The organism is Pantoea sp. SGAir0418 (assembly GCF_043529865.1).
Genome location: NZ_CP027911.1, coordinates 3,774,877 through 3,832,547 on the forward strand (window position 1 = coordinate 3,774,877; position 57,671 = coordinate 3,832,547).

Sequence of the window (57,671 nt, forward strand, 5' to 3'; positions counted from 1 at the left end):
TGAACAAAGCTGAAAATTCTTCTTCGGTCTCTCAGACCAAAACGCCTCTGGCGTTGTAAGGTTAAGCCTCACGGGTCATTAGTACCGGTTAGCTCAACGCATCGCTGCGCTTACACACCCGGCCTATCAACGTCGTCGTCTTCAACGTCCCTTCAGGACCCTTAAAGGGTCAGGGAGAACTCATCTCGGGGCAAGTTTCGTGCTTAGATGCTTTCAGCACTTATCTCTTCCGCACTTAGCTACCGGGCAGTGCCATTGGCATGACAACCCGAACACCAGCGGTGCGTTCACTCCGGTCCTCTCGTACTAGGAGCAACCCCCCTCAATTCTCCAGCGCCCACGGCAGATAGGGACCGAACTGTCTCACGACGTTCTAAACCCAGCTCGCGTACCACTTTAAACGGCGAACAGCCGTACCCTTGGGACCTACTTCAGCCCCAGGATGTGATGAGCCGACATCGAGGTGCCAAACACCGCCGTCGATATGAACTCTTGGGCGGTATCAGCCTGTTATCCCCGGAGTACCTTTTATCCGTTGAGCGATGGCCCTTCCATTCAGAACCACCGGATCACTATGACCTGCTTTCGCACCTGCTCGAGCCGTCACTCTCGCAGTCAAGCTGGCTTATGCCATTGCACTAACCTCCTGATGTCCGACCAGGATTAGCCAACCTTCGTGCTCCTCCGTTACGCTTTGGGAGGAGACCGCCCCAGTCAAACTACCCACCAGACACTGTCCGCAGCCCGGATCACGGGCCTACGTTAGAACATCAAACATTAAAGGGTGGTATTTCAAGGTTGGCTCCACGCAGACTGGCGTCCGCGCTTCAAAGCCTCCCACCTATCCTACACATCAAGGCTCAATGTTCAGTGTCAAGCTATAGTAAAGGTTCACGGGGTCTTTCCGTCTTGCCGCGGGTACACTGCATCTTCACAGCGATTTCAATTTCACTGAGTCTCGGGTGGAGACAGCCTGGCCATCATTACGCCATTCGTGCAGGTCGGAACTTACCCGACAAGGAATTTCGCTACCTTAGGACCGTTATAGTTACGGCCGCCGTTTACCGGGGCTTCGATCAAGAGCTTCTCCTTGCGGATAACCCCATCAATTAACCTTCCGGCACCGGGCAGGCGTCACACCGTATACGTCCACTTTCGTGTTTGCACAGTGCTGTGTTTTTAATAAACAGTTGCAGCCAGCTGGTATCTTCGACTGGCCTCGGCTCCGGGAGCAAGTCCCTTCACCTACGCGCCAGCGTGCCTTCTCCCGAAGTTACGGCACCATTTTGCCTAGTTCCTTCACCCGAGTTCTCTCAAGCGCCTTGGTATTCTCTACCTGACCACCTGTGTCGGTTTGGGGTACGATTTCGTGTTACCTGGAGCTTAGAGGCTTTTCCTGGAAGCAGGGCATCAGTTACTTCACCGCCGTGGCGGCTCGTCGTCACGCCTCAGTGTTAAAGAAGACCGGATTTGCCTGGTCTTCACACCTGCACGCTTAAACCGGGACAACCGTCGCCCGGATAACCTAGCCTTCTCCGTCCCCCCTTCGCAGTAACACCAAGTACAGGAATATTAACCTGTTTCCCATCGACTACGCTTTTCAGCCTCGCCTTAGGGGTCGACTCACCCTGCCCCGATTAACGTTGGACAGGAACCCTTGGTCTTCCGGCGAGCGGGCTTTTCACCCGCTTTATCGTTACTTATGTCAGCATTCGCACTTCTGATACCTCCAGCATGCCTCACAGCACACCTTCAGCGGCTTACAGAACGCTCCCCTACCCAACAACACATAGTGTCGCTGCCGCAGCTTCGGTGCATGGTTTAGCCCCGTTACATCTTCCGCGCAGGCCGACTCGACCAGTGAGCTATTACGCTTTCTTTAAATGATGGCTGCTTCTAAGCCAACATCCTGGCTGTCTGTGCCTTCCCACATCGTTTCCCACTTAACCATGACTTTGGGACCTTAGCTGGCGGTCTGGGTTGTTTCCCTCTTCACGACGGACGTTAGCACCCGCCGTGTGTCTCCCGTGATAACATTCTCCGGTATTCGCAGTTTGCATCGGGTTGGTAAGCCGGGATGGCCCCCTAGCCGAAACAGTGCTCTACCCCCGGAGATGAGTTCACGAGGCGCTACCTAAATAGCTTTCGGGGAGAACCAGCTATCTCCCGGTTTGATTGGCCTTTCACCCCCAGCCACAAGTCATCCGCTAATTTTTCAACATTAGTCGGTTCGGTCCTCCAGTTAGTGTTACCCAACCTTCAACCTGCCCATGGCTAGATCACCGGGTTTCGGGTCTATACCCTGCAACTTAACGCCCAATTAAGACTCGGTTTCCCTTCGGCTCCCCTATGCGGTTAACCTTGCTACAGAATATAAGTCGCTGACCCATTATACAAAAGGTACGCAGTCACCTAACAGGTAGGCTCCCACTGCTTGTACGTACACGGTTTCAGGTTCTGTTTCACTCCCCTCGCCGGGGTTCTTTTCGCCTTTCCCTCACGGTACTGGTTCACTATCGGTCAGTCAGGAGTATTTAGCCTTGGAGGATGGTCCCCCCATGTTCAGACAGGATACCACGTGTCCCGCCCTACTCGTCGGACTCACAGCTCATGCATCTTCGTGTACGGGGCTGTCACCCGGTATCGCGCGACTTTCCAGACGCTTCCACTGATGCACAAGCTGATTCAGGTCCTGGGCTGCTCCCCGTTCGCTCGCCGCTACTGGGGGAATCTCGGTTGATTTCTTTTCCTCGGGGTACTTAGATGTTTCAGTTCCCCCGGTTCGCCTCGTTTGACTATGTATTCATCAAACGATGATGCACAGAGTGCACCGGGTTTCCCCATTCGGACATCGACGGCTGTAGCGGTTCATATCACCTTACCGTCGCTTTTCGCAGATTAGCACGTCCTTCATCGCCTCTGACTGCCAGGGCATCCACCGTGTACGCTTAGTCGCTTAACCTCACAACCCACAGGCGTTTTGCAACGCTGCAGACTGCAAGCATTTGAGAGACTCGAACGCATCGTTGCTTCATTCTTATTACGGAGAATGAATACGACGCGTCGTTTCAATTTTCAGCTTGTTCCGGATTGTTAAAGAGCAATATCTCAAACACGACGTTACCGTCAGTTTTGAGATATTCTGTGGAGACACCTTTCACCTGTCACCAAGCAGTGGCGTCCCCTAGGGGATTCGAACCCCTGTTGCCGCCGTGAAAGGGCGGAGTCCTAACCGCTAGACGAAGGGGACACAAAGTGTCACGACTTCGCAGCCGTCCTGCTCGTTACTTTTCTATCAGACAATCTGTGTGAGCACTTCGCGGGAAGGTATCTTCAGGTAAGGAGGTGATCCAACCGCAGGTTCCCCTACGGTTACCTTGTTACGACTTCACCCCAGTCATGAATCACAAAGTGGTAAGCGCCCTCCCGAAGGTTAAGCTACCTACTTCTTTTGCAACCCACTCCCATGGTGTGACGGGCGGTGTGTACAAGGCCCGGGAACGTATTCACCGTAGCATTCTGATCTACGATTACTAGCGATTCCGACTTCATGGAGTCGAGTTGCAGACTCCAATCCGGACTACGACGCACTTTATGAGGTCCGCTTGCTCTCGCGAGGTTGCTTCTCTTTGTATGCGCCATTGTAGCACGTGTGTAGCCCTGGCCGTAAGGGCCATGATGACTTGACGTCATCCCCACCTTCCTCCGGTTTATCACCGGCAGTCTCTTTTGAGTTCCCGGCCGAACCGCTGGCAACAAAGGATAAGGGTTGCGCTCGTTGCGGGACTTAACCCAACATTTCACAACACGAGCTGACGACAGCCATGCAGCACCTGTCTCAGAGTTCCCGAAGGCACCAAAGCATCTCTGCTAAGTTCTCTGGATGTCAAGGCCAGGTAAGGTTCTTCGCGTTGCATCGAATTAAACCACATGCTCCACCGCTTGTGCGGGCCCCCGTCAATTCATTTGAGTTTTAACCTTGCGGCCGTACTCCCCAGGCGGTCGACTTAACGCGTTAGCTCCGGAAGCCACGCCTCAAGGGCACAACCTCCAAGTCGACATCGTTTACGGCGTGGACTACCAGGGTATCTAATCCTGTTTGCTCCCCACGCTTTCGCACCTGAGCGTCAGTCTTCGTCCAGGGGGCCGCCTTCGCCACCGGTATTCCTCCAGATCTCTACGCATTTCACCGCTACACCTGGAATTCTACCCCCCTCTACGAGACTCAAGCCTGCCAGTTTCAAATGCAGTTCCCAGGTTAAGCCCGGGGATTTCACATCTGACTTAACAGACCGCCTGCGTGCGCTTTACGCCCAGTAATTCCGATTAACGCTTGCACCCTCCGTATTACCGCGGCTGCTGGCACGGAGTTAGCCGGTGCTTCTTCTGCGGGTAACGTCAATCGGCAAGGTTATTAACCTCACCGCCTTCCTCCCCGCTGAAAGTACTTTACAACCCGAAGGCCTTCTTCATACACGCGGCATGGCTGCATCAGGCTTGCGCCCATTGTGCAATATTCCCCACTGCTGCCTCCCGTAGGAGTCTGGACCGTGTCTCAGTTCCAGTGTGGCTGGTCATCCTCTCAGACCAGCTAGGGATCGTCGCCTAGGTGAGCCATTACCCCACCTACTAGCTAATCCCATCTGGGCACATCCGATGGTGTGAGGCCCGAAGGTCCCCCACTTTGGTCTCGCGACGTTATGCGGTATTAGCTACCGTTTCCAGTAGTTATCCCCCTCCATCGGGCAGTTTCCCAGACATTACTCACCCGTCCGCCACTCGCCACCCAAAGAGCAAGCTCTTCTGTGCTGCCGTTCGACTTGCATGTGTTAGGCCTGCCGCCAGCGTTCAATCTGAGCCATGATCAAACTCTTCAATTTAAAGTTTGATTTGCTGCAACGTGTGCAGCGATGCTCTGTGAATTAAACTTCGTAATGAATTACGTGTTCACTCAGCAAAGACTTGATATTTTTTACGTCTGGAGACGCTGATATCAATCCTGCGAGTGCCCACACAGATTGTCTGATAAATTGTTAAAGAGCGGTGCGACGCGGCGTTCGGCCTGCTGTCGCGAGGTGGCGTATATTACGCTTTCCTCCTTCAGAGTCAAACACTTTTTTCAGCGTTTTTCTCCGGCGGGGTGAATCACTTCACGCCCTGCTGAGCCGCCTGCGTTGCCGCTTTGCCGTCTCAGTGGTGGCGCATTATAGGGAGTTAATTCTGGCTGACAAGGGTTTATTGCAAAAAAATGATCGTTCGGCCTAAATTTCACCACTACGCGTTATTTTGCGGCAATTTGCCTGGTAACTGTGCGAAATCCTGGGAAAAACGCGTGACTTTCTCCCAGTCAGTGTATTCAACTTCTTTGGTGGTATCCGTTTCGCCGCCGGTCATACGCATAATGAACTGAATCATGATGCGATCGAACCAGCGATAGCGTGGATAGCGCAGCGCACCGGCAAACACCGCACAGCGATCCGGTTGCCACGGTGATTGCGCCAGGAACTTACGCGTATAGGCATTGGTTTCCGGCGTGCACTTATCGGCTTTGCGCGCAGTAAGATTGACGCTGAAAAAGCCGCTGACGCGCTGCTGCAGTTCCGCCTTATGTTGCGTGACGAATTTCATCAGCTCGGGCTGGAAATGACCATAGCGGATCGAGGCACCAATCAGCACGCGATCATACTGTGCCCACTCCACCTGCGGTGCCTGCGCCAGATCCAGCACATCACACAGCTGCTGCGGTGTCAGCGTGCGGGCAATACGCGCCGCGATTTCACGGGTTTGCCCGTCGCGGCTGGAATAAAGAATTAACGCTTTCATCACTCATTCCTGTTTTATTATTCGCGCCAGAAGGTGGGCGTGAACAGCACCAGCAGCGTGAACACTTCAAGGCGTCCAAACAGCATGGTGGAGATTAAAATCCACTTGGCGACATCATTCATCGACGTGAAGTTATCTGCCACCACACCCAGCCCCGGGCCAAGGTTATTCAGCGTCGCCGCCACCGCGGCGAAGGCCGAGAAGTCATCCACACCGGTGGCGATAATCGCCAGCATGCTGACCAGAAACACCAGCGCGTAAGCCGAGAAAAAGCCCCACACCGCTTCGAGAATACGTTCCGGCAGCGCACGGTTGCCCAGCTTAATGGTATAGACCGCATTGGGATGCACCAGGCGTTTCAGTTCGCGCGACCCTTGCTTGCACAGCAGCAGAATACGAATCACCTTCAGGCCACCGCCGGTCGAACCCGCCATACCGCCGATAAAGGCTGAACACAGCAGCAGCACCGGCAGGAACAGCGGCCAGCGCGCAATACTGTCGGTGGTAAAGCCCGCCGTCGTCGCCATCGATACCACCTGGAAAAACGCCTGATTGAGGGTTTGCCAGCCGCTGGAATAGACATTATGGAACCACAGCACCAGGGTACAAATCAGCACCAGCGTCAGCTGCACGCCAATGAACATGCGGAATTCCGGATCGCGCCAGTAGACTTTCAGGTTTCGCCCGCTGAGCAACGAGAAGTGCAGGCCGTAGTTACAGCCGGAGATCAGCAGGAAAATCGCCACGATGGTATTAATGGTCGGGCTATTGAAGTAGCCGATGCTGGCATCATGGGTAGAAAAACCGCCGATGGCGATGGTCGAAAAGCTGTGGCCGATAGCATCAAACATCGGCATGCCCGCCAGCCACAGCGCCAGCGCACAGACCACCGTCAGCAGCACGTAAATCAGCCACAGGGTTTTCGCCGTTTCGGCAATGCGCGGGCGCATTTTGTTATCTTTCAGCGGTCCCGGCATCTCGGCGCGGTACAGCTGCATGCCGCCGACGCCGAGAATCGGCAGAATGGCCACCGCCAGCACGATGATCCCCATGCCGCCAAGCCACTGCAGCATCTGGCGATAGAACAGAATGGCTTTGGGCAGCGAGTCGAGCCCTACTAACGTAGTGGCACCGGTGGTGGTTAAGCCCGAGAAGGATTCGAAGAAGGCGTCGGTCACCGACAGGTGTGGCTGCTCGGCGAAGATAAACGGCATTGCCCCCACGCTGCCCAGCACGGTCCAGAACAGCACTACAATCAGAAAGCCTTCACGCGGTTTCAGCTCACTCTTTTGTTTGCGGTTGGGCCACCACAGCAGCGAACCGATGACGATCGCCATCATAAACGTCTGACTGAACGCGCGCCCGGCACCGTCGCGATAAATCAGGGCCACTAAGCCAGGCAGGATCATGGTTACCGAGAACAGAATCACCAGCAGGCCCACGATGCGGGTAATGGCGCGAAAATGCATTCAGCCGTTTCCTTTAAACAGATGCGGTTAGTTGTCCAGCGGGATCAGCGCCAAAGCGCCCCGGCTGTAATCAGAAAGGTTTTGCCTGAAGCCATCAATCTGCGGATGGGGCAACGCCAGACGTAGCGTAATGCGATCCTGATAATGGCTCTGTTCAATGCTGCCGTCAAAACGCTGCAGCAGACGCTCTATATCGCTCAGCTGCGCATAGTCACACTGCAGGGTAAAACGTTGCATCGGCACTTTGCGCTGGCGCGTCAGCAGCTTCAGCCCCTGCTGCACGCCGCCACCGTAGGCTTTCACCAGCCCGCCGGTGCCCAGCATGATACCGCCATAATAGCGCACCACCACGGCGGTGATCTCGCCCACGCCGCTGCCCATCAGCTGCGCCAGCATCGGCTTACCGGCCGTGCCGGAGGGTTCGCCATCGTCAGAAAACCCCAGCTGTTGTGAATCATCGGGCGCGCCCGCCACCCAGGCCCAGCAGTGATGCCGCGCGGTCGGGTGTTCGTGCTTTACCTGCTGCACAAAGGCGCGCGCAGCGGCCACCCCATCGGTATGCGCCAGCAGGGTAATAAAGCGGCTCTTTTTGATGGTCTCCTCGCTGAGACTGACGGCCTCAGCGGGAATGTCGTAAGCGTCCATCAGGCCAGATGCAAGTCACGTGTCATGTTTTCGATGCGGCTGGCGTGAATCACCACATTATCCTCAATACGAATGCCCCCGTACGGCTTCAGGGCATCAATCGCCTGCCAGTCAAAGTGCTGACTAAACTTACCGCTGCGCAGCGGCGCCAGCAGTGAATCGATAATATAGAAGCCCGGTTCAATGGTCAGCACCATGCCCGGCTGCAGCACCCGCGTACAGCGCAGATAAGGATACTGCGATGGCGCTGCCAGATGCGTGCCGCTGTCGTCCTGCATAAACCCGGCAACGTCGTGCACCTGCAGGCCCAGCGGATGGCCGAGGCCGTGCGGCATAAACGGCCCGGTGAGGTTTTCCGCCACCAGCGTCTCTTCGCTCAGCCCCTGCACCAGTTCAAACTTCAGCAGCAGACGCGCGATACGCTGATGCATTTGCAGATGGTAATCGGTATAGCGCACGCCGGCTTTCAGCGTGGCGATCAGCGCCAGCTCTTCTTTATTCATCGCAGCAACCATTTCCGCGTAGCGCGTTTTGCTCTGCGCCGCGTAGCTGCGCGTCAGGTCTGCCGCATAGCCAAGATACTCTGCGCCGGCATCAATCAGGAAGCTGTGACGTTTCGCCGGCGGCTGATGGTCAAGCCGGGTGTAGTGCAGCACTGCAGCATGTTCATTCAGCGCGATGATATTGCCATACGGTACATCAATGTCACGGTGGCCGGTGGCGGTCAGATAGGCAAGATTGATATCAAACTCGCTCATGCCGGAGAAGAATGCCTCTTTCGCTGCGCGATGGCCTGCCACCGCCAGCTTCTGCGCTTCGCGCATACAGGCCAGCTCGTAATCGGTTTTGATGCTGCGATGATAATGCAGGAAGTCGATCACGCCCTGAGGATTGATCCCCTCGCTGCGGATGCCCAGCTGGGTGGCGCGGGACGGTACCGGCCCGATATAGGCCACATTGTCGCGCTGTGCCGGCAACAGCTGAGCGATATCGTCAGCGTTTTTCAGGCCGATGACCTCGACATCCTGGGTCCAGAAGCTGTCCGGCAGTGGCTCGACGTTGTGCCAGTAATCGACCGGCGAGTAGAACCACAGTTTGGGTTTATTCACGCCATCGATCCACAGCCAGCAGTTGGGCACCTGGGTCACTGGCACCCAGGCTTTAAACTGGGGATTCACCTTAAACGGATAGTCATGATCGTCAAGAAATACGGTCAGCAACTCGCCTGAATGAATCAGCATGGCGTCCAGCTTAAAGCGCGCCAGCACCTGTTGCGCACGCTGCTGCAGCGTTGAAATATGCGCGTGATACAGGGTTTTCAGTGAATCCATGGACTTGTCTCCGATGTCGCGAAAGTGGCGGCAGTGTAGCACAGCCGCGCGGGGGATGCCGTGCTGCGCGCGCTGTGATCGCCGTATCAAATAAGCAAACTCTCGTTTGCAAAAAATTAACATGACACCCACACTCCTGATCATCTGGTATGACCAGATCACCTTTCGCGTTTCAGGAGACGGACATGCTCTACCAAGGCGATACCCTTTCAGTGCACTGGCTTGACGATGGCATCGCCGAGCTGGTTTTTGATGCGCCCGGTTCGGTGAACAAACTTGATACCAAAACCGTCGCCGCCTTAGGCGAGGCGCTGAGCGTACTGGAGCAGCAAAGCACGCTGCGCGGCCTGCTGCTCTCTTCCGCCAAACCGGCGTTTATTGTCGGGGCGGATATCACAGAATTCCTGTCGCTGTTTGATGCGCCCGCTGAGCAGCTTAGCCAGTGGCTGACATTCGCCAACAGCATCTTTAATCGTCTGGAAGATTTGCCGGTGCCAACCATCGCCGCCATCGACGGCTACGCGCTGGGCGGGGGCTGCGAGTGTGTGCTGGCGACCGACTTCCGCGTGGCCACGCCCACCGCGCGCATTGGCCTGCCGGAAACCAAACTCGGCATTATGCCGGGCTTCGGCGGCAGCGTGCGTCTGCCGCGCCTGCTCGGTGCCGACAGCGCGCTGGAGATCATCGCCGCCGGTAAAGATATTGATGGCCCGGGCGCGCTGAAGCTCGGTCTGGTGGATGCGGTGGTCAGCAGCGAGAAGCTGCGCAGCGCGGCGCTGACCATGCTGCAGGATGCCATAGCCCAGGGCAGCTGGCAGGCGCGTCGTGCGCCGAAGCTGGCACCGCTTAAGCTCAGCCCGATTGAAGCTGCGATGAGTTTTACCCTCGCCAAAAGCATGGTGCAGCAAACCGCCGGTAAACACTATCCGGCCCCGATCGCCGCGGTGCGAACCATCGAAGCGGCGGCGGGCTTAGGTCGTGATGATGCGCTGAAGCTGGAAACCGCTGCTTTTGTGCCGCTGGCGCAGAGTGATGTGGCACGCGCGCTGGTCGGCATCTTCCTCAATGACCAGTACGTAAAAGGCCTGGCGAAGAAACACAGCAGCGCGGCCGGCACGCCAGAGCAGGCGGCGGTACTGGGCGCAGGCATTATGGGCGGCGGGATCGCCTGGCAGTCGGCCTGGAAAGGCGTGCCGGTGAAGATGAAAGATATTAATCCGCAGGCGCTGACGCTGGGCATGAATGAAGCCAGCAAGCTGCTTAACAAGCAGCTGGAGCGCGGCAAAATTGACGGCACGAAGCTGGCGAGCGTGCTGGCGAGCATTCAGCCGACGCTGGATTACAGCGGCTTTGATCGCGCCAATGTGGTGGTCGAAGCGGTGGTCGAGAACCCGCAAATCAAAGCTAAAGTGCTGGCTGAAACCGAGCAGCAGCTGCGGGATGATGCCGTGCTGGCCTCAAATACCTCTACCATTCCAATCAGCCAGCTGGCGCAGGCACTGCAGCGTCCGCAAAATTTCTGCGGCATGCACTTCTTTAATCCGGTGCCGCGTATGCCGCTGGTCGAAGTGATTCGCGGTACGCAAACCTCTGAAGCCACCATCAGCAAAGTGGTGGCGTGGGCCAGCAAGATGGGCAAAACACCGATTGTGGTGAATGACTGTCCCGGCTTCTTTGTGAACCGCGTGCTGTTCCCCTACTTTGCCGCCTTCAGCCTGCTACTGCGCGACGGCGCGGACTTCCGCCAGATCGATAAAGTGATGGAGAAGCAGTTTGGCTGGCCGATGGGGCCGGCGTGGCTGCTGGACGTGGTGGGCATTGATACCGCGCATCATGCGCAACAGGTGATGGCCCAGGGCTTCCCGTCGCGCATGCAGAAAGATTACCGCGATGCCATTGATGTGCTGTTTGAAGCCAAACGCTACGGCCAGAAAAACGGTCAGGGCTTTTACCGCTGGGAACAGGACAAAAAAGGCAAAGCGCAGAAGCGCGCCGATGCAGATGTCGATGCGCTGCTGGAGCCGGTATGTGAACCGAAGCGGGTATTCAGCGATGAAGAGATCGCCAACCGCATGATGCTGCCGATGCTCAACGAAGTGGTGCGCTGCCTCGAAGAAAACATCATCGCTTCCCCCGCCGAGGCCGATATGGCGCTGGTGTACGGCTTAGGCTTCCCGCCGTTCCGCGGTGGCGCGTTCCGCTATATGGATACGCTGGGCATCAGCAATGTCGTCGATCAGGCCAAACGCTACCTCGCGCTCGGCCCGCTGTACGCGCTGCCTGAGCTGCTGGTCCAGAAAGCCCACCAGCATCAGAGCTGGTATCCCGTCGCTCAACCGATTGACGCAGCGGCGCTGCAAACTGCCTGAGGTAATGAACATGGAAAACGTAGTGATTGTTGATGCCGTGCGCACGCCGATGGGCCGTTCCAAAGGCGGCGCCTTTCGCCAGGTGCGCGCCGAGGATCTCTCCGCCCATCTGATGCGCGAACTCCTCAGCCGCAATCCGGCCGTCGATGCCGCCGCGCTGGATGACATTATCTGGGGCTGCGTGCAGCAGACGCTGGAACAGGGCTTTAATATCGCGCGCAACGCCGCGCTGCTGGCCGAGATCCCGCATCGCGTGCCGGCCAGCACCGTTAACCGCCTGTGCGGCTCGTCCATGCAGGCGCTGCACGATGCGGCGCGCGCGATCATGGTCGGCGATGCCCACAGCTGTCTGATTGGCGGCGTGGAACATATGGGCCACGTACCGATGAACCACGGCGTGGATTTTCATCCTGGCCTGGGGCGCACCGTGGCGAAAGCGGCGGGCATGATGGGGCTGACCGCCGAGATGCTGGCGCGCATGCACCACATCAGCCGTGAACAGCAGGATGCCTTCGCGCTGCGTTCACACCAGCGCGCTGCGGCCGCCACTCAGCGCGGTGATTTCAAACGCGAAATCGTGCCGACCTACGGCCACGATGCCGATGGCGTGTTGAAACGCTATGACAGCGATGAAGTGATTCGCGAGGACACCAGCCTTGAAGGCTTAGCCGCGCTGCGTCCGGCGTTCGATCCGGTCAACGGCACGGTCACCGCCGGCAGTTCGTCGGCGCTGTCCGACGGCGCGGCCGCCATGCTGATCATGAGCGAAAGCCGGGCGCGCGAACTGGGGCTGTCGCCGCGCGCACGCATCCGCAGCATGGCGGTGGTTGGCTGCGATCCGTCGATCATGGGTTACGGTCCGGTACCGGCCAGTAAGCTGGCGCTGAAGCGCGCCGGGCTGAGCGTGCAGGATATCGATCTGTTCGAACTCAACGAAGCCTTCGCCGCGCAGACGCTGCCGTGCCTGAAAGATTTAGGGCTGCTGGAGCAGCTGGATGAGAAAGTGAACCTTAACGGCGGCGCAATCGCACTCGGGCATCCGCTGGGATGTTCCGGCGCGCGTATCAGCACGACGTTGCTGAATCTGATGGAGCGTCGCGATGCACAGTTTGGTCTGGCAACCATGTGCATTGGCTTAGGCCAGGGCATCGCGACGGTATTTGAACGGGTTTAATACGTTGACCACTACACTTGCACGTGTTCCCGCCCAACCGGGCGGGCTTTTTTTTGCAGCGGCACGTGCATGCGCACCGCATCACACATCAGATAAAGGCAAACGCATCGCCATACATCTGCGCTTCTAACGCACCACGTTCGGCACAGAAGCGCTCGCGTGCAATTTTTGCCATCTCAAACCGGCCAGCAATATAGATATCGTGTCCGCTCAGGCTGGCATAGTCCTGCATCACCGCGGTCAGCACCGTGCCGCTGCGCCCCTGCCAGTCCTCCGCCGGTTGTTCCACCACCGGAATCACTTTCAGGTTCGGATGCTTCACCGCCAGCGCATTGAGCTCATCCAGATCGTACAGATGTCTCAGCTCGCGGCCGCCCCAGTAGATAGCGATATCGCGATCCGGCTGCTGCGCCAGCGCAGTCAGCAGAATCGAACGCGCATAGGAGAAGCCAGTGCCGCCGGCAATCAGCACAATCGGCCGCGCGCTGTCTTCACGCAGCCAGGCGTCGCCGTGCGGCATATCCACGGTGATCTGCCGATCGTTTTTGATGCGATCCATCACCGCCATGGCGTACAGGTTCAGTTCTGAGGCACCAATGTGCAGCTCAATGATGTCCTTTTCCATTGGCGTCGATGCCAGCGAAAACGGGCGCTTGTCACGCTCATCCATCACCACCATCAGATACTGGCCGGCGCGGAAGCTAAAATCCGCCGCCGGAATTAACCGCACGCGGTAAACCGTGTCCGTAATTGCTTCAACCGAAGTCACTTTGCAGCTTAACGTCGTCATAGGTGCCCTTTTTTATGGTTCTCAGCCGCCATCAGCGCTGCGGCGGCTCGGCAAAGATCGCTAACTCATCCCAGATTGCATCAATACGCGCCGTAACCGCAGGATCTTTCACAATCGGCGTCCCCCATTCACGCTGGGTTTCACCCGGCCACTTGTTGGTGGCATCCAGTCCCATCTTCGAGCCAAGTCCGGAAACCGGCGAAGCGAAGTCGAGATAGTCAATTGGCGTGTTTTCTACCAGTACCGTATCACGCGCCGGATCCATCCGCGTGGTGATGGCCCAAATCACGTCGTTCCAGTCACGCGCGTTGACGTCATCGTCACACACAATCACAAACTTGGTGTACATAAACTGGCGCAGGAACGACCACACGCCGAACATCACGCGCTTGGCGTGACCGGCATACTGTTTTTTAATCGTCACTACCGCGAGGCGATAAGAGCAGCCTTCCGGCGGCAGATAGAAATCCACAATCTCCGGGAACTGTTTGATCAGAATCGGCACCAGCACTTCGTTCAGCGCCACGCCCAGTACCGCGGGCTCATCCGGCGGACGGCCGGTGTAGGTAGAGTGGTAAATCGGGTTGCGCCGCTGGGTTACGTGCGTCACGGTAAACACCGGGAAGCTGTCTACTTCATTGTAGTAGCCGGTGTGATCGCCGTACGGCCCTTCCGGCGCCATGTCGCCCGGTTCGATGTAGCCTTCCAGCACGATTTCGGCGCTGGCCGGCACTTCCAGATCGTTCGAGACGCACTTCACCACCTCGGTTTTGTTGCCGCGCAGCAGACCGGCAAACGCATATTCCGATAGCGTATCCGGCACCGGCGTGACCGCACCAAGAATGGTGGCCGGATCGGCGCCCAGCGCCACCGCCACCGGGAAGCGTTCACCGGGATGCGCTTTGCACCACTCCTGGAAATCCAGCGCGCCACCGCGATGCGACAGCCAGCGCATGATCACCCGATTTTTACCAATCACCTGCTGACGATAAATGCCGAGATTCTGCCGCTCTTTATGCGGTCCACGCGAGACGGTTAAACCCCAGGTGATCAGCGGCGCCGCATCGCCCGGCCAGCATTTCATGACCGGGATGCGCGCCAGATCGACCTCGTCACCGCTGAAAATCTCTTCCTGACACGGCGCATTACGCAGCCGTTTGGTCGGCATATTCAGCACCTGTTTGAACTGCGGCATCTTATCGAACAGATCGCGGAACCCCTTCGGCGGCTCCGGCTCTTTCAGAAACGCCAGCAGCTTACCCACCTCGCGCAGCGCGCTGACCTCTTCCTGGCCCATACCCATGGCTACGCGCTTCGGCGTGCCAAACAGGTTGCACAGCACCGGCATGCTGTAGCCCTTCGGGTTTTCGAACAGCAGCGCCGGGCCACCGGCCCGCAGCGTGCGGTCGGCGATTTCGGTCATCTCGAGGACAGGATCGATCTCCTGAGTAATGCGCTTTAACTCGCCGCGCTGTTCCAGCAGCGCGAGAAAGTCTCGTAAATCCTGATATTTCATGCGGCGTTAGTCTTCCGGCCAGAGTGAAGCGTCATTATAAGTTTGTTCACGCCAGCGTGTTTGAGTTTCTGCGTCAGGCGGGCTGACAGGAAAACGGCACCAGCGACTGCAGGGCCAGCACATCGTGATACGCGGCAATCGCCTCACCGTGGCGGAACACTTTAAAATCTTCGCCGCGCGCGCTGTAGTAGCGCAGGCGGTTTTCGCTGACGTGCAGGAAGCTGGCTTCACGCAGCGCAATCACCGACTCCTGCGGATTCACCGCACAAAATTCGGCGAGGCGCTCGTCACGGGTTTCGCCCATGTGGCCGCTGACGTGGGCATCCAGATAGTGGGGATTGATTTGCACCGGGAACAGGCCCAGCGCAGGCAGCACCACGCTGCTGCGTACCGGCATATCATTGGTGGTGCGAATCGACGGTGTCGCCACGTTGCAGCCCGCGCTCCAGCCAACGTAAGGGACGTCGCGCTCGCGCACTGCGCGCTGAATCGCCACGATCAGCCCCTGCTCGTGCAGCATCTGGTTCAGCAGCCAGGTATTGCCGCCGCTCACCAGAATCAGCTCCGCCTGCTCAATGGCCGCAACCGGTGTCTCGAACTCGTGTACCGTGCGCACCGGAATGCCCAGTGACTGAGACAACGCCTGCGCACGCTGGGCGTGATCGTCACGAATAATGGCGTAGGGCACCAGCACCGCCGAGGTGATGCCGCGCTGGGCAATCATCGCGTGCAGCTGCGGATGCGCATAGCTCAGCAGCGGCGCATCGTCGGCCACTTTGCCATTGCTCAGTAAAAACAGTTCCATCAGCCCGTCCTTTTTCTTCGTCTAATGGGTTGGCAGTCTGATACAGATGATCGCCAGACGTCAATTTTCTTGCTGAAAAGCGTTAGTTCGCCGCACCAATCGGATAATTCGTAGAGATTTTTCTTGTGTGACCGGGTTTCCGGCCGCCGATGCGCTATAACTCTGACAACAGGTTTGTTATTCTTAGCGTCCATTATTTGGGAGCAGTTATGGAATCCTGGTACTTACTCTATTGCAAACGTGGTCAGCTGTTGCGCGCGAAGGAGCATCTTGAGCGGCAGGAGGTGAATTGCCTCAGCCCGATGATCGCTCTGGAGAAGATTGTGCGCGGCAAACGCACCACCGTGAGTGAGCCGCTGTTTCCCAACTATCTGTTTATCGAATTCGATCCGGAAGCGATTCACACCACCACCATCAGCAGCACGCGCGGCGTCAGCCACTTTGTGCGCTTTGGTGCCATGCCCGCGACGGTGCCGTATGAAGTGATCGAAGCGCTGCAAACCGATGCGCCGCAGATCCTGCTGGATCCGGAAACGCCGCAGGTCGGTGATGAAGTGCTGATCACCGACGGCACCTTTGAAGGGCTGCGCGCTATCTTTGCCGAGCCCGATGGTGAAACCCGCTCAATCCTGCTGCTTAACCTGCTGAATAAACAGGTGATGCGCAGCGTGGACAACAAGCAGTTCCGTAAGGTTTAAGCCAGCCTGAATAGCTGACGTGCGTTGTGGTCGACGCGTGCCGCCAGTGCGTCTGGCTGTTCACCACGCCAGTGCGCCACCTGCTGAACGATATGCGGCAGAAAGCAGGGTTCGTTACGGCGCGAGGTCGGACGCGGACGCATATCGCGCGGCAGCAGATAGGGTGCGTCCGTCTCCAGCAGCAGACGATCTGCCGGAATCAGCGGCAGCATGTCACGCAGTGCCATTCCGCGCCGTTCATCGCACACCCAGCCGGTAATGCCCACCGATAAACCCAGCGCCAGGCAGGCTTCCAGCTCGTCACGCGTGCCGGTAAAACAGTGCACCACCGCGCCCACCAGTTTCGGCAGCCACGGCTGCAGCACCGCCAGAAAACGTTCATGCGCCTCACGACAGTGTAAAAACACCGGCAGCTGCAGTTCCGCCGCCAGCTGGAGCTGCGCATCAAACGCGTACTCCTGCTGCTCGTGCGCAGAAAGATTACGGTTGAAGTCGAGTCCGCATTCACCAATCGCGACCACCTGCTCGCTGTCAGCCAGGCGGCGCAGCGTACTGGCGGTTTCCGCCGACCACTCGCTGGCATGATGCGGGTGCACGCCGGCGGTCGACCAGCAGTAGCCCGCGTGCCGGGTCGCCAGCTGACGCGCCTGCTGGCTCTCCAGGGCATTGGTGCCGGTGATTAACAGGCCGGTGACGCCTGCTTCGCGCGCGCGTTTTACCACCTGATCGCGATCTTTTGCGAATTGCGTGCTGGTCAGGTTTACACCGATATCAAACATGTTTGCTCCCCATTCCGTCTTCAAGCGACGGATAGAAAAAACCGCCCGGCAGGCGGGCGGTTAAGATTCATCATCACCCCATCAGCGGGATGCCCTGCATAAAAGACATCAGGCGTCGGGGTTCTGTTCCTCATCGTCTGCCGCCTGACGTCCTTTACCCACATAGTAGCGGGAGAAGAATACGCCGACTTCAAACAGGCAGTACATCGGAATAGCGAGCAAAGTTTGCGAGAAAACGTCCGGCGGTGTGAGCAACATCCCAACCACGAACGCGCCGACCAGAATATACGGCCGTTTCTTTTTCAGATCGTCCGGGCTGGTAATGCCGGTCCAGCACAGCAGCACGATGGCAATCGGTACCTCAAACGCCACGCCAAACGCCATGAACAGCGTCATGACAAAGTCGAGGTAGTTAGTGATGTCCGTGGCGATGGTGACGCCCTGCGGCGCGGTTTTGGCGAAGAAGCCAAATGCCAGCGGGAACACAATGAAGTAGGCAAAGGCCACGCCGACATAAAACAGCAGCGTACTGGAGAACAGCAGCGGCATCACCAGGCGGCGCTCATGGCGATACAGCGCGGGGGCGACAAACGCCCAGACCTGATAAAGAATCACCGGCACCGCAAGAAACACCGACACAATGATGGTCAGTTTGATCGGCGTAAAGAACGGTGAGGCCACGTCGGTGGCGATCATGCTGGCGCCGGCGGGCATCTGGCTAATCAGAGGCGCTGCCACCGCGTGATAGATGTCGTTGGCGAAGTAAACCAGACACAGGAAGATAACAAACACCGCGATGATGCAGTTCAGCAGACGCTTGCGCAGCTCAATCAGGTGGCTGATGAGCGGTTGGGTATCTTCAACGGCCATGTTTATCGTTCATCTTTTACGGGAGGAGTGGACGCAGGCGCGACGGAGTCGCTGTGGCTGGTGGCTGGTGCAGGCTGCGGCGCCTGCGCCGGGGCGCTGGCCTGATGTGCCGCGCTGGCCGGCGTCACGACGCTGTGCGGCTCTGCGGGCTGCGGTGCGGCAGCGGGCTGTGGCGCGGCAGCGGGCGGCTGATGAATGGTGTTGGCTTCATCTTCCGCTTTCTCGATATCGATGCTTTGCTGCACCGAGCGCTTCATGGAGTCCGCGGTTTTACGCAGCTCTTCCATGGATTGCTTCAGCTCCGGCGACAGCGTGCCGCGTCCTGCCTCTTCGACCTTTTTCAGGCTGTCCTGCAGCTCCTGCAGTTTCAGCTCCTGGGCCAGTTCGTTCTGCACATTAGCAGCCAGCGAGCGAATGGCCCGGATCCAGCCAACAACGGTTTTCACCGCAACCGGTAAGCGCTGCGGGCCCAGTACAATCAGCCCGATCACGAACACCAATACCAGTTCACTAAAACCAATATCGAACACAGTTTTACCTTACTTGTCCCGGGCGTCGTCTTTGCTCGCCGGGGTGTGCTGTTTGTCTGCCAGTTTGGCGTTGAAGTCAGCGTCCTGCTCTTTCGGTTGATCCTTTTTCTCGTCTTCATCGCTCATGGCTTTTTTGAAGCCGCGAATGGAAGAGCCTAAATCCGAACCCAGGTTACGAAGCTTATTGGTACCGAACAGAAGTACAACAATGACGGCAATGATTAACAATTGCCAAATACTGATACCGCCCATGAGATATGCCTCTAATATTCTGTGAAAAACGGTTAACTGTAACGCACAGAAAGTCCGTTTTTACCCGGACTTAAGCCTGCGACATTACGCGATTTGCACCAGGCAGACAATCAGTTTGTCTTGCGCCAGCCGATGAGCCAGGTGACGATGCCGGCGGCCATTAACAGTGCCGGGAAGAAGTCCCAGTCAGGCCGGCTCAACAGCACCGCGGTGCCACTTAATAACAGTGTAGCCCCGACGCCAAACAGATAACGTGCCTGATGATGCCGGGTGCGCTGCGCGTTTAAATCGGTGACGAGTTTATCGACACTGTGCTGCAATAACTTGTGCTGGCGCATACTGTCGTAAAAAAGCTCCGGCAGCTCCGGCAGTTTCTCCGCCCAGAACGGCGCCTTCTCTTTCACCGCCCGCAGGATGGCCGGAATGCCGATCTGATCCTTAATCCAGTCCTCCAGGAACGGCTTGGCGGTTTTCCACAGATCGAGCTGCGGATAGAGCTGACGGCCGATGCCCTCGATGTACAGCAGGGTCTTCTGCAGCAGCACCAGCTGCGGCTGCACTTCCATATTGAAACGGCGCGCGGTGTTGAACAGATTGAGCAGCACGTGACCAAAGGAGATTTCCGCCAGCGGCTTTTCGAAAATCGGCTCGCACACGGTGCGGATCGCGAACTCAAAATCTTCCACGTTGGTATCCGGCGGTACCCAGCCCGAGTCGACATGCAGCTCGGCCACTTTGCGGTAGTCGCGGTTGAAGAAGGCGATGAAATTTTCCGCCAGGTAGCGCTTATCTTCTTTGTTCAGCGAGCCAACGATGCCGCAGTCAATGCCGATATACTGCGGATCTTCCGGATGCTCGTAGCTGACGAAGATGTTGCCGGGATGCATATCGGCGTGGAAGAAGCTGTCGCGGAACACCTGGGTGAAGAACACCTGTACGCCGCGTTCGGCCAGCAGCTTCATGTTGACGCCGTGCTGCTCCAGCGTGGCAACGTCGGAGATAGGAATGCCGTAAATGCGCTCCATTACCAGCATGGTTTCGCTGCAGTAGTCGGAGAACACTTCCGGCACGTACAGCATGCGGCTCTGGTCGAAGTTGCGGCGCAGCTGAATCGCATTGGCAGCTTCACGCAGCAGATTGAGTTCATCAATCAGCGTTTTTTCGTAGTCGCGCACCACTTCCATCGGACGCAGACGGCGACCGTCCGGCAGCAGACGTGGCACCCAGCGCGCCAGGCGGTAAATCAGCTTCATGTCAGCTTTGATCACCGGCAGGATATCCGGGCGAATCACTTTGATCACCACTTCGCGGCCGTTGGATTTCAGTGTCGCGGTATGCACCTGGGCGATCGAAGCCGATGCCAGCGGTTTGATATCGAAGTCGTCGAACCAGGTTTCCACCGGGCCGCCAATCGAACGCTCAATCTGCGCTTTGGCTTTCACGCCGTCGAACGGTGCCACGCGGTCCTGCAGAATCGCCAGCTCATCGGCAATTTTCGGCGGGAACAGGTCGCGGCGCGTCGAGAGCATCTGACCGAACTTGATCCAAACCGGACCGAGCTGCTCCATGGCCAGACGCAGACGGATGCCCATCTCAGCTTCTTTGTGCCGGTTGGGGATCCAGAAAACACAGCGTCGCCACAGCCGCAGCGGCAGCGTAATGCGCATATGCGGAATCAGTTCATCCAGCCCGTAGGTCAGAAAAACTTTGATAATGAAGTATAAGCGCCGAATTTCTCCCAGCGTCATTTCGCCTCCAGCTGTGCCAAACGCGCCTCAAACGCATTAAGCGCACGTTCCATCGCTTCTACCTCCTCACAAAACCACGCCTGCTCCAGCGCCCCCGGTGCCACGCGCCACTCTTCGGTCAGCACCTGCCCCAGATAATCCTGACGGCGGGTGACCTGCTGTCTGAGCTGGGCCAGCGCACGCTGAGCGGCCTGGCTGATGCCCTGTGCCGCGATGTCGCCCACCCACGGCGCGAGATATTCGGCCGGATCGAGTTCAGCCAGATCCATCAGCGCGGAGAATTGCTGTACCACCTGCAGATCGCCTTCCACGTCCAGCTCACCGCTGCGAATCAGGCTGGTCAGCTGCTGACGATCGCGCAGCTTAGGCAGCGTGCTGAAACGCAGGCTGACGCTGCAGTCGCTGCGGTCCTGCCAGTCACTCAGCACATCCAGCTGGTTTTCACTGAACACCAGCACCAGCGGAAAATCCAGCTCCTGCAGGCGCAGCAGCAGGACTTTGCCGGCCAGACGCTGGCGTGCGGTTTTCAGGCTGCGATCGCGGTACAACACACGGTTCAGGGCGGTCTCAAGACCGCCGGTGATGAGAGGGGTAAAAGTCATGATTAATCAGAACTTAAAGCCACGATGCAGCGCCACAATGCCGCCGGTCATGTTGTAGTAGCTGGTATTTTCAAAGCCAGCGTCGTTCATCATCGCCTTCAGGGTTTCCTGATCCGGATGCATACGAATCGACTCCGCCAGATAGCGATAGCTCTCCGCGTCTTTTGCCACCAGCTGGCCGATGCGCGGCAGAATGTGGAAAGAGTAAGTGTCGTAGGCTTTGCTCAGCGGCTCGAAAACCGGTTTAGAGAACTCCAGCACCAGCAGACGGCCGCCCGGCTTGAGCACGCGGAACATCGACGCCAGCGCCTTCTCTTTTTCGGTCACGTTACGCAGGCCGAAGGAGATGGTGATGCAGTCGAAATAGTTATCCGGGAACGGCAGCGCTTCTGCGTTAGCCTGCACGTAGCTGACGTTGCCGGTTACGCCGAGGTTGCGCAGCTTTTCGCGTCCCATCTTCAGCATTGAGCTGTTGATGTCCGCCAGCACCACCTGACCGGTTTCACCGACCAGGCGCGAGAATTTTGCCGTCAGATCGCCGGTACCGCCGGCCAGATCCAGGACGCGCTGACCGCGGCGCACGCCGCTGCTGTCGATGGTAAAACGCTTCCAGACGCGATGGATGCCGAACGACATCAGATCGTTCATCAGGTCATATTTCGCCGCGACGGAGTGAAACACGTCCGCGACTTTATCGGCCTTTTCACTTTTGGCGACGGTCTGAAAGCCAAAATGGGTAGTTTCCTGCTGTGATTCATCTGCCATCGGTTTTACCTGTTCCACAAACAATACTTCCCGAAGTGTATCAGAGTCGGGCGATCCGAGCACGCCACCGGCGTGTTATTCGTTGATGCGGCGCAGGGAAGCGGCGGAAGAATCTGCCGCATTTTCAGCGGGCTCGCTGTCATCGGCCCATGTATCATCCGCCGCGTCGGGCTGCGCCTGCTCTGCCAGTTGCGGGTTGATGGGCCGTTTGATCTCTACGCCAAGCGCACGAAACGACTCGCTCTGGGCGATCAGGTTGCCGCGCCCCTGTGCCAGCTTTTTCATCGCCAGCTGATAACTCTGCTGCGCTTTGTCGAGGCTATGCCCGATGCCGCTCATGTCATCGACAAACAGCCGCATCTTGTCGTACAAGCGCGCAGCACGGTCGGCGATGCGCTGGGCATTACGGCTCTGATGCTCATAGCGCCACAGATTATTGATGGTGCGCAGCGCCACCAGCAGCGTGGTCGGGCTGACCAGCATAATGTTTTGCTGCAGCGCTTCGCTGATCAGCTCCGGCTGGCGATCGATCGCCAGCAAAAACGCCGGTTCGACCGGAATAAACATCAGCACATAATCCAGCGAGCGTAAACCGGGCAATTGTTGATAATCTTTACGCCCCAGCAGCCGGATATGGCCGCGCACCGCGTTGATGTGCTCCTGAATCGCCTGTTCGCGCGTCAGCTCATCGTCGGCGTTGAAGTAGCGCTCATAGGCAATCAGCGTCATTTTGGCGTCAATCACCACATCTTTACCCTGCGGCAGACGCACAATCACATCCGGTTGCATACGGCCCTGCTGCTCCAGCTGCACACTGACCTGGGTCTGGTACTCGTAGCCTTCGCGCAGGCCCGACGCCTCCAGCACCCGGCTGAGCACCACTTCGCCCCAGTTGCCCTGAATTTTATTGTCGCCCTTCAGCGCTTTGGTGAGGTTGATCGCTTCCTGCGCCATCTGTGCGTTGAGCTGCTGCAACTGGCGAATCTCGTGCGCCAGCGTGTGGCGTTCACGCGCTTCCTGGCCGAAGCTATCGTTGACCTGGCGGCGGAAGCCGTCCAGCTGTTCGCGCAGCGGGCCGATCAGGCTGTTGAGGCTCTGCCGGTTCTGCTCGTCGACGCGTTTTCCGCTGTTTTCGAAGATTCGGTTGGCAAGATTTTCAAACTGCGCACTCAGGCGCTGTTCGCTGTTAGTCAGCAGACGCTGCTTCTCCTCAGCGGCGAAACGCGTCTCTTCTAATCGAATGGTGACTTCCCGCAGTTCGGCTTCCTGCGCGCTGTTAACTTCCAGCTGATTACGCAGCTCGCGGCTGAGCTGTTCACTCTCGGCCCGCCAGTAATCCAGCTGCTGCAGGCGCTCCTGCGCGCCGCTAAGCGTGCCGTGAAGCTGGCGCAGCTCCTGTTCGCGCTGCTGCAGTTGCTGTTGCAGCTGTTCCAGCTGCTGCTGCTGACGCTGCTGCGCCTGTTCCAGCAGGCGGCGTTCAGTGGTGAAGCTGGCGTGCTGATGGCCGGCGCGCAGCTGGGCAATAATCCAGCCAATGCCCAAACCGGCCAGCGCCAGCGCGCCGCTGATGATAAGTTGCTGATCCATAATCCCCCCGCGGATCGTCTCGCTGAGGAGAAGGTAGAGCGCCACTGTATGAATGTCCAGAACATTCATGGCAACCCGCGGATTTTATCGCGGGCGCGATGGGCACCGTCCGGGCAACTACAGGGCGCGTACGGTCAGGTCGCCCGCTTTCCAGGCGTCGATCAGGAAAAACGGCATCGGCAGCACCCATTCGCTGTCGCTTTTCACCTTCGCCGGATAGCACCAGCTGTTGCCGCCATAGGTCAGCTCCACCTGCTGCTGGCCATTTTCGGCGTTGGCCACTTTGCCGGCCATGCTGGCGAAACCGGCGTTGCTGCCGACGTGGAAGCTGTCGGTCTGCCAGCGAATCGGCGCATGCGCCGGCCACGGCTGCGCGTGGTGGAAGTGAAAGATATCGTCGTGATTGAGGATGCTGTCGCGCACCGTCGGCCACAGCGCTACCTTGAGGAAGTACTGGTCAGTAAAGCGCTCGCTGCCGTCATACTGCGCGATAAAGTCGCGCATCTGCTGCTCCACATTGTGAAACACGCCGTGACAGCCGCCCCACATGCCGGCCAGTAACAGCTCGGTGTGCGAGTAATAATCGCGCATGTGGTGGAACCAGAATGGCGAAACCAGCCAGGCATCGACGGCCGCGACTTCGCGCTCTGACAGCAGCGAATCCGCATCCCGCACGATGTAGCGTTTTACGCTGGCATCGTCCATCACCAGAAAGCGCCACAGCGTAGGGAAAATGGTTTTCTCCTGCGACATATCCACCAGTTGGGTGTTTGGCTGGGTCAGGCGCTGCCACACGTGCTGCGGCACGCTGTCGTCGAGATAGATGCGGCACATCCAGTCCGGATAGAGCTCGCGCGCCACCTCAACGTTTTTGATCAGAGTTTCGCAATAGCGCGGCTGACCGCCATACAGACTGAAGGAGATGATATTTTCTACCGGATTGCTGCGGTTAATCGGCGCAGGCGCCGGTGCGGGAAAAGTCGCTTTCGCGCCCTGACTGAAACGCATATCAGATTGGGTGAGCGATTCCAGGCCATAACGCGCCACTTCATCTTTCTTATCCAGCCAGCCACACACTTCCGTCAGGCCATCCAGCCAGGTTTCCGACGCCTGCGCGCGCTGCGCCGCCGGTGCCTGATAGATTTTCTGGTAAATCTTGTAGGATTTTTTATGTTCGCCGACGCGCATCAGCGTCAGCGCGTAGTCGCTGAGCACCTGCATCTGGTTAGGCATGACGCGCAGCACTTCTTCGCAGCACTGGCGCGCCAGAGGATAATCTGACGCGGCCATTGCCTGACGAAAGCGCGCGGCGGCACTCTCAACGTAGGCCTGCATTGCAGCAGGGCGGCTGGTAAAACCCGGACGTGGGACAGAGATCGTTTTGCGCATAGGAAATTTCTCAGAATCGGCTGAAATTGCGCGCATTCTAATCAGGCAATTGCTGAGCTCCCTATAAGCCTGGTCTCGAAATCATTCCCTGACTGGCGCGCTAAAGTAAACGACGCGCGGCATCCACCACAATTTTCACCGCATCGCTTTCTGTCTGCTTCATAGTGGCCGCATCCGGGATCTCTTTTTGCGTGCGATTCACGATGACGCCAGCCACCATGCCGGCACGCAGTCCCTGACTGGCGCACATGGTTAACAGTGTAGCGGATTCCATCTCATAGTTAAGCACGCCCATTTGCTGCCACTCTTTCATCGAGCCCTGGAAGCGGCTCACCACGCGTCCGGAGAAGGTGTCGTAGCGCTCCTGGCCAGGATAGAAGGTGTCTGACGAGGCGGTGACACCAATATGCGTGGTCGCGCCGCAGGCTTCTGCCGCGGCCACCAGCGCGGTGGTGCAGGCGAAGTCAGCCACCGCCGGGAATTCCATCGGCGCAAAGTGCAGGCTGGCACCGTCCAGACGGACCGAGGCGGTGGTCACCAGCACATCACCCACGTTGATGTGTGGCTGAATCGCGCCGGTGGTACCCACACGCAGGAAGGTACGCACGCCCAGCTGCGCCAGCTCTTCAACGGCGATAGAGGTAGACGGACCGCCAATACCGGTGGAACAGACAACCACCGGTTTGCCGTCGATCTCCGCCAGCCAGGTGGTGAATTCACGGTGCGACGCGAGGTGCTGTGGATTCTCCATCAGCGCTGCGATTTTCTTCACGCGCTCCGGATCGCCAGGAACAATCGCCAGCGTGGCTCCTTTCAAATCGGCTTTGGTGATGCCAAGGTGGAAAACGTCAGACTGGGCCATATCAGACTCCTGGAAGATAAGGGGAATAAGCGCGCCACTTTACGTCAGCGGCCCGGATAAATATGTGACTGAATTCACTATCAATAATGAAAGTTACATTGAACTAAAGATATTGTGTGACTCCAATCACATATTAGCGGTCTGCTGCGCTGAATTGCTACAAGCGGTGCTGTGTAACCGTAAAAGGCAGTGTTAATAGAGAAGCAGATCAGGTTAACCATCCCCCGTACCCTACGCCAGCCTTGCCGTAAGGCCAGGCTATAGTTACGTGATTGCGCACTTGCTAGCACGGAGAGAACCATGAAAACCGAAGACAATATGGCACAAAAATCCGCCACCGACGGCTTTGCGCCAGCGGTGCAGCCCACCGCAGCCAGCACCATCATTACCGCCAGCGATGCCATTCACGCGGGCGAGACGTCCGTGCCGAGCCAGGGTGAGAACCTGCCGGCTTATTATGCTCGTCCGCAACAGTTTAGCGGCACGCTGCCGGTCGTGCTGGTGGTGCAGGAAATTTTCGGCGTGCACGAGCACATCCGCGATCTGTGCCGCCGTCTGGCACTGGAAGGCTATCTCGCCGTGGCGCCGGAGCTCTATTTCCGCGAAGGCGATCCCAACGATTACAACGATATCCCTACCCTGTTCAAAGAGCTGGTGAGCAAAGTGCCGGATTCGCAGGTACTGTCGGATCTCGACCACTTGGCCAACTGGGCGGCGCGTCACGGCGGCGATATCCGTCGTCTGGCGATCACCGGTTTCTGCTGGGGCGGTCGCATCAGCTGGTTGTTTGCCGCTCATAATCCGCAGGTGCGCGCCGCCGCCGCCTGGTACGGTCGCCTGGAGGGCGAGAAAACGCTGAAGCAGCAGAAACATCCTATTGATATTGCAGTGGATTTGAATGCACCGGTGCTGGGACTGTACGGTGGCCAGGATGAAAGCATTCCACTGGAGAGTATCGATAAGATGCGCCAGGCCCTGCACGCGGCCAATGCCAAAGCCGAGATTGTGGTGTATCCGGAAGCTGGTCACGCCTTCAACGCCGACTATCGTCCGAGCTACCACGCCGATTCCGCACAGGATGGCTGGCAGCGCATGCTGGCGTGGTTTAAGCAGTATGGCGTCGCGCCGAACGCAGAATAAAAAAGGGGCGCCAGCGCGCCCCAACTCAACAACACAACGTATTATCCTGCCATCAAACGGTTTCGGCGCGCAGCTTCTGCGCCGCTTTCACCATGTTGGCCAGCGCCTGACGCGTTTCACTCCAGCCACGCGTTTTCAGGCCGCAGTCCGGGTTCACCCACAGACGCTGCTGCGGAATACTCTGCGCCGCTTTGCGCAGCAGATCTTCCATCCATTCCACGCTCGGTACGTTGGGTGAGTGGATGTCATACACGCCCGGCCCGATTTCGTTCGGATACTCAAACGCTTTAAACGCATCCAGCAGATCCATATCAGAACGTGAGGTTTCGATAGTGATGACGTCGGCGTCCAGCGCGGCAATCGAATCCATGATGTCGTTGAACTCGCAATAACACATGTGGGTGTGAATCTGCGTCTCGTCCTGCGCCACCGCAGCGTTGAGGCGGAACGCGTCCACCGCCCAGCGCAGGTAGGCTGCCCAGTCAGACTGATGCAGCGGCAAGCCTTCACGCAGCGCCGGTTCGTCAATCTGAATGATGCCGATACCGGCTTTTTCCAGGTCCTGCACTTCGTCGCGCAGCGCCAGCGCAATCTGTTTTGCGATGGTTTCGCGCGTCACGTCTTCCCGCGGGAACGACCAGCACAGGATGGTGACCGGTCCGGTCAGCATGCCCTTCACCGGTTTGTCGGTCAGCGACTGCGCATACTTTGCCCACTCGACGGTAATCGGCTGCGGGCGGCTGACGTCCCCGATGATCACCGGCGGCTTAACACAGCGCGAGCCGTAGCTCTGTACCCAGCCGTTCTGCGTGAAAACAAAGCCGTCGAGGTTTTCGCCGAAGTACTCCACCATGTCGTTACGCTCGGCTTCGCCATGCACCAGCACGTCGAGCCCCAGACGCTCCTGCTCCGCAATCGCCTGTCGGATGTGTTCCGCGATACCGGTGCGGTAGTGGCCGCCGTCAATGTTGCCTTTTTTGAAGTCGAGGCGCAGGCCGCGAATCTCGGTCGTCTGCGGGAAAGAACCGATGGTGGTGGTGGGCCACGCCGGCAGGTTAAAGCGCTGACGCTGCGCCTGAGCACGCACGGTGTAGCTGCTGTTGCGCTCAGTGTCTCTGGCCTGGATTTGCGCCAGACGCTGCGCCACGGCGGGGTTGTGCACGCGAGCAGAGTTTGCCCGGGCGCGAATCGGCGCGCTCCAGGCGTGCAGCGCAGCGGCATCGTGCTGGTTCAGTGCCTGACTCAGCAGCGACAGCTCCGTACACTTCTGTAACGCAAAGGCGAACCAGCTTTTTACCTCGTCGTCGAGGCGGTTTTCCACGCTCAGGTCAATGGGGCTGTGCAGTAGTGAACAGGAAGATCCAATCCACAGCTGCTGACGCTGGCCAAGCAGTGGCTGCAGGCGCTCATACCAGCGGGTGAGATCGGCGCGCCAGACGTTACGGCCATTGATCACCCCCAGCGACAACAGCCAGTCCGCCGGGATCTGCTGGTTGAGCTGCTGGAGATCGTCTTTGCCGTGCACCAGATCAACATGCAGGCCCTGCACCGGCAGCGTTTTGATGACATCAAGATTCTGACCAATGCTGTCAAAGTAGGTGGTCAGCAGCAGTTTCACTTCGCCCTGTAGCGCGTCGTACGCCGGTTTAAACGCCTCGCGCCACGCCTGCGGCAGTTCCAGCGCCAGCGCCGGCTCATCAATCTGCACCCATTCGATGCCGCGCTGACGCAGTTCTGCCAGCACCTGACGGTACACCGGCAGAATGGCCTGCAGCAGCGACAGGCGGTCAAAGGCGTCACCTTTCACCTTACCCAGCCATAAATAGGTCACCGGCCCCAGCAGCACCGGTTTGATGGTGTGGCCGAGCGCCAGCGCTTCATCCACCTCGTCCAGCAGCTGCGTCCAGCTGAGACGGAACTGCTGACCCTGAATAAATTCCGGCACGATATAGTGATAGTTGGTGTTAAACCATTTGGTCATCTCTGCCGCTGCTGCGGGCTCGCCGCTGGGCGCCCGACCGCGGCCGATGCGGAACAGGGTGTCGAGGTCAATCGAGCCGTCTTTATTCTGGTGCCGTGCCGGTACGTTACCGAGCAGCAGGCTGGTGGTCAGCACGTGATCGTACCAGGCAAAATCGCCGACCGGCAGCAGATCAACACCGGCGTCTTTCTGCTGCTGCCAGTGACGGGCGCGCAGTTCACGACCCACCGCCAGCAGTTCGTCCTGTGAGCTGTTCCCGGCCCAGTAGCTTTCCTGCGCTTTTTTCAGTTCGCGGCGCAGCCCGACGCGAGGGAAACCGAGAGTATGGTTCAGAATGGTCATGTGAGATTCTCCAGAAGTTGTTCGCTGTGCGACAGTCGCAGCAACCGATTTACGTTCATCCAGCGGGCAATCCTGCCGTGCGCTGAGCGTGTTAGCTGGACAAAGGTAAAGTGGCCGTCGCGTCTGACTGAGATGTTTAGCCGTCCAGATGTTTACACCGCTATAATCTGCGGGTACTGTATGTGTCTCAAGCGCAATTTGTTCAATCTCGATGTGAAGGACTCTCATGATCGAACTCAAACACCTGCGGACGCTGCAGGCGTTACGGCACACCGGCTCGCTGGCTGCCGCCGCCGCCCAGCTTCATCAGACGCAATCGGCGTTGTCTCACCAGTTCAGCGACCTGGAACAGCGGCTGGGCTTCCGGCTGTTCGTGCGTAAGAGCCAGCCGCTCCGTTTTACGCCGCAGGGAGAGATTCTGTTGCAGCTGGCGGAGCAGATTCTGCCGCAGATCCAGCAGGCGCTGCAGGCCTGTCATGAGCCGCATCAGACCACGTTGCGCATCGCTATCGAATGCCACAGCTGCATCCAGTGGCTGACGCCGGCCCTGAACAATTTCCGTCAGAGCTGGCCGCAGGTAGTGATGGACTTCAAATCCGGCGTGACCTTTGATCCGCAGCCGGCGCTGCAGCAGGGCGAACTGGACGTGGTGCTGACGTCCGATATTCTGCCGCGCAGCGGTTTGTTCTATGCGCCGATGTTTGATTTTGAGGTGCGGCTGGTGCTGGCGCCGGATCACCGCCTGGCGCAGCTGGCCCACATCACGCCGGAAGATTTGGCCGATGAGGTGCTGATGATCTATCCGGTACAGCGTCAGCGGCTGGACGTGTGGCGTAACTTCTTACAGCCAGCCGGCGTCAGCCCGGCGCTGAAGAACGTGGATAATACGCTGCTGCTGATCCAGATGGTGTCGGCCGGCATGGGCATTGCCGCGCTGCCGCACTGGGTGGTAGAGAGCTTTGAGCACCAGGGGCTGGTGGTGACACGCACGCTGGGCGACGGATTGTGGAGCCGTTTATATGCGGCGATGCGCGACGGCGAGCAGCGGCAGCCGGTGCTGGAGGCCTTTGTGCGCTTTGCCCGTCAGCACGCCTGCGAGCACCTGCCTTACGTGCGCGATGCCTCGCGCCCCGGTTCACTGCAGCCGGTCTCGTCCTGATGCCGCGGGCGGCCAATGTCGCCCGTGCTGTTATCCCCGCCCTGCCTGCTCTATAATGCGCCGCCTTAACCGCTACCGGAGAGTTTCACCATGACCAATAACGATGTGCTGCGCAGCGTGCGCTATATGCTGGATTTGAGCGACAGCAAAGTGGTGGAGATTTTTGCGCTGGCGGGCAGTGAAGTACCGCGTGAAGATGTGCAGGCGTGGCTGAAGAAAGATGACGATGAGGCGTTTCGTAAACTGCCGGATGTGCTGATGGGCTACTTCCTCAACGGTCTGATTTTCTACCGTCGCGGCAAAAGCGAAGACGCGCCGGCCCCGTCGGTTGAGCGCCGCATGAACAATAATATCTTTCTCAAAAAGTTACGCATCGCCTTCGCGCTGAAAACCACCGATATCCCGGATATTTTATTGAAGGCTAACTTCAAGGTGTCACAGGCCGAGATCGGCGCGATTTTCCGTAATCCGGATCATAAAAATTATCGCGAGTGCGGTGACCAGATTCTGCGTAACTTCCTGAAAGGCTTAACGCTGATTCAGCGGCCATCGACACCCGCGAAAAAAAGCTAAGCGCCTGAACTGCCGCTTTTGGCCGTGTGTCCCAGTACCCAGCGTTTATGCACGTACAGGGACGCAAAAATCACTATCGCCCCGGCGATAAAGCTCGGCCAGTGCGGTTTCTCCTGCCAGATCGCCAGGTTCACCAGTAATCCTGCCGGCACGTGCATGTTGTTCATAATGCCCAGCGTCCCGGCATCGACCTGGGTCGCGCCGTAGTTCCACATGAAGTAACCCAGTCCGGATGCGGCCACGCCCAGCCACACCAGCACGCCCCACTGCAGCGTGGTGGTCGGCAGCTTGTGCGGATTGCCCCAGATGCACCAGGCGATTACCGCGATCAGCACCGCGCCAAGATAGAACCACGAGAACGCGGTGTGCTGCGGCATTGGACGGACTTCCTGCAGGCGCTTATAGCCCACCATGCCAATCGCAAAGCAGATGTTAGCCGCCTGCACCAGCAGCAGTCCGAACCAGAAATCATCGCTGACTTTGTCGTAGCGGATAATGGCCGCACCGAGCACCGCCAGCAGGGCGCTAAAGGCATAGCCAATGCGCAGCGGGCGCTTGCTGAGCAGGTCATAAATCAGCGTGACATACAGCGGCGTCATCACCGTAAACAGCAGGAATTCCGGCACGCTGAGATAGAGATAAGCCTCAAAGCTGATCAGATACATGATGCCTAATTGCAGCATGCCCACCAGCATATAGAGCAGCAACGTTGAGGCGCGGTAACCGCGCCAGCGCAGAAACGGCAGAAAGACCAGCGCCGCCAGGCCTAAACGCATCAGCACCGAGAACCAGGTATCCACCTGCCCCGCCAGATACTCCCCGATTAAACTAAAAGAAAAAGCCCACAGAATGGTGGTAACGATCAGCAACAGCACGGTTATGTATCCTAAAGTTCAACACTGGCGCTAGTGTAAACAAACTACAGCGCGCTGGCGGGATAATCTGGTTGACATGTGATGAAATTAAACACGATCGCATCTTCCCTGCCCGGTCAGCAGGCACGCGTCCGCATGGCGGGTTGACCGGCGGGCGGCGATTTTTATGAGGCAGCGCGCCGTTTTCTCTGGCACAAATGCGCGAAATCCAACATTTACTGGTTTATATCGCTCTTTATTGTCATAAAACTGTAACATATGTGTCACACGTCACAGTAACTGCGCGTAACCATCACTATTCTGTGCGCGAAATGGAAAGGTTGCTTTCTGTTCGCTGTCGTACTTTTTTTGCCCCAACCTGCTGGGAATCGATAACTATATTGCGCCCTTGGAGGGCCATTCTGATGTTGAGTATTTTTAAACCTGCACCACACCAGCCCCAGGTGGCGGACGATCGCGTCGATCCGCTCTATCGTCGTCTGCGCTGGCAGATCTTCTTCGGCATTTTCTTTGGCTACGCCGCCTATTATCTGGTGCGCAAAAACTTTGCGCTGGCGATGCCTTACCTGGTCGAACAGGGCTTTTCCCGCGGCGACCTTGGCTTTGCCCTCTCCGGCATCTCCATCGCCTACGGTTTTTCCAAATTCATCATGGGATCGGTCTCGGATCGCTCCAACCCGCGGGTATTTTTGCCCGCCGGCCTGATTCTCGCCGCCGCCGTGATGCTGGTGATGGGCTTCGTGCCGTGGGCAACCTCAAGCATCATGGTGATGTTCGTGCTGCTGTTTCTGTGTGGCTGGTTCCAGGGCATGGGCTGGCCACCGTGCGGACGCACCATGGTGCACTGGTGGTCGCAGAAAGAGCGCGGCGGCATTGTGTCGGTATGGAACTGCGCGCACAACGTGGGTGGCGGCATTCCTCCGCTGCTGTTCCTGCTCGGCATGGCGTGGTTTAACGACTGGAAAGCCGCGCTCTATATGCCGGCGTTTGGTGCCATCCTCGTCGCCATCATCGCTTTTGCGCTGATGCGCGATACGCCGCAGTCGTGCGGGCTGCCACCGATTGAGGCATGGAAGAATGACTATCCGCCGGATTACAGCGAGAACCACGAACAGGAGCTGACGGCGAAGCAGATTTTAATGCAGTACGTGCTGCCGAATAAGCTGCTGTGGTACATCGCGCTGGCCAACGTGTTCGTTTATCTGCTGCGCTACGGCATCCTCGACTGGTCACCAACCTATCTGAAAGAGGTGAAGCACTTCACGCTGGATAAATCCTCGTGGGCCTATTTCCTGTACGAATACGCCGGGATTCCGGGCACGCTGCTGTGCGGCTGGATGTCGGACAAGGTATTCCGCGGCAATCGCGGCGCCACCGGGGTGTTTTTCATGACGCTGGTGACCATCGCCACCATCATTTACTGGCTGAACCCGCCGGGCAATCCGGGCATAGATATGATCTGCATGATCGTCATTGGCTTCCTGATCTACGGTCCGGTGATGCTGATTGGTCTGCACGCGCTGGAGCTGGCACCGAAAAAAGCGGCCGGCACTGCGGCAGGCTTTACCGGTCTGTTCGGCTATCTCGGCGGATCGGTGGCAGCCAGTGCGATTGTCGGTTACACCGTGGATTTCTTCGGCTGGGACGGCGGTTTCTTAGTGATGATTGTCGGATCGGTGCTGGCGGTGGTGTTACTGCTGCTGACCATGGTCAGCGAGCATCGCCACAAGCAGCAGCAGGCGTAATCTGAGCGGGCCGGTGCATACCGGCCCGTTTTATTCAGGCGAGGAATAATTTACGCAGCGTCTGTGGCACCGCGTCATCGGCGTTGCTGCCAATCACTTCCAGCGTCGGCAGGGTATCTTTCAGGCGCTGATGGGCGTTACGCATGATGCAGCCTTTGCCCGCCATACTCAGCATCTCGACATCATTCATGCCGTCGCCAAACGCGATGCACTCTTTCAGCGAATAGCCAAGCTGTTTCGCCACCGCTTCCAGCGCGTGCCCTTTCGAGACGCCGCCAGCCATCACCTCCAGACAGGTGGGCAGCGAGAAACTGACGTTAACCCGGTCACCCCAGCGCGCTTCAATCGCCTGTTCCAGCGGAACCAGATGCTCCGGATCGTCGCAGGTGAAGAACACTTTGCTGATGCCGTCGGTGGCCAGCATGCCGGGCTGATACACCTGATAGGTGAACACCGATTCCTGGAAAAACTCCGCTTCCTGCGGATTATGGCGGCTGATGTGCCACTCATCGTCGCGGTAAACGTGCGTCAGGATTTTCTCATCGTGATACTTCAGGCCATACAGCTCGCTGGCGATATCGCTGTCCAGATTGTGGCTGAACACCAGTTCGCCGTCGGCGTTGTGCACGCGCGCGCCGTTTGAGGTGATCATATACGCCGGAATGCCGAGCTTATCGCGCATCTGACCGACGTCGATGTAGTGGCGTCCGGTGGCAAAGATAAAATGCACATCGCGCGCCACCAGTTCCTGCAGCGTGGTGCGGGCAAACGGCGTCAGACGATGTTGCGGAGAAAGCAGCGTGCCATCCAGGTCGGATGCAACGATGTGGTACATGTAGGCCTCTGGTATTGATGTCTAAGAATACATTAGTCACGGTGGCGCTGATAAAAGTCGACCACCGCATTGAGCGCTTCGGCGCGCATGGCGTCTGTTTCAAACAGGATCTCGTGACGCGCGCCCTGAATGATGTAAGGCGTGGTGCCTTCCACCGCATGTCCCGCTGCCGCCATGGCCTCACAAAACAGATCCTGCGCGCGGTTATCCACCACGTCGTCTTCACTGGCCTGCAGCAGCAGAATCGGTGTCGTAATCTGCGCCACCTGATTAAGGATATGGCGTCCGGCCTGAATCCCTTCCCGCACCCAGTGATAGGTCGGGCCGCCGACGCGAATCGCCGGATCGTCAGCGTAAAAGCGCAGATTGCGACGATAGCGTTCGCGACTGTGCGTCAGCCGGTTAATGCCAAACGGGCTGGCGCGCCAGCGTCCGGTGCCCAGCGCGTAGCCGTCGCGCAGCGCGGGCAGCTTTTCCGCCCAGTCGAGAATGCGGTGCGCCAGAAACGGCGGCAGCGGCAGCACGATACCAAACATCGGCGCACAAAACACCGCCGCGTGGAAGGCCTGCGGCTGGCGCGCCAGAAACAGCGCCACAATTGCGCCGCCCATCGAGTGCGCCAGCACGTAGCGCTGCTGATAGTGATGGCTGACGATCTCTTTCAGATACAGCGTTTCCAGATCGTCGACATAATCGCTGAACTCCACCACGTGACCGCGATGCGAGTCGGCCAGCAGCCGGTCTGAACGCCCCTGACCGCGATGGTCGATAATCACCACATCGTAGCCGCAGTGGAACAGGTCATAGGCCAGCTCGGGGTATTTGATGTAGCTTTCGATGCGTCCGGGCACAATCAGGATGACACGCCGGTGTTGCGGTGAGGTGAAGCGCACATAGCGAATGGTCAGATTGCCCACGCCGCTGAATTCACACTCTTCACGCTGACGCCAGAAGTCGAGCAGCGGACCGGTAGCAAAGGCTGAAAAAGCGTGCTCACGTCCGAGCCAACTCTGTTTATGCTGCTGCATCCGTCCCCCTGAAAAAACGTCAAACGCGGCTCTGCACTTAATAGCGCAGCGCGATTTTCTGGCGTATTGTGTCACACTTCACTCTCTTCAGGGAATGTCACCCATGACCATTGAATGGTGGTTAACCTACCTGTTAACCACGACCATCCTCAGCCTCTCGCCCGGTTCCGGCGCGATCAACACCATGAGCACCGGCATCAGCCACGGCTATCGCGGTGCGGCAGCCTCAATTACCGGATTACAGCTGGGTCTCGCCGTGCATATTGTGCTGGTGGGCGCCGGTCTGGGCGCGCTATTTTCGCAGTCGGTGCTGGCGTTTGAGGTACTGAAATGGGCGGGCGCGGCCTATCTGGTGTGGCTTGGCATTCAGCAGTGGCGCTCAGCGGGCGGAATCGATCTCAATGCGGTGGCCAAAGCGATGCCGCGTCGTCGTCTGTTTCAGCGAGCGCTGCTGGTGAATCTCACCAATCCAAAGAGCATTGTGTTTCTCGCCGCGCTGTTTCCGCAGTTTATCGTGCCGCACCAGCCGCAGCTGATGCAGTATCTGGTGCTCGGCGTGACCACCATCGTGGTCGACATCATTGTGATGATTGGTTACGCCACGCTGGCGACGCGCATTGCTGGCTGGATCAAAGGTCCGAAGCAGATGAAGCTGCTGAACCGGGTGTTTGGTGGCTTGTTTATGGCGGTCGGCGCACTGCTGGCCAGCGCACGTAAAATGGCGTAACGATTGGCACTGATCGTAGCGGCACGCTTTATCGCGCCCAGTTGAAACGCGCAATAAATTGCGCCGCTACGGTTCGGGATCTTATCGGGAGATGATGAGGTGAATACCAAACCCGGCAAACAGCACGCCCGCCATACCGTCCACCCACTTCGCCATCCGCTGATACTTATCGCGCATCCACGGCAGGGCAAAAATCGCCGCCACCAGGGTAAACCAGGCAAAGGTTTCACCGACGATCAGCAGGAACAGGCCCCAGCGCTCAATCGCGCCCACATCGTTGCCCACGAACAGTGAAAACACACTGCCGAAGTAGATGATGGCTTTCGGGTTAGACAGGTTGGTGAGAAACCCTTTGAGGAAGCTCATGCCACGCTTTGGCAGCTCAACCACCGGCGCTTCCGTATGAGGTTGCTTGTGACGCTGACGCGCCGAGCGCAGCAGCTGCCAGCCCATCCACAGCAGATACAGCCCGCCACCGACCATGATGATTTCATGCAGCCACGCCATTTTCTCCAGAATCAGATGCAGGCCCATCAGCGCGACACCGGCCCAAATCACAATCCCCAGCGTAATGCCGAGCACGCCCATCATCGCCTCTTTGCGCGAGCGGCTGGCGGCGGTCTGTGAGACAAAAAAGAAGTCCGGTCCCGGACTCATCAGCGCAACCAGATGCACCAGCGCGACGGTGGCAAATAACATCAGCATGGTTTATTTCCCTTATTCTTCATCAAGATGTTCTTTGATCATCAGCAGAAACGGCTTACCGAAGCGCTCCAGTTTGCGATGACCGACCCCGTTCACGCTCAGCATCTCTGAAGCGCTGACCGGCATTTGTTCTGCCATTTCAATCAGCGTGGCGTCGTTAAACACCACGTAAGGCGGAATATTCTCTTCGTCGGCGATGGCTTTACGCAGCTTACGCAACTTGGCGAACAGCTTGCGATCGTAATTGCCGCCGTAGACTTTTGGCGCGCTGCTGCGGCTTTTCACCGTCACGGTACGCGGTACCGCCAGCATCAGCGGCACTTCAGCGCGCAGCACCGGGCGCGCGGCCTCGGTGAGCTGCAGCGCCGAGTGCATAGCGATGTTTTGCGTCACCATGCCCAGATGGATCAGCTGGCGCAGCACGCTGACCCAGTGCTCCTGACTCTGCTCGCGCCCGAGGCCGTACACCGGCAGTTTGTCGTGGCCGTTATCGCGGATGCGCTGGTTGGTTGAGCCGCGCAAAACTTCAACAATATAGCTCATCCCAAAACGCTGCCCGGTACGATAAATGCCCGACAGCGCTTTTTGCGCTTCGACCAGGCCGTCATAGCGCCGCGGCGGATCGAGGCAGATATCGCAGTTGCCGCACGGCTGCTGGCGACCTTCACCAAAGTAGTTAAGCAGCACCAGACGACGGCAGGTTTGCGCCTCGGCAAACGCGCCCATGGCGTTCAGTTTGTGGCGTTCAATATCCTGCAGCGGCCCGGGCGCTTTCTCTTCCAGACACTTACGCAGCCACGCCATGTCAGCCGGGTCGTACAGCATCATCGCTTCCGCCGGCAGGCCATCACGCCCGGCGCGGCCCGTCTCCTGATAATAGGATTCGATATTGCGCGGAATGTCGAAGTGCACCACAAAACGCACGTTGGGCTTGTTAATACCCATGCCGAACGCCACGGTCGCGACCACGATTTGCAAATCGTCACGCTGAAAGGCTTCCTGCACGCGTGCGCGCTGCTCGCTGTCGATGCCGGCATGATAAGCGCCAACGCTGATGCCGCGACTCTGCAGACGCGCAGCGGTGTCTTCCACTTTGGCGCGGCTGTTACAGTAGATGATGCCGCTTTTGCCGCGCTGATCCTGCACATAGCGCAGCAGTTGCTCGGTAGGCTTGAACTTCTCCACCAGCGTGTAGCGAATGTTGGGGCGGTCAAAACTGCTGATCTGAATCAGCGGATCGTGCATCTGCAGCAGATGCACGATGTCGTTACGCGTGGCTTCATCGGCGGTGGCGGTCAGCGCCATCACCGGCAGCTGCGGAATGCGCTGGCGCAGCTGACCGAGCGCGCCATATTCCGGACGGAAATCGTGGCCCCACTGCGAAATACAGTGCGCTTCATCGACGGCCAGCATCACCGGATTCCAGTGCTGCAGGGTGTCGAGGAAGTTATCCATCATCAGACGTTCCGGCGCGATGTACAGCAGCCGCAGTTTGCCGCTGCGGCAGTCCGCAAACACCTGCTGCTGCTGCTCACGCGTCTGCGTCGAGTTAAGGCACGCCGCCGCCACGCCGTTCGCCAGCAGCTGATCAACCTGATCTTTCATCAGTGAAATCAGCGGCGAAACCACCAGCGTCAGCCCTTCGCGCACCAGCGCCGGGATTTGATAGCACAGCGATTTGCCGCCGCCGGTCGGCATCACCACCAGGCAGTCGCGCCCTGACAGCGCGGTTTCGATGATGGTTTGCTGACCCGGACGGAACTGCTGATAGCCGAAGGTATCCTGTAATACCTGCTGCGCCAGCATTTCCTGATTAAGCACTGCCGATGTTGCCACGGTAATCCTGTTTTGACTGGTTAGAACAGATCGTTAAGCGTTACGCCGACGCCAAGACGCGTCTGGCGATGGTTATAGTCAATAAGGGATTCACCATAACCGCTGAACAGCTGCGTGTAAAAGCGCACGTGTTCAGAAATCGGATAGCTCCACGCGAAGGTTGCACCGCCGTAGCCGCTATTCCAGTTGTAGTTGCCTTCCACGCTGAAAATGCTGTCGCCGAGCATATAGCCCAGCTTCGCGCGGTAGTAGCCCATGTATTTGGTGATGTCCGGGTTATCGTCGTTGCTGGCACTTTCCGGCAGACGATACCAGGGTTTGATTTCCGCCAGGAAGTTGCCGTTCTCCGCCATCAGACGGGCGTAAGCGCGGTTCCAGCTGCGTGACGTGGGATCGCTGCGGCCGTTTGACTGATGATTCAGACCCAGCTCGACGTCGCGTAATGTCCAGCCGCCCAGCGAATAGTCGGTGGCCCAGCCGAGAAAAATCTGCGGCTCATAGTTGGTTTCACGAAACGGTGATGAAGCCCCCCGGTTCGACAGCTGCCACCAGGAGCGCTGAGTATACGACGCGGCCAGCACCGAGTTGTCACCCAAAATGCCGCGCCACAGCGGAAACGCCAGGCTGAGCTGGAATTTTACTTCATCCTTTTTCGCTTTGTCTGCCCAGTTGTAAGAGGAAATCGCCTCTTTATTCATGTCGCTGGTGTAGGTGTAAAGCAGATAGTTATTTTCATAGGGATAAAGCACGAATGGGTTATCGTGTTTTTCCAGCAGGTTAGCGATAATACTGCCCTTCACCGCTGGTGCGTCATGAACCTCTTTCACGGTGGCTTCATCGGCCTGCGCCAGCGCAGGAACCATAAATGCCGCGGCCAGCAAGGCGTACTGCTTACGCATAGAATTCTCCAGAGCGCTGCAAAAGTTATCGTCGGGCGACGGTTCAAAAAGCACGCCATTCTACACGCAAACCCGGTGGTTGATTAGCGCGGATTTCTGAAACTGGAAAGCGGCGCGAACGCGGCATAATATACACAATTCCTTAACATCTTAAGGCAGGAAAAATGTCATCCCCGATGCTGACACAGCAGGAAGCGCGCCGGCTGATTGGCGAAATTTTTGTCTATCACATGCCGTTTAATCAGGCACTGGGCCTTGAGCTGGATCGCCTTGAAGCCGATTACGCCGAACTCGGCTTTGCCAATAAAACCATGCTGGTGGGTAACGCCGCGCAGCAGATCCTGCACGGTGGCGTGATTGCCTCAGTGCTGGATGTTGCCGCCGGGCTGGTGTGCGTCAGCCATGCGCTGTCGCGCCAGCAGAGCATCAGCGAAGAGGAGCTGCGTCAGCGCCTGTCGCGCATGGGCACCATTGATATGCGCGTCGACTACCTGCGCCCGGGCCGCGGCGAGCGCTTTGTCGCCACCAGCAGTCTGCTGCGCGCCGGGAATAAAGTCGCGGTAGCGCGCGTCGAATTGCACAATCAGCAGGGCGATTACATCGCCACTGCGACTGCGACCTATCTTATTGGTTAACTTCGCGCGGCCTGCGACACTCGCCGCTTTTCTGGAATAGATGATGGATACGCAACAAACGCGTCAGGGCATTTTTTATGCGCTGGGCGCTTACTTTATCTGGGGCATCGCGCCGGCCTATTTCAAGCTGGTCAAAGAGGTGCCACCGACGGAAATTATGACCCACCGTGTGATTTGGTCGGCCCTGTTTATGCTGGGACTGATTACCCTGAGCCGCAGCTGGCGTCAGGTACGCAGCGTGCTGGCCCAGCCGAAAAAAGTGCTGCTGCTGGCGCTGACCGCACTGACCATCGGCGGCAACTGGCTGCTGTTTATCTGGGCGGTGAATAATCAGCATATGCTGGAGGCCAGCCTCGGCTACTTTATTAACCCACTGATTAACGTGGTGTTTGGCATGCTATTTCTGCGTGAGCGCTTCCGCCGCCTGCAGTGGCTGGCGGTGCTGCTGGCGGCCACCGGCGTGCTGGTGCAGCTGTGGCAGTTCGGTTCGCTGCCGGTCATCGGCCTCGGCCTGGCGCTGAGCTTCGCGCTGTACGGACTGGTGCGCAAGAAGATTCAGGTAGATGCACAGAGCGGTATGCTGATTGAAACCGCGTGGCTGTTCCCGCTGGCGGCCATCTATCTGTTTGGCTTTGCCGACAGCGCCACCAGCCACCTCAGCGCTAATCCGCTCAGCCTGAACCTCAAGCTGATCGCCGCCGGCATCATTACCACCATTCCGCTGATGCTGTTCGCCGCCGCCTGCGCGCGCCTGCGCCTGTCGACGGTCGGTTTCTTTCAATATCTGGGGCCGACGCTGATGTTCCTGCTGGCGGTGCTGTTTTACGGTGAGAGCCTGACGCCGGATAAAATGGTGACCTTCGGCTTCATCTGGCTGGCGCTGGCGATCTTCATTCTGGACGCGCTGCTGTTTTCAGCCCGCACGCGCGTGCGCATAGCGTGAGATAAAACGGGCCATCGCCGGGCCAGTGAGCAGAATGGTAAACAGACGCAGCGTCTGCAGCGCCATAACAAACGCGATATCGACCCGGCTGCCAGCAGCAATAATCGCCACCGTATCCAGCCCGCCCGGGCTGGTTGCCAGATAAGCGGTCATCAGATCGACGTGCAGCACGCGCGTCAGCATCCACGCCAGCCCCCCGCACAACAGCATCAGGCCGATAATCGAGGCGATCATTTGCGGTAGCGTGCGCAGCGCCAGCAAAAAGATCGGCCGGGTAAAGCGCAGGCCAACGCTCCAGCCGATCAGCGCATAGGCCAGTGCCAGCAGCCACTCCGGCACCTGCAGCGTCGCGACACCTGTTCCGTGCAGCGTGGCACCCATCAGCGCCGGCAGCAGCAGCGCGCCGGACGGAATACGCAGTTTCTGCCCCAGCCACGCGCCCACCACCATCACCAGCAGCGTCAGCGCGAAGCCACTGTGCAGCGGCGGCAGCCAGACAATGTGGGCGGCGGCACCGCTGTTGCCGAGGCCGATGCGGGCCACCACGGCCGCGGCGGTAGCAACAAACAGTACGCGCAGATATTGCATAAACGCCACCAGCCGCACGTCAGCGCCAAAATCGCCCGCCATCGCCACCATTGCGGACGCGCCGCCCGGCGACGATCCCCACGCGCCGGTGGGTCCCGGCAGCGAGCTAAAGCGCACCAGCAGAAAACCGGACAGCCCGCTGGCCGCCAGCGTCAGCAGCAGCACCGCCAGCACCACCGGCCAGTCATCGAGCAGCGGCGAGAGGATCGCAGGCGACAGGCTCTGGCCGATCATGCAGCCCAGCACCGCCTGTGCCAGCACGAACAGCCGTTTGTCGATGCGCACGGTTGCGCCGCTCAGCCCCATAATGGTACCGACAATCATCGGACCGAGCAGCAGTGCAGCCGGCAGGTGCAATAGCTGGAGCAGGCAGCCCAGCACCAGCGAAGCCGTCAACAGCAGCGCCCACTGCTGCCGCAAAGAGAAACGCGCCATAAGGAGGAAATCAGAAAGTGAGTTGAGGCAACAGGTTAGCAGATTAGCGCTGGCGCGTCAGGGGTAAGGCGCCAGCAAAAGACCGCACGCTGTTGTAGCGGCGCAATTTATTGCGCTCAGGTTTGCGTATTAATAACGCGAATGCCACGACGCAATATGCTGAGCATCCGTTAGACAAAGCGCGATGAATCGCGCCGCTACGGTTCTGTGCGATGATGCAATGCTGTGCGATTACAGCCAGTTCTTCCGTTTGAAATAGAGATACGGCGCCAGCCCGGCGAGAATCATCAGGCCAATCGCACCGGGATAACCAAAGCTCCACTTCAGCTCCGGCATAAACTCAAAGTTCATACCGTAGCTGGAGGCCACCAGCGTCGGCGGCAGGAACACCACGGACACCACCGAGAAGATTTTGATGATGCGGTTCTGCTCGATGTTAATAAAGCCCATCGCCGCCTGCATCAGGAAGTTAACCTTCTGGAACAGTGATTCGTTGTGCGGCAGCAGCGATTCGATGTCGCGCAGGATCTCGCGCGCCTGCTCCAGCTGATTGCCCGGCAGCCGCGCTTTACGCACCAGGAAGTTCAGCGCGCGCTGGGTATCCATCAGACACAACCGCACCTTCCAGCCGATATCTTCCAGCTCCGCCAGGCGCGACAGCGCGTCGTCGTACTCTTCGCCCTGCTGCCCTTCCATGATCACGCGGCTGAGTTTTTCCAGCGCGCTATAAATGTTCTCGATCTCATCCGCCAGCTGCTCGATTTTGGTTTCGAACAGATCGAGCAGCAGCTCGTAGGCGTTGCCGTCGGTCAGCTGCTGATTGCGCGCGCGCATGCGGTACAGGCGGAACGCCGGCAGCTCACGCTCGCGCAGCGTGTACAGACGATCTTCGCGGATGGTAAACGCCACGGTGGAGTTGCCGGCGTGATCTTCAGCATCTTCAAAAAAGAAAAAGGAGTGGATGTGCAGGCCGTCTTCGTCCTCGAAGAAACGCGCCGAGGCCTCAATGTCCTCCAGCTCGGGGCGCGTTGCCAGGCTCTGCCCCAGTTCCGACTGCACGCGCTCACGCTCGCTGTCGTCCGGCTCGATCAAATCGACCCACACCGAGGTGTTGAGTTTGTCGTTGTTGTCTTCCAGCTCGATGCGCGTCAGGCGATCGCGCTCCAGTTTAAATGCGCTCAGCATAGCAATACTCCCCATTGCAGACGACATGGGACAAGGCGGTGAACCGCAGTGCTGCTGGCACCACGGGCACGGCAAAGCCTGAACGCGGAAACTTTCGCTTCAAGGGTAAATCAGTGCTGACTCGTGCGACGGGATCAAAAAGGGAGGTCGCTGATAACCGCTAAGGCTACCCGCGTTAAAGAGGTAGCCTTAGAAATTGTCCCTGTTAACCAGGGTATAGAGCCAGCATCGACTGGGCGCGTCCAAGGCATTGTCCTCTCATGATAATAGTGCGCGCATGTTACGCTGAGACGAAAAAGTCGTCAAGGTAGCGCAACCGCGCTACACGGTTTCCAGCCGGGCGTAAGCCGCCACCAGCCACTTGATGCCCTGGCCCTGGAAGGCCACCTGCAGACGGCTGTGCTCGCCGCTGCCTTCCAGATTGATAATGGTGCCTTCGCCGAACTTAGCGTGGCGCACGCGCTGCCCGAGCGCGAAGCCGCTGTCGCTCTTCGCCACCGGTGTGCCCATGCGCTGATGACTCACCGGCCGGCTCACGCTGGCGCGCAGCCGCACCTCTTCCACGCACTCTTCCGGCAGTTCACCAATGAAGCGCGATGGCCGGTGATACACTTCCTTACCATAAAGGCGACGGGTTTCGGCGTAGGTGAGCGTCAGCTTCTCCATCGCGCGCGTCACGCCGACATACGCCAGGCGACGCTCCTCCTCCAGCCGGCCGCCTTCGTCCAGCGACATCTGGCTCGGGAACATGCCCTCTTCCATGCCGACGATAAACACCTGGCTGAACTCCAGCCCTTTCGCCGAGTGCAGCGTCATCAGCTGCACCGCATCCTGCCATTTGTCCGCCTGGCCTTCGCCAGCTTCCAGCGCCGCGTGCGACAGAAACGCCTGCAGCGGCATCAGATCTTCGTCTTCGTCCTGATAGCTGAACTGCCGCGTGGCGGTGACCAGTTCCTCTAAGTTTTCGATACGCGCCTGGCCTTTTTCGCCCTTTTCCTGCTCGTACATCAGCCACAGGCCGGAGTCTTTAATCACCCGATCGGTCTGTACGTGCAGTGGCAGCTCAGCGGTTTCCGTTGCCAGCGCATCCACCAGCTCGCAGAAGCGCTGCAGCGCCGAGGCGGCACGGCCGGCCAGCGCTTTGGATTGCAGCAGTGTGCGCGTGGCCTGCCACAGCGTCAGCTGCTGCTCACGCGCGGTCTGCCGCACCACGTCGAGCGTGCGATCGCCAACGCCGCGCACCGGCGTGTTGACCACGCGCTCGAATGCCGCATCGTCATTGCGGTTGGCCAGCAGTCGCAGATAGGCCAGCGCATCTTTGATCTCCTGGCGCTCGAAGAAGCGCATGCCGCCGTAAATGCGGTACGGCATGCTGCCCTGCAGCAGCGCCTCTTCCAGCACGCGCGACTGGGCGTTGCTGCGGTAGAGAATGGCGCAATCCTGCAGCGCGTTGCCGTTTTCATGCCAGGTTTTGATGCGATTGACGACAAAGCGCGCTTCATCCAGCTCGTTGAACGCGCAATACAGCGAAATCTTTTCGCCATCGCTGCCGTCGGTCCACAGCTCTTTCCCCAGGCGGCCATTGTTGTTGGCAATCAGGGCGTTGGCTGCTTTCAGAATATTATTGGTGGAGCGATAGTTCTGCTCGAGACGAATGGTTTCCGCGCCTGGGAAATCCTGCAGGAAACGCTGGATGTTCTCCACCTGCGCGCCGCGCCAGCCGTAAATGGACTGATCGTCATCGCCAACGATGATGACCCGGCCGCTGTCGCCTGCCAGCATGCGAATCCACGCGTACTGAATATTGTTGGTGTCCTGGAATTCGTCCACCAGAATATTGCTGAAGCGCTCGCGGTAGTGATTGAGAATCTGTGGCTTGTTGAGCCACAGCTCATGCGCCCGCAGCAGCAGTTCGGCGAAGTCGACCAGCCCGGCGCGATCGCAGGCTTCCTGGTACGCCTGATAGATACGCAGCCACGTCTGCTCCACCGGATTGCCGTAGCTTTCGATGTGCTTAGGCCGCAGCCCTTCGTCCTTTTTGCCGTTGATGTACCACATGCCCTGACGCGCCGGCCACTGTTTCTCGTCGAGGTTCATGGCTTTGATCAGGCGCTTGAGCAGACGCAGCTGATCTTCGCTGTCGAGGATCTGAAAATCCTGCGGCAGCCCGGCATCCAGGTGGTGCGCGCGCAGTAAACGGTGCGCCAGGCCGTGGAAAGTACCAATCCACATGCCGCCCTGGCTGGTACCGATCAGCTGGTCGATACGGTGGCGCATCTCCGCCGCCGCCTTGTTGGTGAAGGTCACCGCCATGATTGAGTAAGGCGAGCAGTTCTCTACCGACAACAGCCAGGCGATGCGATGCACCAGCACGCGGGTTTTACCGCTGCCTGCTCCGGCCAGCACCAGCAGATTGCTGCGCGGCGCGGCGACCGCTTCGCGCTGTTTGTCATTCAAGCCGTTAAGCAGATCGGAAACGTCCATAAGCACCGTTTTAAGCAAGTAGGATGCGTATCCTGCACCGTTCGCGTTGCCGCCAGGCGGCAAGGGCAGACATCTGCGAGGGCGTAATCAGCTAAGCGATCAGGCTGGTGACACACAGCCTGCACGGCCACGCGTTGCAGAATACAGAATACGACTGGATAAATTTACAGCCATTATAGCAGCGAGGTCAGCGATGCCAACTGATGAATTTCCACGTGTGGCAGCAGGCGCGCGTCATCAATCTTCATCAGATTGCCGTCACGCAGGTTGATCCAGCACGCCTGCAGACCGGCGCGCAGCGCACCGGCGACGTCGGTGGTCAGGTCATCGCCGACGTGCAGAATATGCTGCGGCGCAATGCCCAACCGTTCGGCGGCCAGATGGTACATATCCTGCCACGGCTTGGCGCGGCCGTGCGGACCGGCGCGCAGCGCGAACTGGAAGTAGTGATCAATGCCGAGCTTTTGCGGGTCGGCGTTGCCATTGGTGATCGCCACCAGCGGCACGCGCTCGCCGAGCCAGGTCAGCGTCTGATGCGTCTCTTCTGGCATCTCCACCGCACTGCGCCACTGGTGAAACACGCTCATCACGTCGCGGGCACCTGCGCTGGCTTGCGCGGCCGGCAGTCCGGCGTTGAGCAGCGCCAGCTCTACCGAGCGGCGACGCCACTCAGAGACATCGTGATAAATTTCCGGCTCACGCCGCAGCAGTTCATCGCGCAGCGCCTGATAATCTTCCGGCGTAAACTCGCGCAGCGCCGGGTGATACGCCTGCAGTGCAGCGTGCGATTCCGCCGTGGTTTTGCGGATCACCGGATAGTTGTCATACAGCGTATCGTCGAGATCGAAGGTGATGGCTTTGATCGGGCCCAGCGGGCGATAAAACTTCATTCAGACTTTCCTCGTTTGGCACGCGGGTGTGCCGCATCGTACACCGACGCCAGATGCTGGAAATCCAGGTGGGTATAGATTTGCGTGGTCGAGAGGTTGGCGTGGCCGAGCAGCTCCTGCACCGCGCGCAGATCGCCGCTCGATTCCAGCAGATGGGTAGCAAACGAGTGGCGCAGCTTGTGCGGGTGGATATGGCTGGCGACGCCCTGCTTAATGCCCCATTCGGCGAAGCGTTTCTGCACATTGCGCGCCGAAATACGGCTGCCGCGCGTCGACACGAAAACCGCATCATCCTGCGGCGCGAAGCTGTTGCGTAACGGCAGCCAGTGCTGCAGCCAGGTGACGGCGGTGCCGCCAATCGGCACGCGGCGCTCTTTACTGCCTTTGCCCCGCACCCAGACTTCACCGCTCTCCAGGTCCAGATGACGACAGTCGATGCCCACCAGCTCAGCGAGACGTAAACCGCCGCCGTACATGGTTTCCAGCATGGCGCGGTCGCGCACTGCCAGCGGATCGTCGAGCTCGATCTCCAGCAGCTGGCTGACTTCGTCGACATCCATATTTTTTGGCAGATGCCGTGCGTTGCGCGGCGTGGCGATGCCTTTGGCCGGATTGGCGCTCAGCATGCCCTGACTGACCTGCCAGTCGAGAAAGCTGCGCAGCGCCGACATGCGCAGCGCCAGGCTACTGGCACCGAGACCGCCGCGCCGGCTGCGCGCCGCCAGACTGCGCACCTGTGCCGGTTCCAGCTGCGACCACGCGGTAATGTGCATGTCATCCGCCATGGCGATAAGCGCCTGCAGCTGGCGCTGGTAATTCTTTTGCGTCAGCGGGCTGAGCTGGCGTTCGACTTTCAGATAGCGCAGAAAACCCTCAACGGCCGGCAACAGCGGGCTGGCGCTGCTCATGCGCGCTCCACCCAGCGAGACAGCAGGTCGGGCAGCATTTGTGCCAGATGCTGCAGCAGCAGCGTGCCCATGCCCGCCTGATAGTGCTGGTTGTCGCGGCTGCTGAAGATCAGTACGCCAAGATCGCCCTGCTCGCCCATCAGCGACATCGCCACCGATCCGACGGCTTTTGCCTGCGGCAGCAGCAGCAGCAGCTCCGGTCCGTTCAGACTGCCAAGGTAGTGATGCTGCTGACCAAAGCGCTGGATGCGCAGCGGCTCAAACGCCTGGCGTGACAGACCAAGCTGGGTGAAATCGGAGGGTGCGCCGATGCGCCAGCGGTCGCTGAACAGCCGCACATTAGCGCCCGCCAGGCCAAGCTCGCGCGCCCAGCGATGCAGGCGCGTCAGCATCTCCTGCAGGCTATCGGCCGCCGCGAGATGGCTCTGCAACGCCAGCAGGCGATCGAACAGCTGATGATTGGCGGTTGCCTGCTCCATCAGCAGCGTGATCTCCTCTTCCAGCTGCTGGATGTGGTTGCGCTGACGCGCCATATGCCACTCCACCAGCGATACGCTGCCGCGCACCGGATGCGGCACCATCATTTGCTCAACCTGGCGCGCATTGCGAATAAAGAAATCGGGGTTGTGACGCAGCCAGGCGCTCACCGCCTGATCGTCCAGCAAAACCGCGCTGTCGGTCTGCTCTTCGATATTTTTCATAGATGAATAAACCCATCATAGACGTGTGTGGCTGGCCCGGTCATAAACAGCGGCTGACCGGCCCCTTTCCAGGCGATATGCAGCGTGCCGCCGGGCAGATCGACGCGCACTTTCTCCGCCAGAATGCCCTGCTGAATGCCGCAGGCCACTGCGGCGCAGGCGCCGCTGCCGCACGCCTGGGTTTCGCCCGCGCCGCGTTCATACACGCGCAGACGGATGTGTTCCGGATTGACCACTTCCATAAAGCCGACGTTCACGCGCTCGGGAAAGCGCTCATGGCTCTCCAGTGCCGGACCGAGCGTCTCCACCGCGGCGGTTTTCACGCTTTCAACCTGAATCACGCAGTGTGGATTGCCCATTGATACCGCGCCAAACATCACGGTCTGCTCGGCCACGCGCTGCAGATAGAGGTTTTCCGCCTTGTTAGCGCGCAGCGGCACCTGCTGCGGGTCAAAGTTGGGCTCGCCCATGTTAACGCGTACCAGCTCATCGCTGGTGACGCTCAGTACCATGCGGCCGGTCTGGGTGCTGACGCGAATGTCGCTTTTATTGGTCAGCCCTTTGAGGCGAACAAAGCGGGCAAAACAGCGCGCGCCGTTGCCGCACTGTGCCACTTCGCTGCCGTCAGCGTTGAAGATGCGGTAGTGGAAATCGAGATCCGGATCGTAAGGTGGCTCGACGATCAGCAACTGATCGAAGCCGATCCCCAGATGCCGATCCGCCAGGCGGCGAATCAGTTCCGGCGAAAAAAAGACGTTTTGCGTCACGGCATCGACGACCATAAAGTCGTTACCGAGACCGTGCATTTTCGAGAACTGCATTTTCTGCTCCGCCGGATGACTCATCGGGTTTAATTCGCCTGCACGCCAGCCGGTTTGCTGGTGACCAGGCCGCTGGTATCCGCATCCTGTGCCGCTTTCTGCTGCTGCTCAGTCACCGGCTGATTTTTCTGTTGCGGCCGATCGTTGGGCGGGAAATACAGCGGTCCTTTCAGGCCACAGCCTACCAGGCTGACCAGTGCCAGCGCCATACCCAGCTGGCTCATCACTCGTATCATTCTGTCTGCTCTTTTTATCCAAATCCCAGCTGCTTATCATCGCAGTTGACGTTGTAAAAGCAACAGGAAATATCCGGCAGAAGGTTCAGAAACGGGGGCAGGCCACTGCGTGCAGCGCAGCGGCTTTAGTGCATCTGGTAGCGCGGCTGGAAGTCGCCGTTGTCGTTGTCCGGCTGGGTGGCGCACAGCTGCGTCAGCGTCTGGCTGCGGAATGGAATCACCTGGAAGCGATCGCCGGCGTGCACAATCTGATAGAACTGCGGCAGGTTGAAATTGATAAAGCTCGAGCCGTAGGTAAAGCGATCGTGCGACGACGAATAGAAGCGGCTGACGTCACGCACCAGCTCTTCTTTGCTGCCTTCGCAATGGTGATACACCTCAACCCGGTTGCTTTCATCAAGGATATAGATGTTGAAGCCGCGATCGTCACTGGTGTCTTCAAAGAAGAACTGAATGATGCCTTCGCTGGCGTAGCCGTTGACCACCGGCGGCAGCGGCGTCTGGTTCGATTCAACTTTGATCGACAAACCGTGCAGCTTGTTGTTGGAAATCGCGCCGTAAAACTCGACCGCGTTTTCCAGCTTCTGCACCGAGACGCTCATGCGTTCGAAAAACAGGCCCCAGGTCTGACCGGCCATGCGCAGCGCTTTAAAGCGGCCCGGCTCCTGACGCGTGCTCGACAGACGCAGCTCAATGCATTCCGACACCAGCTGCTGCACGCGGGTACGAATCAGACCGCGCAGATGCTGGCTGTAGCAGAATACTTCTACCGTGTCCGGGGGTGCGGCGTCCTGATGCATTTTGCCCAGAATGGTTTTCAGCGCTTCAATCATCGCCTGCTCGCCGCTAAAGTGCAGCGTGCGCACTTCGTTCCATGAGTTGCGGTACAGCAGATCGATGCTGCCGATCAGGCACTGCTGCTGCTGACCAAAGCTGAATACATCCAGCTTACGGAAGTCGAAGTGCACCACCTGATTGCGGAACGCCGAGGTCGGATCGTGTTCGAGGTTAACGATGATCGCCAGATGCCGGATTTCGCACGGGCTGTAGAGCGCTTTCGGCGTCGGCGCCGGCAGACGCAGCGGGAAGTGGCTGGACACATCGTTGACCAGCTCCTGCAGGCGCGGCAGATCGCAGAACTCGTTGCCCTTGATGTGCAGACGGGTTTTACGCGTCAGCAGTCCGTTGAACCACGCCCATGCCACTAACTTGTTGAGATAGCGGTTATATTCCAGCGGCTGATGGCTGATGATTGAGCTCATGTCTGGCGACTGGTTATACAGATACCAGCCGGCACGGTTGGCGCGCCCGGCCGGCACATGAATAAAGGTCAGATTCTCTTCCGACAGATCGGGCGAGATTTGCGGGTTCACCAGCGTGACTTTGCCCGGCAGCGCTTCAAACGCGGCGTACAATTTACGCGTCAGCACGCCGATGTCCTGCGGGCTGGCGCTGACGCTTAAATTGTTGCGACGGGCAAAACGGATCAGGTTGCGATAGCTCTGCATCATCGCATCCAGCAGCTCGTTGTGCGCCTCGCGCACCCGTTCGATTTTCCACTGCGCGCGATTATCCAGCACCGCCAGCTTCTCATCGTCCCAGCCCCACTCTTTCACCAGCTGCGACAGAATTTCACGCCGCCAGCCCGCGCGCGGATGCTGCTCCTCGCTGGAGAGTTTTTCGCACACTTTGAGGTAAAAACAGCGGCGCACCAGGTCGAGGCGCGCGGTGTCATCGACGCTGGTCAGATAGCGCGTCACGCGCTCCAGCATCATGCAGTAGGGATCGAGACCGAAGCAGACAATTTCGCCGTCGTGCAGCCGCTGTTTGATATCCATCGCCAGCAGCTGCGTGTTCGGATATTCCCAGCTGTAGGCTTCCAGCAGCAGGGTTTTCAGCACCGCTTTGTACGGCGAATCGATGCTTTTATACAGCTGCCACAGGCTGGCACCGAAATACTCTTCCGCCGACAGCGTGCCGAGACCGCCAAGATCCAGCCACTCATTCGGCGTCAGCACGCCCTGTGAATAGAGCGACATCACGTAATCGTCGTAATGGTGCTCCTCTTCGCCGGGCACCATGTTCCACAGGATGCGTTTGCCCGCCATGCGCACGGCGGTACGGTAGAACTCATCCAGCAGTAAAATATGTTGAGTGGAACCGCAGTCCTCACCGCCGAGGCTGCCGCTCTCGTTATGGCGGAAGCGGTTTTCGTCGATCAGGAAGAAGCTGACTTCCACACCCAGCGACACACACCATTTCTGCAGGAGCGTACACTTGCGCTGCAGATTGAGGCGCTCTTCATTATCGAGCCACGACTGATGGCACACCCAGATGTCGAGATCGGAGACGCTGTTCTGGCCGACGGACGAGGTGCTGCCCATCGAGTAGATGCCGGTGATAGGCAGTTCGCCCTTCACCGCGCTGCTGAGGTCGAGCGGATGGTCGCCCGCTAACTGTTGCAGCAGTTGCTGCTGGTTTTCATCAGGCGCAAAGAAGCTGACGCCATGGGGAACGCTACCTTCAAGGTAACCCGGCATCAGCGGATGATGATAATGCAGTAATGTTGGCAGCAGACTGTAGACGTGCTGGAAAGCAGGTCCCATGGCAGCCAGTGCGCGATCTACACGCAGCTGGTTTATCGCATCCAGTCTCTGTTTCAGTGTCTCAATGTAGAGGTACAAGACGTTTCGCCTGATTGTCCCAGTGTTAAGCACCCTGTTTCCAAAATCTGCCGCTTAATAATAAAGATGTCGGGCAAATTATTGCTGGAAACGTGATCAATCTAACACCTGGAAGATTGACCGTAAAGAAAGTTGCGCTACCTGACAGTTTAGCACGTTCCAAACGTAGCCCTGCATTTTCGGACTCCAGCCTCAGAATCTGACGCCGTAAAAGCGGGCTCCGGTCTGAGATTGCAGCCTGGTCAATCCGTTGAAACTGACAGCATTCCCCTATCAATGATAGGATAATCGATGAACGATCAAAATGGTTAACAGCATGTTAAACAAAATTTTCAGAATTGCTACCAGGCAAAGCCCGCTTGCCTTGTGGCAGGCACAATATGTCCAACAGCGCCTGATGGCTGCGCATCCCGGCTTGCAGGTTGAGCTGGTGCCGATGGTCACCAAAGGTGATGTCATCCTTGATACGCCGCTGGCGAAAGTGGGTGGCAAGGGACTGTTTGTCAAAGAGCTTGAGCTGGCGATGCTGGAAAACCGTGCCGATATGGCGGTGCATTCCATGAAAGATGTGCCGGTCGATTTTCCCGACGGTCTGGGACTGGTGACCATCTGCGAGCGCGAAGATCCGCGCGACGCGTTCGTCTCGAATCATTATTCCTCGATCGACGCGCTGCCGCAGGGCGCGGTGGTCGGCACGTCCAGCCTGCGTCGCCAGTGCCAGATCAGCGCACGGCGCCCGGATCTGGTGATCCGCTCGCTGCGCGGTAACGTCGGTACGCGTCTCAGCAAACTGGACGCCGGCGAGTATGACGCCATCATTCTTGCTGCCGCCGGGCTGAAACGCCTTGGACTGGAAGATCGCATTCGCCAGGCGCTGCCGGCGGAGTTTTCCCTGCCGGCGGTGGGCCAGGGCGCGGTCGGCATTGAATGCCGCCTCGACGATCAGCCGTTAATTACGCTGCTGCAGGCGCTGAACCACAGCGACACAGCCGTCTGCGTGCGCGCCGAGCGCGCCATGAATACCCGTCTCGAAGGCGGCTGTCAGGTGCCGATCGGCAGTTTTGCCGTGCTGGAAGACGATCAGCTGTGGCTACGCGGCCTGGTCGGTGCGCCGGATGGCAGCCAGATGGTGGTGGGCGAACGCCGCGGCCCGCGTGAACAGGCCGAACAGATGGGGATTTCACTGGCCGAAGAGCTGCTGGACGGCGGCGCGCGCGACATTCTGCGTGAAGTTTATCAGGGACAGCCGCCCGCATGACTATCCTCGTGACCCGTCCGGAACCCGCCGCCAGCGAACTGGTCGCGCGCCTGCGCAGCCAGGGCAAACTGGCGTGGTCGTTTCCGCTGATTGAATTCACGCCGGGTCGCGATCTCCCCCAACTGCCGCTGAAGCTGGCCGCCCTGCAGCCCGGTGACCTGGTATTTCTGCTGTCGCAGCAGGTGGTGCACTTTGCCCAGCCCGCTTTACAGCAGCAGCGCAGCGCGTGGCCGGCATTTCTCGACTATTATGCCATTGGTCGCAGCACCGCGCTGGCGCTGCACACCGTCAGTAATCTGAAAGTTGACTATCCGCATGCGCGGGAAACCAGCGAAGAGCTGGTGCGGCTGAATCGCCTGCAGCAGGTCAGCGGCAAGCGTGCGCTGATTCTGCGCGGCAGTCCGGGCCGTGAACTGCTGGCGGAGACGCTGATCGCCCGCGGCGCGGACGTGCAATACTGTGAGTGCTATCAGCGCTGTGAAAAGCAGTACGACGGCGCGATTGAAGGCCGTCGCTGGCGCGATCGCGGTATTACCACGCTGGTGGTGACCAGCGGTGAAATGTTACAACAACTGTTTGCGCTGTTTCCGCCAATCGATCGGCGGGAATGGCTGCTGCACTGTCGGCTACTGGTCGTCAGTGAACGTTTGGCTACCCAGGCCGCCGAATTAGGCTGGCAGGAGATTGAGGTAGCCGATGGTGCGGATAACGACGCGCTGCTGCGTGCGTTACGCTGAACTTAACATTGGGATGAGCCACAATGACGGAACAAAAAGACTCCTCCGCCATGGTTGAAGAAACCACCCCTGCGGACACTTCCCCGACGCCAGCCAGCCAGCCGCCTCGTGCGAAAAAGAGCGACGGCAAGGTGCTGAGCGCGGTGGCAATTGTCATTGCACTGGCGATTGGCGCGGGACTTTACCTGAATGGGAAACACCAGGCCGACTTACAGGCTCAGACTAACCAGAACCTGAGCGAGCAGCTGAGCGCCCTGCAGCAGCAACTGGGCAGCGATAAACAACAGCTCTCGCAGCAGCTGGCGGACGCCAACACCGCGCTGCAGGAAGCGCGCAGCCAGCAGGATAACAGCGCCAAAGAGCTGGAGACGCTGCGTGAAAAAGTGGCCACTATTTCCGGCAACGATACCCGCACCTGGCTGCTGGCGCAGGCCGACTACCTCGTCAAACTGGCGGGTCGCAAACTGTGGAGCGATCAGGACGTCACCACCGCGGCAGCGCTGCTGAAAAGCGCGGACACCAGCCTGGCGGAGATGAACGATCCCAGCATCATGAACGTGCGCCGTGCGCTGACTCAGGACATCAGTTCACTGGCGGCGGTCAGCCAGGTAGACTACGACGGCATCATCCTCAAGCTGAACCAGTTGTCGAACGGCGTGGATAATCTGCGTCTGGCCGATAACGACAGCGATGAGTCGCCGATGGATGCCGACAGCGGTGAGCTCTCCAGCTCGCTGCACGAATGGCGTCAGAATCTGGTGAAGAGCTGGCACAACTTCATGGATGATTTCATCACCATCCGCCGCCGCGATAACACCGCGCAGCCGCTGCTGGCACCGAATCAGGATGTTTATCTGCGCGAAAACATCCGTTCACGTCTGCTGATTGCCGCGCAGGCGGTGCCACGCCATCAGGATGAGATCTACAAACAGTCCATCGATGCGGTATCCACCTGGGTGCGAGCCTGGTACGACACTAACGATGCGGCGACCAAAGCCTTCCTCGCCCAGCTCGACGAGCTGAGTCAGCAAAGTATTTCGATGGACGTGCCGGACACGCTGGAGAGCCAGGCGCTGCTGGAAAAACTGATGCAAACGCGCGTGCGCAATCTGCTGGCGCAGCCATCGGCTGCGGCTGATCAACAGGGAGGCTAACCATGCTGAAAGTATTGGTGCTTTTCCTGCTGCTGATTGCCGGCATTGTGCTGGGACCGATGGTTGCCGGCCATCAGGGCTACGTGCTGATCCAGACCGATAACTGGAACATTGAGACCAGCGTCACCGGTCTGGCCATCATCCTGATTCTCAGCCTGCTGGTGATTCTGCTGGTCGAGTGGATTCTGCGTCGCCTGTTCCGCACCGGCGCCCGCACCCGCGGCTGGTTCACCGGGCGGAAACGTCGCAGCGCTCAGCGTCACACGCAAAGCGCGCTGATGAAGCTGGCGGAAGGTGATTACCGTCAGGTAGAAAAGCTGCTGTCAAAGAATGCCGATCACGCCGATCAGCCGGTGGCGAACTATCTGCTGGCGGCGGAAGCGGCCCAGCAGCGCGGCGATGAAATCCGTGCTAACCAGCACCTGGAGCGCGCCTCTGAGCTCTCCGAGAACGATACCATTCCGGTTGAGATCACCCGCGTGCGCCTGCAGCTGGCGCGTAACGAAGATCACGCCGCACGTCACGGTATCGATCGCCTGCTGGAAGTGGCGCCGCGCCATCCGGAAGTGCTGCGTCTGGCCGAGCAGGCTTATATCCGCACCGGCGCCTGGGGCGCACTGCTGGATATCCTGCCCTCAATGCAGAAGGCGCAGATTAACGATGAGAACCAGCGTAACGCGCTGCAGCAGCAGGCATGGCTGGGTCTGATGAATCAGGCCATGGCCGATCAGGGCAGCGAAGGCCTGAAAAAATGGTGGCAGAACCAGAGTCGCAAAACCCGCCAGGAGACCGCGCTGCAGGTGGCGATGGCGGAGCATTTGATCGAGTGCGACGACCCGGACACAGCGCAAAGCATCGTGCTGGAAGGGCTGAAGCGTCAGTATGACGATCGGCTGGTGCTGCTGATGCCGCGCATCAAAAGCGGTGACCCGCAGGCACTGGAGAAAGCGCTGCGTCAGCAGATTAAGCAGCACGGTGCCACGCCGCTGTTGCACAGCACGCTCGGCCAGCTGCTGATGCGCCACGGTGAATGGCAGCAGGCCGCAGAAGCCTTCCAGCAGGCGCTGGCACAGCGTCCGGATGGCTTTGACTATGCCTGGCTGGCGGACGTTTACGATCGCCTGCATCGCCCGGAAGACGCGGCTAAAATGCGTCGCGAAGGTCTGTTACTGACGCTGAAGAACAATCCTGGCGCCTGATTTTACTGTTGTTGTTTTTGTGCACGCCGGGCCAGTCCCGGCTTTTTTTTGCCTGAAAGAGCGTGCAGGGAATGCGGCATCAATCCGTAAACGGCAGATAAAAAAAACACCTGCCAGAAGCAGGTGTAAGATCAGGTCGGTAAGACAACTGATGGTATCCGACTCAACGTAATGTCCTTCTTACTGCAGTAGCGCGTGCACGTTACTGCCAGCTGGACAACGGATACCGTAAGGGGCTCTGCATCATTCCCAGGTTTATGTTGCATTGGCAAACATAAGAGGTGGAATGAGCATCTACGCTGAGATTATTGCACAAAGCGTGCCAGAATGGCATGAATCACGGGAAGTTATTTTATATCAGTCAGTTAGATAATCCCTGCCTGCTAACAGCGGTTACGATGTCGCGAAAACGCGACAGACCGGTTTAAAGCTGTCTCCGCTGAGCGACAGGCTGTGCAAGGAAAGGTAAGGCTGTTGAAAATCAGCAGGTTAGGTGTCGTGTAATAGCGACAATCGCTACGCCCGGCGCAAACCTCCTTCGGAGGTTCTCATCCTCTTTTGCTACAGACGAAAAAAGCCCGCTTTTTGCAAAGCGGGCTTTTCGAATATGGTCGGCGAGAGAGGATTCGAACCTCCGACCCACTGGTCCCAAACCAGTTGCGCTACCAAGCTGCGCTACTCGCCGATTTTGTACTGCCTGTTACTGCTTACTTGTTTTGCCTGGTGCGAAGAGAGGGACTTGAACCCTCACGTCCGTAAGAACACTAACACCTGAAGCTAGCGCGTCTACCAATTCCGCCACCTTCGCATGTCCCAGCAAAATCTGGGGTGGCTAATGGGACTCGAACCCACGACAACTGGAATCACAATCCAGGGCTCTACCAACTGAGCTATAGCCACCATAATTCTGGTGCGTAAGCGTAACCGCTTACTCAATGCACTGCATAACGCGGTTAAACCAACC

At 58.5% G+C, this 57,671-nt stretch carries 47 protein-coding genes, 4 tRNA genes and 2 rRNA genes; 14 read left to right on the top strand and 39 right to left on the bottom strand.

Annotated elements, in window-relative coordinates:
• Window positions 1–57 precede the first annotated feature (57 nt).
• The 7 genes from C1N84_RS17610 to pepQ all read right to left on the bottom strand — a co-directional run bounded on the left by C1N84_RS17610 (window position 58) and on the right by pepQ (window position 9,268).
• Window positions 58–2,962 (bottom strand): 23S ribosomal RNA (locus C1N84_RS17610).
• A gap of 213 nt (window positions 2,963–3,175) precedes the next feature.
• Window positions 3,176–3,250: transfer RNA gene (locus C1N84_RS17615), tRNA-Glu, on the bottom strand.
• 88 nt (window positions 3,251–3,338) lie between these two features.
• Window positions 3,339–4,880 (bottom strand): 16S ribosomal RNA (locus tag C1N84_RS17620).
• Together the 16S and 23S rRNA genes with 1 tRNA gene alongside form the textbook arrangement of a ribosomal RNA operon.
• Before the next feature lie 394 nt (window positions 4,881–5,274).
• Window positions 5,275–5,823 (bottom strand): menaquinone-dependent protoporphyrinogen IX dehydrogenase, encoded by a 549-nt coding sequence (gene hemG / locus C1N84_RS17625; protein WP_264441773.1) that lies wholly within the window; start codon window positions 5,821–5,823, stop codon window positions 5,275–5,277.
• Between the two features lie 17 nt (window positions 5,824–5,840).
• Window positions 5,841–7,292, bottom strand: coding sequence for a Trk system potassium transporter TrkH (gene trkH, locus C1N84_RS17630; RefSeq protein ID WP_264441774.1), 1,452 nt, complete (start codon window positions 7,290–7,292; stop codon window positions 5,841–5,843).
• 27 nt (window positions 7,293–7,319) lie between these two features.
• On the bottom strand, window positions 7,320–7,937 hold the full coding sequence (locus C1N84_RS17635; RefSeq protein WP_058771082.1) for an IMPACT family protein: 618 nt from the start codon (window positions 7,935–7,937) through the stop codon (window positions 7,320–7,322).
• Window positions 7,937–9,268, bottom strand: a complete 1,332-nt coding sequence (gene pepQ / locus C1N84_RS17640; protein WP_058758128.1) for a Xaa-Pro dipeptidase — start codon at window positions 9,266–9,268, stop codon at window positions 7,937–7,939. Before pepQ ends, C1N84_RS17635 begins: the two co-directional genes overlap by 1 nt.
• A 185-nt stretch (window positions 9,269–9,453) precedes the next feature.
• Here pepQ and fadB point away from each other — a divergent pair, with 185 nt between their 5' ends.
• Window positions 9,454–11,637: a fatty acid oxidation complex subunit alpha FadB gene (gene fadB, locus C1N84_RS17645; RefSeq protein WP_264441777.1), complete on the top strand. Its 2,184-nt coding sequence runs from the start codon at window positions 9,454–9,456 to the stop codon at window positions 11,635–11,637.
• Between the two features lie 10 nt (window positions 11,638–11,647).
• Entirely contained in the window at window positions 11,648–12,811 is a 1,164-nt protein-coding gene (fadA, locus tag C1N84_RS17650; RefSeq protein WP_031279606.1) for an acetyl-CoA C-acyltransferase FadA, read from the top strand.
• An 88-nt stretch (window positions 12,812–12,899) separates the two neighbouring features.
• Here the strand turns inward: fadA and fre are convergent, their stop codons facing one another.
• The 3 genes from fre to pepE all read right to left on the bottom strand — a co-directional run bounded on the left by fre (window position 12,900) and on the right by pepE (window position 15,922).
• Window positions 12,900–13,601 (bottom strand): NAD(P)H-flavin reductase, encoded by a 702-nt coding sequence (gene fre / locus C1N84_RS17655; RefSeq protein WP_021506940.1) that lies wholly within the window; start codon window positions 13,599–13,601, stop codon window positions 12,900–12,902.
• Between the two features lie 31 nt (window positions 13,602–13,632).
• Window positions 13,633–15,117, bottom strand: a complete 1,485-nt coding sequence (gene ubiD / locus C1N84_RS17660; RefSeq protein ID WP_021506941.1) for a 4-hydroxy-3-polyprenylbenzoate decarboxylase — start codon at window positions 15,115–15,117, stop codon at window positions 13,633–13,635.
• A gap of 73 nt (window positions 15,118–15,190) precedes the next feature.
• Window positions 15,191–15,922, bottom strand: coding sequence for a dipeptidase PepE (gene pepE / locus C1N84_RS17665; RefSeq protein WP_058758126.1), 732 nt, complete (start codon window positions 15,920–15,922; stop codon window positions 15,191–15,193).
• Between the two features lie 209 nt (window positions 15,923–16,131).
• On the opposite strand from pepE, the gene rfaH reads away from it, so the two are divergent.
• Window positions 16,132–16,620, top strand: coding sequence for a transcription/translation regulatory transformer protein RfaH (gene rfaH, locus C1N84_RS17670; protein ID WP_031279607.1), 489 nt, complete (start codon window positions 16,132–16,134; stop codon window positions 16,618–16,620).
• On the opposite strand, the gene tatD is transcribed toward rfaH, so the two are convergent.
• From tatD to udp, 10 genes are all read right to left on the bottom strand, one after another.
• Window positions 16,617–17,399, bottom strand: coding sequence for a 3'-5' ssDNA/RNA exonuclease TatD (tatD, locus tag C1N84_RS17675; protein WP_058758125.1), 783 nt, complete (start codon window positions 17,397–17,399; stop codon window positions 16,617–16,619). The genes rfaH and tatD overlap by 4 nt on opposite strands.
• 108 nt (window positions 17,400–17,507) lie before the next feature.
• The gene (gene tatC / locus C1N84_RS17680) at window positions 17,508–18,269 is read right to left on the bottom strand and encodes a Sec-independent protein translocase subunit TatC (RefSeq protein ID WP_021506945.1); all 762 of its coding nucleotides are present in this window, start codon (window positions 18,267–18,269) and stop codon (window positions 17,508–17,510) included.
• A gap of 2 nt (window positions 18,270–18,271) precedes the next feature.
• On the bottom strand, window positions 18,272–18,799 hold the full coding sequence (tatB, locus tag C1N84_RS17685) for a Sec-independent protein translocase protein TatB (RefSeq protein WP_104094213.1): 528 nt from the start codon (window positions 18,797–18,799) through the stop codon (window positions 18,272–18,274).
• 9 nt (window positions 18,800–18,808) lie between these two features.
• Entirely contained in the window at window positions 18,809–19,051 is a 243-nt protein-coding gene (gene tatA / locus C1N84_RS17690; RefSeq protein WP_010618194.1) for a Sec-independent protein translocase subunit TatA, read from the bottom strand.
• 110 nt (window positions 19,052–19,161) lie between these two features.
• Entirely contained in the window at window positions 19,162–20,799 is a 1,638-nt protein-coding gene (gene ubiB / locus C1N84_RS17695; protein WP_021506947.1) for a ubiquinone biosynthesis regulatory protein kinase UbiB, read from the bottom strand.
• Window positions 20,796–21,401, bottom strand: coding sequence for a ubiquinone biosynthesis protein UbiJ (locus tag C1N84_RS17700; RefSeq protein WP_058758122.1), 606 nt, complete (start codon window positions 21,399–21,401; stop codon window positions 20,796–20,798). Before C1N84_RS17700 ends, ubiB begins: the two co-directional genes overlap by 4 nt.
• Before the next feature lie 6 nt (window positions 21,402–21,407).
• The gene (gene ubiE / locus C1N84_RS17705; protein WP_125310335.1) at window positions 21,408–22,166 is read right to left on the bottom strand and encodes a bifunctional demethylmenaquinone methyltransferase/2-methoxy-6-polyprenyl-1,4-benzoquinol methylase UbiE; all 759 of its coding nucleotides are present in this window, start codon (window positions 22,164–22,166) and stop codon (window positions 21,408–21,410) included.
• A 75-nt stretch (window positions 22,167–22,241) separates the two neighbouring features.
• Window positions 22,242–23,753, bottom strand: a complete 1,512-nt coding sequence (gene rmuC / locus C1N84_RS17710) for a DNA recombination protein RmuC (RefSeq protein ID WP_021506950.1) — start codon at window positions 23,751–23,753, stop codon at window positions 22,242–22,244.
• Window positions 23,754–23,870: 117 nt separating this feature from the next.
• Window positions 23,871–25,142 (bottom strand): tetratricopeptide repeat protein, encoded by a 1,272-nt coding sequence (locus C1N84_RS17715; RefSeq protein WP_264441780.1) that lies wholly within the window; start codon window positions 25,140–25,142, stop codon window positions 23,871–23,873.
• A gap of 100 nt (window positions 25,143–25,242) precedes the next feature.
• Window positions 25,243–26,004, bottom strand: coding sequence for a uridine phosphorylase (udp, locus tag C1N84_RS17720; protein ID WP_021506952.1), 762 nt, complete (start codon window positions 26,002–26,004; stop codon window positions 25,243–25,245).
• 300 nt (window positions 26,005–26,304) lie between these two features.
• Between udp and C1N84_RS17725 the strand changes: the two genes are divergently transcribed.
• A complete protein-coding gene (locus C1N84_RS17725; protein ID WP_264441781.1) occupies window positions 26,305–27,144 on the top strand; it encodes a dienelactone hydrolase family protein in 840 nt (279 codons plus the stop codon).
• A 52-nt stretch (window positions 27,145–27,196) separates the two neighbouring features.
• On the opposite strand, the gene metE is transcribed toward C1N84_RS17725, so the two are convergent.
• Window positions 27,197–29,467 (bottom strand): 5-methyltetrahydropteroyltriglutamate--homocysteine S-methyltransferase, encoded by a 2,271-nt coding sequence (gene metE / locus C1N84_RS17730; RefSeq protein ID WP_264441782.1) that lies wholly within the window; start codon window positions 29,465–29,467, stop codon window positions 27,197–27,199.
• A gap of 226 nt (window positions 29,468–29,693) precedes the next feature.
• On the opposite strand from metE, the gene metR reads away from it, so the two are divergent.
• The gene (gene metR / locus C1N84_RS17735; RefSeq protein ID WP_264441784.1) at window positions 29,694–30,626 is read left to right on the top strand and encodes an HTH-type transcriptional regulator MetR; all 933 of its coding nucleotides are present in this window, start codon (window positions 29,694–29,696) and stop codon (window positions 30,624–30,626) included.
• 90 nt (window positions 30,627–30,716) lie between these two features.
• Window positions 30,717–31,199, top strand: a complete 483-nt coding sequence (locus C1N84_RS17740) for a YehS family protein (protein WP_021506956.1) — start codon at window positions 30,717–30,719, stop codon at window positions 31,197–31,199.
• On the opposite strand, the gene C1N84_RS17745 is transcribed toward C1N84_RS17740, so the two are convergent.
• Entirely contained in the window at window positions 31,196–32,074 is an 879-nt protein-coding gene (locus C1N84_RS17745; protein ID WP_088516577.1) for a carboxylate/amino acid/amine transporter, read from the bottom strand. The two genes, C1N84_RS17740 and C1N84_RS17745, sit on opposite strands and share 4 nt — an antisense overlap.
• Before the next feature lie 404 nt (window positions 32,075–32,478).
• On the opposite strand from C1N84_RS17745, the gene glpT reads away from it, so the two are divergent.
• Window positions 32,479–33,819 (top strand): glycerol-3-phosphate transporter, encoded by a 1,341-nt coding sequence (gene glpT, locus C1N84_RS17750; RefSeq protein ID WP_264441786.1) that lies wholly within the window; start codon window positions 32,479–32,481, stop codon window positions 33,817–33,819.
• A 34-nt stretch (window positions 33,820–33,853) separates the two neighbouring features.
• Here the strand turns inward: glpT and yigL are convergent, their stop codons facing one another.
• Together yigL and pldB are read right to left on the bottom strand one after the other, a co-directional pair.
• Window positions 33,854–34,654 (bottom strand): sugar/pyridoxal phosphate phosphatase YigL, encoded by an 801-nt coding sequence (gene yigL / locus C1N84_RS17755; protein ID WP_058758117.1) that lies wholly within the window; start codon window positions 34,652–34,654, stop codon window positions 33,854–33,856.
• A 32-nt stretch (window positions 34,655–34,686) separates the two neighbouring features.
• Window positions 34,687–35,682 carry a lysophospholipase L2 gene (gene pldB, locus C1N84_RS17760; RefSeq protein WP_058775518.1) on the bottom strand — a complete coding sequence of 332 codons (996 nt, stop codon included), beginning with the start codon at window positions 35,680–35,682 and terminating at the stop codon, window positions 34,687–34,689.
• Window positions 35,683–35,785: 103 nt separating this feature from the next.
• Between pldB and rhtB the strand changes: the two genes are divergently transcribed.
• Window positions 35,786–36,409: a homoserine/homoserine lactone efflux protein gene (gene rhtB, locus C1N84_RS17765; RefSeq protein WP_021506962.1), complete on the top strand. Its 624-nt coding sequence runs from the start codon at window positions 35,786–35,788 to the stop codon at window positions 36,407–36,409.
• A gap of 81 nt (window positions 36,410–36,490) precedes the next feature.
• On the opposite strand, the gene rhtC is transcribed toward rhtB, so the two are convergent.
• From rhtC to pldA, 3 genes are read right to left on the bottom strand one after another with little or no spacing between them, the layout of a single operon-like run.
• Complete coding sequence (gene rhtC, locus C1N84_RS17770) at window positions 36,491–37,114, bottom strand: threonine export protein RhtC (protein WP_021506963.1); 624 nt, start codon at window positions 37,112–37,114, stop codon at window positions 36,491–36,493.
• A 12-nt stretch (window positions 37,115–37,126) separates the two neighbouring features.
• A complete protein-coding gene (gene recQ / locus C1N84_RS17775) occupies window positions 37,127–38,950 on the bottom strand; it encodes an ATP-dependent DNA helicase RecQ (protein ID WP_058758115.1) in 1,824 nt (607 codons plus the stop codon).
• 20 nt (window positions 38,951–38,970) lie between these two features.
• Window positions 38,971–39,849: a phospholipase A gene (gene pldA / locus C1N84_RS17780; protein ID WP_021506965.1), complete on the bottom strand. Its 879-nt coding sequence runs from the start codon at window positions 39,847–39,849 to the stop codon at window positions 38,971–38,973.
• A gap of 164 nt (window positions 39,850–40,013) precedes the next feature.
• Here pldA and C1N84_RS17785 point away from each other — a divergent pair, with 164 nt between their 5' ends.
• Together C1N84_RS17785 and rarD are read left to right on the top strand one after the other, a co-directional pair.
• Complete coding sequence (locus C1N84_RS17785; RefSeq protein WP_031279610.1) at window positions 40,014–40,484, top strand: thioesterase family protein; 471 nt, start codon at window positions 40,014–40,016, stop codon at window positions 40,482–40,484.
• 43 nt (window positions 40,485–40,527) lie between these two features.
• The gene (gene rarD / locus C1N84_RS17790) at window positions 40,528–41,427 is read left to right on the top strand and encodes an EamA family transporter RarD (RefSeq protein ID WP_021506967.1); all 900 of its coding nucleotides are present in this window, start codon (window positions 40,528–40,530) and stop codon (window positions 41,425–41,427) included.
• On the opposite strand, the gene C1N84_RS17795 is transcribed toward rarD, so the two are convergent.
• The 9 genes from C1N84_RS17795 to C1N84_RS17835 all read right to left on the bottom strand — a co-directional run bounded on the left by C1N84_RS17795 (window position 41,398) and on the right by C1N84_RS17835 (window position 52,359).
• Window positions 41,398–42,450 carry an AbrB family transcriptional regulator gene (locus tag C1N84_RS17795; protein WP_264441787.1) on the bottom strand — a complete coding sequence of 351 codons (1,053 nt, stop codon included), beginning with the start codon at window positions 42,448–42,450 and terminating at the stop codon, window positions 41,398–41,400. The two genes, rarD and C1N84_RS17795, sit on opposite strands and share 30 nt — an antisense overlap.
• Window positions 42,451–42,681: 231 nt before the next feature.
• Window positions 42,682–43,635 (bottom strand): magnesium/cobalt transporter CorA, encoded by a 954-nt coding sequence (gene corA, locus C1N84_RS17800; protein WP_010617090.1) that lies wholly within the window; start codon window positions 43,633–43,635, stop codon window positions 42,682–42,684.
• A gap of 321 nt (window positions 43,636–43,956) precedes the next feature.
• The gene (gene uvrD, locus C1N84_RS17805) at window positions 43,957–46,119 is read right to left on the bottom strand and encodes a DNA helicase II (protein WP_058775516.1); all 2,163 of its coding nucleotides are present in this window, start codon (window positions 46,117–46,119) and stop codon (window positions 43,957–43,959) included.
• A gap of 173 nt (window positions 46,120–46,292) precedes the next feature.
• A complete protein-coding gene (gene yigB / locus C1N84_RS17810) occupies window positions 46,293–47,009 on the bottom strand; it encodes a 5-amino-6-(5-phospho-D-ribitylamino)uracil phosphatase YigB (RefSeq protein WP_136546533.1) in 717 nt (238 codons plus the stop codon).
• Window positions 47,006–47,917, bottom strand: a complete 912-nt coding sequence (gene xerC / locus C1N84_RS17815; protein ID WP_264441788.1) for a tyrosine recombinase XerC — start codon at window positions 47,915–47,917, stop codon at window positions 47,006–47,008. Before xerC ends, yigB begins: the two co-directional genes overlap by 4 nt.
• Window positions 47,914–48,618 carry a DUF484 domain-containing protein gene (locus C1N84_RS17820; RefSeq protein WP_021506972.1) on the bottom strand — a complete coding sequence of 235 codons (705 nt, stop codon included), beginning with the start codon at window positions 48,616–48,618 and terminating at the stop codon, window positions 47,914–47,916. Before C1N84_RS17820 ends, xerC begins: the two co-directional genes overlap by 4 nt.
• Window positions 48,615–49,439, bottom strand: a complete 825-nt coding sequence (dapF, locus tag C1N84_RS17825; protein WP_031279612.1) for a diaminopimelate epimerase — start codon at window positions 49,437–49,439, stop codon at window positions 48,615–48,617. The genes C1N84_RS17820 and dapF overlap by 4 nt, the downstream gene beginning before the upstream one ends.
• Before the next feature lie 29 nt (window positions 49,440–49,468).
• On the bottom strand, window positions 49,469–49,675 hold the full coding sequence (locus tag C1N84_RS17830; protein ID WP_022548017.1) for an LPS translocon maturation chaperone LptM: 207 nt from the start codon (window positions 49,673–49,675) through the stop codon (window positions 49,469–49,471).
• 125 nt (window positions 49,676–49,800) lie between these two features.
• Complete coding sequence (locus C1N84_RS17835) at window positions 49,801–52,359, bottom strand: class I adenylate cyclase (RefSeq protein ID WP_021506974.1); 2,559 nt, start codon at window positions 52,357–52,359, stop codon at window positions 49,801–49,803.
• A 316-nt stretch (window positions 52,360–52,675) separates the two neighbouring features.
• Between C1N84_RS17835 and hemC the strand changes: the two genes are divergently transcribed.
• The 4 genes from hemC to hemY are packed head-to-tail and all read left to right on the top strand — an operon-like array spanning window position 52,676 to window position 56,707.
• Window positions 52,676–53,617, top strand: coding sequence for a hydroxymethylbilane synthase (gene hemC / locus C1N84_RS17840; protein ID WP_031279613.1), 942 nt, complete (start codon window positions 52,676–52,678; stop codon window positions 53,615–53,617).
• The gene (hemD, locus tag C1N84_RS17845; RefSeq protein ID WP_058758110.1) at window positions 53,614–54,354 is read left to right on the top strand and encodes a uroporphyrinogen-III synthase; all 741 of its coding nucleotides are present in this window, start codon (window positions 53,614–53,616) and stop codon (window positions 54,352–54,354) included. The genes hemC and hemD overlap by 4 nt, the downstream gene beginning before the upstream one ends.
• 23 nt (window positions 54,355–54,377) lie before the next feature.
• Window positions 54,378–55,508, top strand: a complete 1,131-nt coding sequence (hemX, locus tag C1N84_RS17850) for a uroporphyrinogen-III C-methyltransferase (RefSeq protein ID WP_058758109.1) — start codon at window positions 54,378–54,380, stop codon at window positions 55,506–55,508.
• Between the two features lie 2 nt (window positions 55,509–55,510).
• Window positions 55,511–56,707, top strand: a complete 1,197-nt coding sequence (hemY, locus tag C1N84_RS17855; RefSeq protein ID WP_058775512.1) for a protoheme IX biogenesis protein HemY — start codon at window positions 55,511–55,513, stop codon at window positions 56,705–56,707.
• A 608-nt stretch (window positions 56,708–57,315) separates the two neighbouring features.
• On the opposite strand, the gene C1N84_RS17860 is transcribed toward hemY, so the two are convergent.
• The 3 genes from C1N84_RS17860 to C1N84_RS17870 form a co-directional block, all read right to left on the bottom strand.
• Window positions 57,316–57,392 (bottom strand) — tRNA-Pro (locus C1N84_RS17860).
• Window positions 57,393–57,428: 36 nt separating this feature from the next.
• Window positions 57,429–57,515, bottom strand: a tRNA-Leu gene (locus C1N84_RS17865).
• A 16-nt stretch (window positions 57,516–57,531) separates the two neighbouring features.
• Window positions 57,532–57,607: transfer RNA gene (locus C1N84_RS17870), tRNA-His, on the bottom strand.
• Window positions 57,608–57,671: the final 64 nt, after the last annotated feature.

Bases quoted from the DNA above. Each gene is read 5' to 3' on its own strand.
- rmuC (WP_021506950.1), bottom strand. From the start codon at position 23,753: ATGGATCAGCAACTTATCATCAGCGGCGCGCTGGCGCTGGCCGGTTTG.
- C1N84_RS17700 (WP_058758122.1), bottom strand. From the start codon at position 21,401: ATGACTTTTACCCCTCTCATCACCGGCGGTCTTGAGACCGCCCTGAAC.
- dapF (WP_031279612.1), bottom strand. From the start codon at position 49,439: ATGCAGTTCTCGAAAATGCACGGTCTCGGTAACGACTTTATGGTCGTC.
- hemG (WP_264441773.1), bottom strand. From the start codon at position 5,823: ATGAAAGCGTTAATTCTTTATTCCAGCCGCGACGGGCAAACCCGTGAA.
- metR (WP_264441784.1), top strand. From the start codon at position 29,694: ATGATCGAACTCAAACACCTGCGGACGCTGCAGGCGTTACGGCACACC.
- uvrD (WP_058775516.1), bottom strand. From the start codon at position 46,119: ATGGACGTTTCCGATCTGCTTAACGGCTTGAATGACAAACAGCGCGAA.
- ubiE (WP_125310335.1), bottom strand. From the start codon at position 22,166: ATGGCAGATGAATCACAGCAGGAAACTACCCATTTTGGCTTTCAGACC.
- fadB (WP_264441777.1), top strand. From the start codon at position 9,454: ATGCTCTACCAAGGCGATACCCTTTCAGTGCACTGGCTTGACGATGGC.
- hemD (WP_058758110.1), top strand. From the start codon at position 53,614: ATGACTATCCTCGTGACCCGTCCGGAACCCGCCGCCAGCGAACTGGTC.
- tatC (WP_021506945.1), bottom strand. From the start codon at position 18,269: ATGGCCGTTGAAGATACCCAACCGCTCATCAGCCACCTGATTGAGCTG.
- ubiD (WP_021506941.1), bottom strand. From the start codon at position 15,117: ATGAAATATCAGGATTTACGAGACTTTCTCGCGCTGCTGGAACAGCGC.
- tatA (WP_010618194.1), bottom strand. From the start codon at position 19,051: ATGGGCGGTATCAGTATTTGGCAATTGTTAATCATTGCCGTCATTGTT.
- C1N84_RS17785 (WP_031279610.1), top strand. From the start codon at position 40,014: ATGTCATCCCCGATGCTGACACAGCAGGAAGCGCGCCGGCTGATTGGC.
- C1N84_RS17820 (WP_021506972.1), bottom strand. From the start codon at position 48,618: ATGAAAAATATCGAAGAGCAGACCGACAGCGCGGTTTTGCTGGACGAT.
- C1N84_RS17795 (WP_264441787.1), bottom strand. From the start codon at position 42,450: ATGGCGCGTTTCTCTTTGCGGCAGCAGTGGGCGCTGCTGTTGACGGCT.
- ubiB (WP_021506947.1), bottom strand. From the start codon at position 20,799: ATGACGCTGGGAGAAATTCGGCGCTTATACTTCATTATCAAAGTTTTT.
- glpT (WP_264441786.1), top strand. From the start codon at position 32,479: ATGTTGAGTATTTTTAAACCTGCACCACACCAGCCCCAGGTGGCGGAC.
- C1N84_RS17830 (WP_022548017.1), bottom strand. From the start codon at position 49,675: ATGATACGAGTGATGAGCCAGCTGGGTATGGCGCTGGCACTGGTCAGC.
- fre (WP_021506940.1), bottom strand. From the start codon at position 13,601: ATGACGACGTTAAGCTGCAAAGTGACTTCGGTTGAAGCAATTACGGAC.
- pepE (WP_058758126.1), bottom strand. From the start codon at position 15,922: ATGGAACTGTTTTTACTGAGCAATGGCAAAGTGGCCGACGATGCGCCG.
- hemC (WP_031279613.1), top strand. From the start codon at position 52,676: ATGTTAAACAAAATTTTCAGAATTGCTACCAGGCAAAGCCCGCTTGCC.
- udp (WP_021506952.1), bottom strand. From the start codon at position 26,004: ATGGCCCAGTCTGACGTTTTCCACCTTGGCATCACCAAAGCCGATTTG.
- rarD (WP_021506967.1), top strand. From the start codon at position 40,528: ATGGATACGCAACAAACGCGTCAGGGCATTTTTTATGCGCTGGGCGCT.
- hemX (WP_058758109.1), top strand. From the start codon at position 54,378: ATGACGGAACAAAAAGACTCCTCCGCCATGGTTGAAGAAACCACCCCT.
- yigL (WP_058758117.1), bottom strand. From the start codon at position 34,654: ATGTACCACATCGTTGCATCCGACCTGGATGGCACGCTGCTTTCTCCG.
- trkH (WP_264441774.1), bottom strand. From the start codon at position 7,292: ATGCATTTTCGCGCCATTACCCGCATCGTGGGCCTGCTGGTGATTCTG.
- C1N84_RS17740 (WP_021506956.1), top strand. From the start codon at position 30,717: ATGACCAATAACGATGTGCTGCGCAGCGTGCGCTATATGCTGGATTTG.
- fadA (WP_031279606.1), top strand. From the start codon at position 11,648: ATGGAAAACGTAGTGATTGTTGATGCCGTGCGCACGCCGATGGGCCGT.
- pepQ (WP_058758128.1), bottom strand. From the start codon at position 9,268: ATGGATTCACTGAAAACCCTGTATCACGCGCATATTTCAACGCTGCAG.
- rhtB (WP_021506962.1), top strand. From the start codon at position 35,786: ATGACCATTGAATGGTGGTTAACCTACCTGTTAACCACGACCATCCTC.
- metE (WP_264441782.1), bottom strand. From the start codon at position 29,467: ATGACCATTCTGAACCATACTCTCGGTTTCCCTCGCGTCGGGCTGCGC.
- pldA (WP_021506965.1), bottom strand. From the start codon at position 39,849: ATGCGTAAGCAGTACGCCTTGCTGGCCGCGGCATTTATGGTTCCTGCG.
- C1N84_RS17715 (WP_264441780.1), bottom strand. From the start codon at position 25,142: ATGCGCAAAACGATCTCTGTCCCACGTCCGGGTTTTACCAGCCGCCCT.
- rfaH (WP_031279607.1), top strand. From the start codon at position 16,132: ATGGAATCCTGGTACTTACTCTATTGCAAACGTGGTCAGCTGTTGCGC.
- C1N84_RS17635 (WP_058771082.1), bottom strand. From the start codon at position 7,937: ATGGACGCTTACGACATTCCCGCTGAGGCCGTCAGTCTCAGCGAGGAG.
- hemY (WP_058775512.1), top strand. From the start codon at position 55,511: ATGCTGAAAGTATTGGTGCTTTTCCTGCTGCTGATTGCCGGCATTGTG.
- C1N84_RS17725 (WP_264441781.1), top strand. From the start codon at position 26,305: ATGAAAACCGAAGACAATATGGCACAAAAATCCGCCACCGACGGCTTT.
- pldB (WP_058775518.1), bottom strand. From the start codon at position 35,682: ATGCAGCAGCATAAACAGAGTTGGCTCGGACGTGAGCACGCTTTTTCA.
- corA (WP_010617090.1), bottom strand. From the start codon at position 43,635: ATGCTGAGCGCATTTAAACTGGAGCGCGATCGCCTGACGCGCATCGAG.
- tatD (WP_058758125.1), bottom strand. From the start codon at position 17,399: ATGTTTGATATCGGTGTAAACCTGACCAGCACGCAATTCGCAAAAGAT.
- xerC (WP_264441788.1), bottom strand. From the start codon at position 47,917: ATGAGCAGCGCCAGCCCGCTGTTGCCGGCCGTTGAGGGTTTTCTGCGC.
- yigB (WP_136546533.1), bottom strand. From the start codon at position 47,009: ATGAAGTTTTATCGCCCGCTGGGCCCGATCAAAGCCATCACCTTCGAT.
- rhtC (WP_021506963.1), bottom strand. From the start codon at position 37,114: ATGCTGATGTTATTTGCCACCGTCGCGCTGGTGCATCTGGTTGCGCTG.